Origin of the sequence: Geomonas silvestris (genome assembly GCF_014193515.1) — a bacterium.
Lineage (GTDB): Bacteria > Desulfobacterota > Desulfuromonadia > Geobacterales > Geobacteraceae > Geomonas > Geomonas silvestris.
In genome coordinates, this window is sequence record NZ_BLXX01000005.1 from 1 (window position 1) to 57,671 (window position 57,671).

Sequence of the window (57,671 nt, forward strand, 5' to 3'; positions counted from 1 at the left end):
TTTGACTACATCGAGCGGTTCTACAACCGCAAACGGATTCATTCCTCGCTGGGGTATCGGACCCCGTTCGAGGTCGATCAACTCAACCTAGCCGCTTAACCGACTGTCCACGAAATCGGGGCAATTCCATCTCTTGATATGCCTGCGGAAGCTGGTGAAAGTCTGTGAGAGCCGATCAAGCTGACGGAATATGAACAAGGGCGAGATAAACCCAGAGAGTAGACATAAAGCGCGCCAACGAGAGGCGGGTGAAGCGGGCTCCGCAGTTTCTGGAAGTAGGCAGAAACCGATGAAAATGTGTTTACTCCGCCGTTCACCCTGAGGCAAAACCCCTAGAACTTTATGAGAGGTAACCGGAGGCATGAAGACCCAGTACTACACGGCATCCAGTCTTGATGGATTTATCGCCACCGAGGATGACTCCTTGGATTGGCTGTTTCCCCTTGCGGATCTGAATGACTCCAGCTACCCAGAATTCATTGCTGAGGTCGGCGCACTGACAATGGGGGCAGCCACCTACGAGTGGATCCTCCGCAATTCCGACAAGGTTGCTGCCGAGACCGGATCCCCGTGGCCGTACACTCAGCCTGTCTGGGTATTCACCAATCGCGTACTTCCGACAATAGAAGGTGCAGAGATCAGATTCGTGAAAGGCGATGTGCGACGGGTTCACAATGAGATGGTCGTGGCCGCAGGGACAAAGAACATCTGGATTGTGGGGGGTGGGGATTTGGCGGGGCAGTTTTATGATGCAGGACTTCTAGATGAGCTCATCATCCAAATCGGTTCAGTTACCTTAGGCAGCGGCAAACAACTTTTCCCACGCCGAGTTCTAAGCCCAACCCTAAGCCTTCTTTCAGTTCGGCACATGGGGGCCGGCATGGTTGAACTAAGGTATGGAGTACGTTCTTAGCGATTTAACGGGAGCTCGTTTAGATGATATTGTGCATTGTGATTACCGCTGTAATGGCCGTATCGAACTATTACTTCTTGTCCAAGGTCAGCTCTGAAAGTGCACTGAATCGTGTATTGGTTGGGTTCGGCATGCTCTGCTCCCAGATCATCCTGTCAGAGCTCACCCTGGGACTCCTCGGCGTCCTTCATGCGTCCTACCTGGCGGCCGTCAACTTAGCAATCTGCCTTGCCTTGTTCATAGTCGCCTACCGGAAGACCAACAGGGATTTCAAAACCGTGCTAGATGCGGACCTCGGGTCTTTGAAGCGTGCAGTTGCGGACGCGCTGGACGCTCCCACTGTGTGCCTGGGTATCCTTGTCGCATTCGCCTATTCCTGGGTGCTGGTCGCCGCGTATTACCTGCCCCCCCGGGGCATTGACGACTTTGCCTACCACCTCCCCACCATTTTCGAATACATCAAATCGCATGAAATAAGACTTTTGCCGGTCGCGTTGAGGACGCATTTTGCCTTCCCGCAAAATGCGGAGCTGTTGTTCATGTGGCTCGCGGTCTTTTCCAAAAGCCAGCGCATGCTCAGCGGCCTCAATGTCGTGTTCGTTTTCGCTTCTATCGCGACGTTGTATGCGCTGATTCGCCATTTCGGCATCTCCAGCAAGAACGCCCTCTTCGCGGCACTGCTCTATGCCTTGTGCCCTGTCGTTATCATGCAGGCGGGGGGGAATTATATCGACGTTATTGTAGCGTTGTTCCTGATGATGGGAATTTACTTCGCTATTCTGTTTCATACCAACCAGAAGGTCATCTATCTGCTGGCGACGGGAATGACAATCGGGCTTATGTGCGGCATGAAATACACCTGCCTCGCGTTTGCCATCCCTTTCCAGGTCCTCATCATCCCGGGGCTATGGAAGTCGAGGCCCAGATATCTGATCGGCTATCTGTTCAGCATCCTCATACTGTGCGGTTGGTGGTACCTCAGAAACTTCGTGGTATTGGGAGATCCGACCTATCCCCTCAACCTCTTCAAACTCCCTTCGGGCCCGCCTGCAGGGGTGAGCGTTGCCACTAACATCGCGGGTAATCTTGACGGCTGGTGGCTCAAGTATCCGCTCTATGACATGGGGGTGGGGAGTTACGATGGTGGTTTCGGTCTGGTTTTTTGGGGAATCGGAATTTCGTCCTGGGTGTACGTCACGGGACGAGGGTTACTGCATCCCGGCAGGGTAGGTGTGGCGAAATGGACCGTACTTGGATTCCTGCCTGCCGGGTTTTTCCTGATGCTGACGGTCCCCGTCGGGGATGCTGCCGTAACCGGCAGATTTGGGCTGATCGCGGTTGCCGTGGCCCTTTTCGCACTGTGCGAATTACTGGTGGTACTCAATGACCGCGCCTACGAGTACCTGGTAAAGTCAGCCTGCATAATCTTGTCCTTTGTCACCGTGCCTCTCATGTCCGTTTCGGAAAGTCCGAGCTACCGGCTTGGTACCGTCCTTACCGACCGAATCAACTTCAAGCATCCGTCGGAGTTCAAATACCTGAAGGACTCCCACGTGATGATCAGACGCTTGGTCGATGTATGGGCACCGCTGGATTTTATCACACGTGAAGGCCGAGGGTTGAATTGCTACCTCGCCTCAGACGCGCCGATTTTTATGTCCGCACCGGTTTTCGGAAGCAAATTGCAGAATCGCGTCGTGAACCTGTCCAATACCAAAGAGCCGGTCGATGCGTTTGTCTACACCTATCTCATCAAAGACGGCATGAAAAACCATGATGCCATGAAGGTTGACCCGTCCACCACGGTTTTAGATATCATGTCGAGCGATGATTTTATCGTGGTTACCAATTCCAGGATCATGCTTAACGGAGCGGGTGCAGGAACCAGTCTGATGTTGCATAAGAACATCTTCTCCAGGCCTGAAACTCTTCAGTTGTTGAGAAAATACTATCACAGCGCCTGGCCTTTGGCGGCTGCCGCGGCTCAACGGATCAATCCGGCCTTGGAGGAAAATATACCGGTTGTTACTTCGAGTGAGATCGGGTACGGGGTACGCTGCATCGACATGCTCGCCGGCAGAAAGGACCGCATGGTAATGACTCCGGAAGATACTGAAGAGTTGGTGGTTGGCAGGAAGGGTTTGCAAAGGTGCTACACGATCGGCAAGGCGTTGCAGGGGTTCCAGCACCGGCAGATTGCCAGCGTGTACTATAATAAATCGGACGTAACTATCTATCTCAACTGGAAACGGTAACCTATGGTGATAAAAGATACAGAAAAACTAAACCATATACTGATAATGACAATCCTCGGTGTCTGCACAACGGTGCATTGGATATTTATCGACGACGTTTACACCCAGGCGCTGGCTCAGATGTATTCCTTTTTCAAGAGTATTCTTCAGTAGGTAGGATTTGCGGTTCTTCTGTAGTAGTGGGGCCAGGTATAGGTACTGTTACAGGCAAATCCTCCCTGTCCACCTTTCGCAAAGGGGGGACGTGAGGCCGCCAGCAGATACCCCTGTGTGACCCTCGGCAAATTTTCCCCTCGGGTCGTGGGGCGGTTTTACCTCAAAGGTCTCTTCTGCTGGTCCCCTCGTGCCGAGTGTTGGTCGGCCTCCCTGGAAGAATGTGGCTCCAATTGGTAAGTGTTCCCAAAGCCGCTTCATTCGCCCGACGATGCTTCACCGCTGCCGGAAGCCAGGCTGGTAAATAAGTCGATACGCCCGCTCTTGTCGAATCGAACCACGTGGACGTAGTCTACGCTCGCCTCACCACCCCTGTCCCCCAAGATGATGATAGCTCTTACTTTGGATGCTACATACCAGAATTCCGTTTCATCGAGGGAGCACCTGTCAGGCTCGCCCAATTCAAGCAGGACCTCTTCCCGCGAGGTACCTATCTTGAGCACTGAAGGCGCCTGCGTCCCGGTGTTCTGTCTCGAATATCCTTGGTAGTAGTTGGTCGGAATGATCAGGCAACCAGACAACAGCAAGCATGCCAGCAATGCCAGTTCCGCAGGCCACATCAGACGCTTTTCCAAGGCCAACTCCTATCGCACCGAAACCATGCGATGTTTTTGCAGGAGCCCGTTATTGTCGAAGACGAAGACAAGGCTGTACTTGATATTGCTCCAGCGGACCATCCGGTCCATGAGGAAGTACCCGTCCGCATCCTCACCGATGCGATAGGTGAGAATCCTGCCGGATTCGAAACTGGAGGACGGCTCTCCCAGTTTCATCAGCACTGCTTCGCGAGATACTCCAGGCAACGTGACATCGGTGAGGAGGTTTCGATCTCCGGGAAGGCGGGGAAAGGATGCGCAGGAAAAAAGAGCCAGGCTGGTTATTGCCAACCCAGAAATGGTGCGGATGCTTTTCTGTCTCATTGTCTGCTCCTATGATGACATAGCGCACTCATCAGAACTCTAACAGAGCCGCGTCTGCAGTCAATCTTTGAGTGAGGAAGGCTTTTCGCTGGATAGCTAGCTGAAGCAGTCGAGGGGACGCTGGTAACTTTTGTAACTCATTTGGAGAGATGACTAGAACGTTATGTAAATTACCAGCGTCCCTCCGATCGCACTGGGGGACGCGAGAGGGACGTTGTAGTTTAGTCGCGTCTCGGACTGTCCACAAAACCGCGAGAGATCCAGATCACTATGCGAGAAAAAATAATTTGGATCACGGCGCTTGTACGTTTGATCGGCGTTCTGATGCTAGGCGGGCTGGTTGTCGATATGTTTATCCCTCAAAGGATATATCTGGAGGCGGTTAATTGGAAAATCTGTGATTAAAAGGTGGATAACAGGTTTTCCGTCGAAAAATGATGAATTCCGCGGAGAATTTTGTTTTATTGGCGAGACCACCTGCAGTTGCCCAGGAAACTTTTTTCTTGGAAAGAATCATGATGGATTTTCGAAAATAAAAAATCTTTCTCGTAAATTCCTCATGGTGTGCCGGAAATCAGCGTGGTTTTGGAAAACAAAAAATATTTTCTCCGAAATCGTCGTGGTTTTCTCCAAATCTTTGATGAATTTCGAAAAAATATTTTTTCCTGTCCGAAATCCTCTTCGTTCCGGAAAAATATAAAAAGTTTTCCGGAAACCGGAGGTGCTTTTCAAAATTCGGTTGTGATCCGGCTGAAATTGTCACTGTTTTTCCCCAACTAAAAGTTTTCCGGCAAAACTTTTAAAAACTCGGGAAAATTTATTGGTTTCCGGAAAAATCGAAACGATTCCGGCAAAAGGAATGTAAAACCTGAAGAATTTACTTTTTTTCTGAAGAAAGTCTTAGCGGTCTTGGCTGAAAACAATTTTTTCTGCAGGGATTTCGAAAAAAGGTGGGAGATGAGCTTTAGGAAGGGGGAACGCTTGCGTTTCTGCCTAGTGTTCAGGGACGGGAACGGACGGCCGGCTTTAACCGGACCGTCCGTAGGAGGCGAGGTCAGGAAAAACAAACTTAGAGGAGAATTATGCTGACCGGCTTGCACCAGCGGCCGACGGCTCCATTTTCATGGTAGCGTGCTCTCACGTAGATCCTTTTGGTGGGCACACCACCCCGAACCTCGGTGCGGGACCTATTGAACGTCCCATCGCCGATCCGCTGCCAGGACTGCTCGTCTTCGGGAGTCTCGGTCCACATGTATTCCACGATAGCACCGGCTTTCGCAAGTTTTGCCGAGATGACGTAGGCCCCTTCGACCCCCTCCATGTGTTTCAACGTAATCTCCGGCATCAGATCCAGAAGATTCACCCTCACTTTCACGCCGTTTTGCTGCTTGAAGTCGTAGCCCGCGTTGTTGAGGATGCTGGCATCCTGCCGGAAGACCGAAAACCTGATGACATGGTCGGCGTTGAAATCCAGAGCCTGTACCACCTGTGGCATGAGTATGTTCAACAGGTCGATATTGCCGCTATCACGCGCGGCAGCCATTTTTGCAGCAAACTCCTTAAGCTTTGGCGATAGAGTGACATACTCCGCAACCGGCCCCTGAAAGGCGATGTGCACCTCAGCTTTCTCTGCTACGTGGTCCGTGGTGAAGATGAGGTCATTCACCCCTTGGCTACGATAGCCACGATCGTAGGGATCTTTTACACTTGCCATGTTTCCTCCCCAACAACGCAAAAATGATATAACGTGAGTGGATTCTAACCTGTGTGGGTGCCCTGTCAACTGCGGCGTTCAAACAAAAGAACAACCGGCGCAAAAAAAAACGGGGTTGGGGAAATGGTCTCCGGGCACGAAGTCTTGGCCGCGCTGGTCGCACACCATGAACCGTGCACATGCCGGGAGGTTGTTGTTGCAGTACCTGGGCTTCTCCCGAGTTTCCCGATGCACCATAAAAAAAGGCCTCGGCATGTGCCGGGGCCTTTTTTTTGTGGTGGCTCTGGTCGCCTCCGGCCGGAGGACGTTGACCTGCCTGTTCGATCTTCCTTTTACGCACATCGTTGTTGCTTGCCGAGCCTTGACCCTTGGGAAACTACCTGCCTCCCGGACCGACTGGCAGAGCCGACGTCGCTACTGGTGCCCCAGGTAGGCTTCCTTTACGCGCGGGTCGTGGGCCAGATCCTTCGAGGTACCCTCGAGGACGATGTTCCCGGTTTCCAGGACGTAGCCGCGATGCGCTATCTTTAAAGCCATGTTGGCGTTCTGCTCGACCAGGAGGATGGTGGTCCCCTTGGTGGCGTTGATCTCCTTGATGACCCGGAAGACTTCTTTTACGAAGAGCGGAGAAAGACCCATGGAAGGCTCGTCCAAGAGCATGACGCGGCAGTCGGTCATCATGGCCCGGCCGAGGGCAAGCATCTGCTGCTCGCCGCCGCTTAAGGTGCCGGCTAACTGGGTCTTGCGCTCCTCCAACCGGGGGAAGATCCGGTACACCTCTTGGCGCAGGTCGGGGATGGCACTCTTCCTCTTGTTGGCCCAGGTGCCGAGCTTCAGGTTTTCCTGCACGGTGAGGCTCGGAAAGACCCCCCTCCCTTCGGGGACGTGGGCGATCCCTAGCGAGACGACGCCGTGCACCGGCACCTGGGTGATGCTCTTGCCCTGAAAGAGGATATCTCCCCCCTGGATGGGGAGCAGGCGGGAAATCGCCCTAAGCGCTGTGGTCTTCCCGGCGCCGTTGGCTCCCAGAAGGGAGACGATCTCCCCTTCCTCTATGCGCAGATCGATCCCCTCTAGCGCCTTGATGGCGCCGTAGGAAACGCTCAGCCCTTTGATCTCCAGAATACTCACAGCCCATCCTCCTCGTCGCCCAGATAGGCCTTGATCACCACCGGATCGCCGGTAACCTCGTGCGGGTCGCCTGCCGCTATGGTCCTGCCGAAATCCATGACCTGGACGCGGTTGCAGAGCTTCAAGACCACGGGCATGTGGTGCTCGATCAGGAGGATGGACAGGTCGAACTCCCGGTGGATGTCGCGGATGAGCCCGATGAGCCCCTCGACCTCGGTGGGGTTCATGCCGGCGGCCGGCTCGTCCAGTAACAGGACGCGCGGGTTGGTCGCCAGGGCACGCGCGATCTCCAGCCGGCGCTGTTCGCCGTAGGGGAGGTTCTCGGCGAGTTCGTTCCGTCGCTCGGCAAGCCCGAAGCGCTCCAGGAACGCCAGGCTCTCCTTGCAAACTTCCCGCTCACGGCTCTTGAAGAGGGGGAGATGGAAGACGGCATCCCAGAAACCGTGCCCCATGCGCTGGTGGAACGCCGTGATGATGTTGTCCCAGACGGTCATCTTGCCGAACAGGCGGATGTTCTGGAAGGTGCGGGCGATGCCGCGGCGGGAGATCACGTCGGAGGTGAGCCCTGAGAGATCCTGTCCGTCGAGCAGAATGCGCCCCTGGTCGGGCCGGTAGATGCCGGTGATCAGGTTGAAGGCCGTGGTCTTCCCCGCGCCGTTGGGACCGATGATCCCCTGGATGTCGCCTGTCTCCAGGTGCAGGGAGAGGTCGTCGACCGCCGTCAGACCGCCAAAGGACCTGGTGAGGTTCTCGATCTTAAGCATCGCCGCCCTCCGCCTGTTTCCGGTCCGGCAAGAGCCAGCGCCACTCGCGGTTGCCCATGAGCCCGTACTGACGGGTCAGCATGATGAGCACGAGGATCAGGGGGCTTATCAGCATGCGCAGGTCGGCAAGCTGCGGCGCGACCATGCCGAGGACGTTGCGCAAAAGCTCCATGAGCACGGTGTAGGCGACGACGCCCAGGATGGAACCGGAGAGGCTCCCCATGCCGCCCAGGTAGAGCATGACCAGGATGTCGGTGGTCTTTAAGTAGTCGAAGCTCTTCGGGGTGATGAACTGCTGGTACTGCGCGTAGAGCCCGCCTGCCAGGCCCGCGAAGGCGGCGGCGATGGTGAAGGCGAGGTTCTTCACCTTGTTCACGTCGATCCCGATCAGCTCGCCGGCGATGGCGTTCTCGCGGATGCAGAGCCACATCCGGCCGTAGACCGAATCCACCAGGTTGCGCAGGATCCAGTAGGTGATAACCGTGCAGACCGCCACCGTCACCAGGTTGGTCCCCTTGGGAATCGCGGTGAGCCCGCGGGGGCCGCCCAGGTAGTCGATGTTCTGGATGGCGTTCACGATGATCATGTTGAAGCCCAGCGTGATGATGGCGAGGTAATCCCCGACGGTCTTGAAGGTGACCCGCCCGACCAGGTAGCCGATGACTCCCGCCGCGACCACGCCGCCTAAAAGGGAGAGCGGCAGGCGCACCAGGGCCGGCAGCGGGATCTTCAGCGCGATGAGGGCGGCGACGTAGGCCCCCACGGCCATGAAACCGGCGTGCCCCAGGGCGAACTCGCCCAGGTAGCCGTTCACCAGGTTGAGGCTCGCCACCAGGATGATGTTGATCCCGATCACGGTGAGGATGTGCAGGTAGTAGTTGTTGAAGAGGCCGACGTTCCCCAGAAACTGCACCAGCGTCGCGACGAGTATCGTGGCGATGGCGATGTTGCGGAAACGGACCAGCGTTTTTCCTTGTTGATCTGCCATGTTCATACCTTTTTCAGCTCGGCCCTTCCCATGATCCCGTTGGGTCGAATCAGAAGGAGGATGATCAGCAGGCCAAAAGCGATGCCGTTTTTCAGGTTGGAGGAAAGGTAGGCGACGGTGAGTACCTCGACCCCCGCCAACAGGAAGGAGCCGATGACCGCCCCCTCGATGGAGCCGATGCCGCCGATGACCGCCGCGATGAACGCCTTCCAGCCGAGGTCAATCCCCATGTAGGGGTCGATGGAGTAGGCCTGGCCGAAGAAGATGCCGCCGGCTGCGGCGAGGGCCGAGCCGACGGCGAAGGTGGTGGCGATGATGAGGTTGAGGTTCACCCCCATGAGCTGCACCGCGTCCCGGTTGTCGGCGACCGCCCGCATGGCCGTGCCGATCAGGGTCCGGTTCACGAAGACCCAGAGGATCACCATGAGCGCGAGGGAGATGAGGATGACCAGAATCTTGTCCTCGGTGATCACCACGCCGCCGCCAAGCTTCAGCACCTTGTTGGGGAGCTGGGCCGGGATCTGGCGGGCCTGGGGCCCGACCAGGATGCGCACCAGGTTCTCCAGGAAGATGCCGACGCCCAAGGCGGTGATGACGAGCGACATCCGCTGGGCGTTTCTGAGCTTGCGGTAGGCGACGCGCTCGATCATGACCCCGATCATGGCGGTTATAAACATGGCCAGCGGGATCATGACCGCCACGGGGAGCCCGGGGATCACGGACACCAGGAGAAAGCCTACGAAACCACCGAGCATGAAGATGTCGCCGTGGGCGAAGTTGATCAGCCGGATGGTCCCGTAGACCATGGTGTAGCCCAGCGCAATGAGGGCGTAGACCGCCCCCAGTTGCGCGGCATTTAACAGTTGCTGTATGGCAGTAGCGATCACTAATTCACCGCGCTGTCGAAGACGAACTTGCCGTTGTCGATACGGATCATCACGGCACCCTTGACCGGGTCACCGGAGCCGTTGAAGGTGATGGCGCCGGTGGCACCGTCGAAGTCCTTGGTGTTGGCGATGGCGTCCCTGATGGCCTTCGGGTCGAGCTTGCCGGCCTTCTCTATGGCCTTCACGAGGATGTACACCGAGTCGTAGGTGAGGGCGGCGGCCGCATCCACCTGGGTGTTGAACTTCTTCGTGTAGTTGGCGATGAAGGTCTTGGAGGCCGGGCGGTCGACGTCCGGGGAGTAGTGGTTCGAGAAGAAGGAGCCTTCCATGTCCTTGCCGCCCATCTTGATCAGCTCCTGGTTATCCCAGCCGTCGGAACCGATGAACTTGCAGGTCATGCCGAGCTTGCGGGCCTGCTGCACCTGCAGCGGCACGTCGTTGAAGTAGTTGGGCAGGAAGAGCACGTCCGGGGAGGCGCCCTTGATCTTGCTCAGCTGGGCGGAGAAGTCCTTGTCGTTCGTGTTGTAGGTTTCAAAACCGACGATCTTGCCGCCGGCCTTGGTGAACTCGTCACGGAACACCTCGGCGATCCCCTTGTTGTAATCGCTCGCCACGTCGTAGAGGACGGCCGCGGTCTGGGCCTTCATCTTGCCGCGGGCAAACCCTGCCACTGCTTTCCCCTGGAACGGGTCGATGAAGCAGGCGCGGAACACGAATTTCTTGTCCTTGGTCACGTTGGGGTTGGTGGACCAGGGGGAGATCTGGGGAACGCCTGCCGCCTCGGCGATGGGAGCGCCGGCGTTGGAGCACTTGCTGGACTGCGAACCGATGATCGCCACGACCTTGTCCTGGTTGATCATCTTCTGGAAGACGGTGGCAGCCGATTCCGGCTTGTTCTCGTCATCCTCGATGATGAAGGTGACCTTCTGCTTCTTTCCGCCGATGTCGATCCCGCCCTTGGCGTTGATCTCCTCCTGTGCCAGGAGGACCGCATTCTTGGTGGACTGACCCAGGGCGGCGATGTCGCCGGAGATGGGTGCCGAGACCCCGATCTTCACACCATTTTGCTGACAGCCGGTAAGAGATGCCAGAACCAACAACCCCGAAAGTAACCATGCCGATTTTTTCATAGACCCTCCCTTAGTATCCTACATAACACGTTTGCCAGCCGAAAAGGAGCAAAGCCGTCCACTTGAGAGATCGCAAGCGAAAGGCCGATACAATGCGCGCCATCCTCAATACCACAGCTTATGCGCCAAATAAAGTTCTAACTGTCATGAGGAGCTGCGACTGATGGCAAGAGAGCGCTAACGGGGAAAATTTGCGGGACCAGAACAACGGGGGACGCTACTATTGCTGCGGGCGCTGGAAAAGGACACAGTCGGCATCCCCGTAGATCTTCTTCCAGCCGTGGTGGGCGACGTACCAGGCGGCCGGGGTGCTCGGCGGGGTGAGCACCAGGGTGTGGGGGTACTCTTCGAGGTAGCGGTTGCCCCGGGTCCAACCTTCCATGAAGGCAAAGTAGGCTTCTCCCACCTCGCGCGGGTACACCGTCTCGTACCTGCCGTCCATCGCCACCCGACACTGCCCCGGCAATTCCCACATCAGGTACTCTCCCCAGCTGAACTCGGGCAAGATGTTCCCCTTGATCCCTTTTGACTTCAGGTACTGAACTGCACCGACGGGATAGTTCTGCTCGGAGTCGTTGCTGCGCAAGACCAGGCTGAAAGGGTGGGCGCCCCAGAAGGAACGGCAGCCGTGAACCAGCAACGCCGCGAAAACCAGGGTGACCAGGTAGCGCGCCCAGTTCCGTGCCGCTGCCGGCTTTTTGGCGAAGTAGTCCTCCCCCAGGCCGAGGGTGACGTAGGAGGGTGCCAGCACCCCCATCGCCAGGAAGAAGAGGCTTTGGTGGCGCACGTGCCCGAAGGCAAGGTAGGCCGTGACGCCCAGCACCATGGCGTCCAGGAGCGATTTTTTACGGGCGGAGAGGAGCATCATCAAGGCGATGACGGCCAGCAGGAGGAAAAAGACGGCATTGGCGTGGTAGTCGCCGGCCCCGATGGCGGTCGTAAAGGACTGCCACTCGTCGATCTGCGGGCGCGGCATGGTGAGAGCGTCGGCGAGATAGGTCCAGTAGTGGTAGCCGTACGGGTTCACCAGCGTTGCCAGGGAAGCGAGCACCCCCGCCTGGAGGTACGGCACGACATCGCGCCGCTCCAGGAGAGCGCCGGCCGCGTAGATCCCGATGATCCCGAGGCCGGAGACGAATCCCCCGTGAAAGTTGGCCCACAGCACGAAGAGGGGGGCCAAAAACCAGAGCACGCGGCGGTTCCCGTCCCGACGGTGGGTTTCCAGGATCAGCAGGGTGAGCGGGAAAAAGAGGTAGGTGAAAACCTGGGCGCGCACCGGAGAGTACGAGAACCCGAAGTGGGGACTGATCAACAGCAGGGAGCCCAGGATGGCCCAACCCGCCCCGCCGCGCGTGCGCGCCGCGGCCCAGACCGCCGCAACCGTGGCGACAACCAGCGCGTATTTGAGAAGCTGCATCCCGGCAGCGCCGGCAACATGGTACACGGGGTAGAACAGCACGCCGGTGAGCCACTCGTGATAGACCCACAGCGGCTTGGTCGGCAGGTACGAGAAGGTGTCGTGCCAGGGAAAGCCGGGCTGGGTCCAGAACAGCCGGCCAAAGGAGAGGTACCCCCAGAGATCGGGGTCCGCGAGGGTAGTTGCCGAACGCGCCAGGATGATGGCCAGGGTTCCCAGCAGCGCCAGGATGAAGAGCCAGCGTGGCATGGAAGCCTGGAGAGCCTTGTCTGCTTGTCCGGCTGCGGTGTTCACGGGTATTCCAATCTCCAAAGCTCGTTGGCAGTACCTTTTCCCCTGTACCACGTTTCACTGTCAGGGAGAATAAGGCAGCTGGCTTATAGCATAGATCTATTTTAAAGTCTTCTTATTCCGGTGCGGCCGGCGAGCATGATGAGAGGAACTAGTGGCATTGCTGTCCGATGCTTGGTAGTGTGTGCTGGCAAAGATCCGCCGGCCAGCGTGCGTCAGCTGTGGCGGTTTTCCCCGGGATACAGTACGGCGGGTTTGTCCTGAGAATAAAGAAAGGCTTTCGGAACCCTAGCCGAAAGCCTCGTTGTTGGGGGGAGTCTTGATCTCTCTTATCGTCAAATGTCTCTTCGGAGCCGCCGCAGTGGTAGCGATCGCGCTGTTGTCGCGCTCCAAAAGCTTCTTCATCGCGGGGCTGGTGCCGCTCTTTCCCACCTTCTCACTGGTCGCCCACGTCGTCGTCGGCACCGAGCGCTCGGCCAAGGACCTGCAGGTCACCGCCCTCTTCGGCCTCTATTCCCTCGCGCCCTACATCCTCTATCTCCTGACCGTGTACTTGCTCTGCACCAGGTTCCCGCTGGCGGCTACGCTGACCCTGGCAACCCTGGTCTGGGTGGTCGCGGCCGGCATCCTGCTCGTCATCTGGACCAGGTTCTATTCGGGCGTACTCTGAGCCGCGGGAAGGGGAGGCGCGACTCAGGAGACCGTCAGCCTTGGGGGAATCCCAAATCGCTCCCCCCACATCTTCTCCGCGGCAAGCTTGAGCGCGTTGTTCCAGGCGTAGGCTGCCTTGGCAACGTCGCTCTCGGGTGATGCTTCCTCTTTTTTCGGAGCAGACGGTGTCTGGTGCAACTCCTCTCTCTCTTCGTAGCGTTTCATGGCCCACCTCTCTGACAAGGGATGCTCAAACGGTTTAACCGCCGGCTGTGCCGGCAGCGCACCGATTGTTGTCATTGCCCTCTCCCGGGTATCCGGTCTGGAGCTTGTCGCCTGACTCATGCTCAGCATACGACGTGCCAGAAGTGAAAAAGACGGTACTTTCAGCCGATAGCGGCCTGCATGGCGCAAGGGGGCTGCAAAAAAAACGGCAGAGATGGTCGTTTTTTAAGCGGAGGAACGGCCGCCGGTGTTGCCCGGTTTACCAAGGAACCGGAGGCGGCAGCCGCGAATGGGGTGAGGTATAACGGAAAAGGGGTAGGGCGTGCGGGCCCTACCCCTTTGGTGTCTCCAGCTGGGGGCGCAGCTTACGGGTTGAACCGGTAGCCGGTGCCCCAGACGGTCTCTATGTAAACGGGGAGGGCGGGGTCGGGCTCTATCTTCTTGCGGATCTTCTGTATGTGAACGGCGACGGTTGCGGTGTCGCCGAAGTAGCCGTTGCCCCAAACGGCGTCGAGCAGCCGGTCCTTGGTGTACACGATGTTCGGGTGGCTCGCCAGAAAGTGCAACAGGTCGTACTCCTTGGTGGTGAGCTGTACGTCTTTCCCGTTCACCGTCACCTGGCGCGAGGCGGGGTTGATCTCGAGGCCGCGGTGCAGGATGGTTTCCTGGCCCCCGGTCTCCCCCTTGAGGCGCTGGTAGCGCTTCAGGTGCGACTTGATGCGCGCCACGAACTCGGCGGGGCTGAAGGGCTTGGTGAGGTAGTCGTCGGCGCCCAGGTCGAGCCCCCGGATCTTGTCGATCTCCTCGTCTTTTGCCGAGACCACGATGACCGGGATCTCGTGGTCCTTCCTGATGGCGCGGATGATCTCGTAGCCGTCGCACCCCGGGAGCATCAGGTCGACCACCACGATGTCGAAGCGGCCGGTCACCGCCCTGGCGAGCCCCTTGCGGCCGTCCGCCTCGATCTCGGCGTGGTAGCCGTTCAACTGGAGGTAGTCGCGCTCCAGTTCGGCGATGTTCAGATCGTCCTCGATGATCAGCACTTTTTTCATGGCGCCCCTATCTCCACGCTGTAAGCCGGCAGCACGATGGTGAAGCAGGCACCGGCCCCCTCGACGCTTTCGACCGAGACCTCGCCGCCGTGCGCCTGCACCAACTCGCGGGTGATGGCGAGGCCCAACCCGGTGCTCTCCAGGTCCTTGGTGCGCTCCGAATCGATCCGGTAAAAGCGGTCGAAGATGAAGGGGAGCTTGTCCTGCGGGATGCCGGGCCCGTTGTCGGCGATGTCGAGGGCGATGAGCTCCCCGTTGCGGTACAGGCGAAACGAGATGGAGAGTCGCTTGCTCTTGCCGTGCCCCTTTGCGTTGCAGACGATGTTGTTGATGGCCTGGTAGAAGCGCCTGCCGTCCAGCACCACCTGGGGGTCGTCCGAGAGCTGATCGAGGTAGGAAAAGCCGATCCCCGCCCCCTCGAATTCCAGCTGGTACTCCTCCAAAAGGTCGTGCAGGTAGTGGCGGATCGAGGTCCTCTCGAAATGGAACTCGAGTTTTTGCATGTCCAGCTTGGAGAAGAGGAACAGGTCGTCGATCAGCCGGTTCAGGTAGACCGCGTTGTGGTGCACCACCTTGAGGTATTTCTCCCGGGTCTCGGGAGGGAAGCTGCGCCCCTCCAAAAGTGCCTCGATGTGCCCGTGGATCGCGGTGATGGGGGTCTTCAGGTCGTGCGATATGTTGGCGATGAGCGCCTTGCGGTTCTCCTCGTACTCGGCCTGGAGCCGCTCGTTTTCTTTGAGCTGCAGTGCCATCTCGTTGAAGGAGGCGGTCAAGAGCCCCAGGGCGTTGGGCGCCGGGCTCTCCACCCAGACGTCGTAGTTCCCCTTGGCGATCTCGTTCACCCCCTCGCGCAGCGCCTCGATCGGGGTGATGATGCGCCGCTCCAGGCGCAAGAGGAAAAAGAGCAGGAAGATCTCCTTGGCCACGATGAGGACGGCGAAGAAGATGCCGACCGCCTTGAACCCGGACCAGGTGAAGAGCAGGTAGAGCAGGACCAGGTTGAAGATGAGGATCACCGGGCGCGCGAAGTGGAAGAACCGGTGGTACTGCTGGAACTCGTGCCGGTGGCCGTGGAAGTGGTCGTGCACGTGGCGCAGGCGCTCCTGCAGCCCCTCGCAGCGCTCGCCAGCCGCGCATCTGCCCAACCTGCTCTCATACCTGTTCATTGATACTCCTGGTGTTACGGACCTCCCCCTCCCTTGACGGGAGGGGGCCGGGGGGTGGGTGAAGCTGCCACAGGCGATGACGTGGCGCCTTCCCCCTCACCCTGTCCCCGCAAGGGGAGAGGGAACCCGTGAGACACTTTTCCTGCTCGCGGTGGAATGTTTCCGGGGGCGCCGGACCTTGCGGCACCGGCGCCCCTTCGGTGCTACCAGGCGAACTGCACGTCGGCAGTCGCGGTTACGGCGTGGGACTCGTCCTTCTGGTTCAGCACCCGGCCGTCCAGGTGCAGGGAGATCTTCTCGATCTCGCGCTTGCTGTTGAGGGTCACCAGCAAGAGGCCGTCGAGGGACTCGACGCTGTGCGGGCCGTCGGCGAAGGCGTGGTGCCAGTGGTGGCCGTGGTGGCCGTGCTGCGCGGCGCGCGGGTTATCGTCCCGTTCCGCGCGGCAGCAGCGGCCGTTCAGCCGTTCGCGAACCTCGGTCTTGAGCTCCTCGGGGAGGTCGGCGAGGTTCAGCGAGATGAGGATGGATCCCCCCTCGTGCTCCTCTGCTTTCACCGCGCCGAAGAGCCCGAACAGGAGCGAAAGCCGGGAGAAGAACCCCTTGATGCAGTTGCCACCCTCGGTGCCGTGGCGGTGGTGGAAGAAGTGGCGCAGCTTGTCGCCGTGGCAGCAGGGGCCGGAGCCGGAGAATTCGGTGTGGCTTTCGCGCTTCACCTTCTTCCCCTCGAGGTTCACTTCGCAGGTCACGTCGGTGGTCGCCAGGTCGCCGCTTTTCGCGAACTGGTTGCGCAGCGAGAAGATCTCTTCCTGGTCCTTCTGGACGAAGGTGGTGAGCACCCCGTCGATCCTCTCCTTGTTCTTAAGAATCCTCGTCACGTCGTAGAGCAGTTTTGCTTTATTCATGGTGTAGCCTCCTTGGTTGTTGATGAGGCTACAGTACGAAAGAGATCTAAACTGCTCTTAAACAAACCATAAAAATTCCATAAAAAATTTATTCTGCCTCGAGCCGCACCCCGAGTAAAGCAAAAGGGGAAATTGTGGCAGGATTATAACTCTTGTCGTGCCAGGGACGCACAATCTTTAGCCGGTGACAGGGTTCGTACGTTCCCCCTTTTTCAAAGGGGGGAACGTGTGGCCAGCAGCAGTGCTGCGTAGAAAGAGGCTCTGAGGTTTCGCAGAGAACACCCGGAAGAACCTTTCCAAAAGGGGGCTCGTGACGTCAGCCGTAGCGCTGCGTGCACAGATTCTCTTAGTTTCCCGGGCTCAGGCGGTGTGGCTCAGGAAAAATTAGTTGACAGAAAACGGGCGGGACTGTATTGGTTGCATATGCAACTGAGGGGAAACGTATGGATCCAACAGCTGAAAATCTAGCCGTCACCATAGCGAACGAATGCCTGGCGGGAAAGGCCAGGCGCCTGAGCCGGGTGATCACCGGCATCTACGACCGCGCACTCATGCCTTTTGGAATCAAGATCAACCAGGCGAGCATTCTGGTGTTCCTCTCCAGAACCGGCGAGGCGAGTCCCGGCGACATCGTCAACCGGTTGCAGATGGAAAAGTCGACCGTGAGCCGCAACGTGGACCGCATGAGAAAGAGCGGCTGGATCGAGGTCGTCGAGCGTGGCGGACGTGGCGGCCAACTGCTGCGCATCACCCCGGCCGGACAGAAACTCTTGGTCGACTCGCACCCTCATTGGCAGCAGGCCCAGGAAAAGGCCCAGGCGCTTCTTGGCGCTGAGGGCTCCGATTCGCTGCGCCTGTTGGCGGAACGGATCCGCTGATTTTTATCGGCGGATTTTTTTTATTGTTTCGGTTGCATATACAACATTTTTTAAAAAACAATCCCCGGTGGTGCCGTCGAGCAGGGCCGCACTGCCAGGTCGGGTGGGGTGGGGGAAGCAGCCGTCGAGAAAACAGCTGTTATTTGGTTACCTCCGTGGCGCCTTCCCCCTCACCCTGTCCCTCCCGCAAGGGGAGAGGGGACTCGACGCGAGGACGTCACTGAGATTTCCGGAAGAACCTGTCGGAGCAGCAGCGGTAGCGCCACATAGAGGCGCCGAGGAGGAGATTGATGAAGGAGCAGATTCGTCGCACCATCACCCGGCTGGTGACGGAAAACGAAAAGAACTGGTCGCAGGCGCTGAACGCACCGTATTTCACGGCACCGCTGGTAGGTTTCGCCTCCGCCGACGATCCGGTCTTCGAGCACTTCAAGGAGGCGGTCGGTGATTGGCACCTGACGCCGCGCGAGGCGTTCGAGGCGGTGCATGGTCAAGGAAGCTGGCACGGCGGCACGGTGGTGAGCTGGGTGATGCCCTGGAGCCAGGAGCTGCGCGACTCCAACCGCCACCAGGTCGAGCGCCCCTCGCGCCAGGTGACGGAGGCCTACCATCTAAGCTACTTCACCCTGATGAAGGAGCTGCGTGCGAAACTTTTGCACTTCTTGGCCGATGACGGCTACCGCGGGGTGGCACCGGTCGACGGGCCGGGCTTTCGGATGGTCGATACCCCGACCGGCAAGTCTTCCACCTGGTCGGAGCGCCATATCGGCTATGCGGCGCGGCTGGGAAGCTTCGGGCTCAGCAGGGGCTTCATCTCGTCGCTCGGGAGTGCCGTGTACCTAAGTTCGGTGGTGATCGATATCGCCCTCGAGCCGGACCCGCAGGAGTTGAGCGATCCCAACGAGGGGTGCCTGTTCTACTACAACGGCAGCTGCGGCGCCTGCGTGCGGCGCTGCCCGGGGCAGGCAATCTCCAAAGAGGGGCAGGACAAGACCATCTGCGCAAGCTACGCCTACGGGCGGGAGTCGATCGCGCTGTCGGCGACCTACGGCCTCAGGGGGCCGGCGGGGTGCGCACTCTGCCAGGTGAAGGTCCCCTGCGAGTCCAAGAATCCCGTGGCCGAGCTCAAGGAAAAACGGAGGCTGGCGGCGATTTTTTAACGGCGCGGCTGGCTGAGTCGCTGCAGGTAGCGCTGCATCCGGGCGGCGAGCGTTGGGGAGTCGATAAGGAGCGAAAGCTCGTTGTTGCGGGTGAGGGCGGACTGGGTGAGGTTGTGGCTGCCGACGATGACGTAGCGCTCGTCGATGGCGACGGCCTTGGCGTGGGTGGTGCTCCCTGCGGGGGCGAAGACGACCCGGACGCCCCCCTGGGCCAAAAGGCGCGTGGCGTTGCGGTTGTCGGCCTGGGTCTGGCGGGTGGCGTCGAGCACCACGGTGACGTCCACCCCGCGGCGCTGGGCGGCGATCAGCTCGCTTGCCACGGCGCGCGGCAGGCTACGCGGGGAGTCGGCGATCTTGAAAAGAAAAAAGACGCAGATGATGCGCCTTTTCGCCTGCTGGATCTTTTGGATGAGTACCGGGCCGTAGCTGCCGTTTTCCAGCAGCTGCGGCTCGGGGAGTGGTGTCTGGCCGTGGGCGGGGAGGGCGGTGAGGCAAAGCGCCAGGAGAAGCCCCAAGCTGCCCCGCGCCCAGGCTCGCATCTAGTTGAAGATATCCATCACCTTGGAGAAGAAGTTCTTGCGCATCGGATTCGCGTCCTCGCCGCTGATCCGCGCCAGCTCCTCCAGGAGTTCGCGCTGCTGTTTGTTCAGGTTGGTCGGGGTCTCCACCTTGGCAACCACCAGGTGGTCGCCGCGCCCGTAACCCTGCAGGGCCGGGACCCCCTTGCCGCGCATCCGGAACATGGCGCCGGACTGGGTTCCCTCCGGTATCTTCATGTTCACCCTGCCGTCTAAGGTCGGGACCTCGATCTCGCACCCCAAGGCCGCCTGGGTGAAGCTGATCGGGATCTCGCAGATGACGTCGTTGTCCTCGCGGCGGAAGATGGGGTGCTCGCGCACGCTCAGGGCGACGTAGAGGTCGCCGTTGCTGCCCCCCTTGGCCCCCTGGCCCCCCTCGCCGGAGAGTTTCAGGCGGATGCCGGTCTCGACCCCGGCCGGGACCTTGACCGAGATGGTCTTCTTGTCGCGCACGGTGCCGTTGCCGCGGCAGCTGGGGCAGGGGTGTTCGACCACGCGCCCCTCGCCGTTGCAGTGCGAACAGGTCTTGGAGACGCTGAAAAAACCCTGCTGGAAACGCATCTGCCCGGCACCCTGGCAGGTGGGGCAGGTTTTGGGCTGGGTGCCGGCCTTGGCGCCGGAACCGCCGCAGGCCTCGCAACGCTTGTTGTAGGGGATGTCGATCTTCTTCTCGATGCCGAAGGCGGCCTCTTCGAAGGTGATGTCGAGGTTGTACTGCAGGTCGTCGCCGCGGCGCCCGCGACCGGCACGGCTGCGCCCGCCGCCACCGAACACCTCGCCGAAGATGTCACCGAAGATGTCGCCGAAGGGGGTGCCGGCACCGAAACCGCCCGAGGAGAAGCCGCCCCCCATGCCGGCATGGCCGAACTGGTCGTAGCGCGCCCGCTTCTCGGCGTCAGAGAGGACCTCGTAGGCCTCGGTGATCTCCTTGAACTTCTCCTCGCTTTCGCGGTCTCCCTGGTTCTTGTCCGGGTGGAACTTGACCGCAAGACGACGGTACGCCTTCTTGATCTCGGTCTCGGAGGCGTTCCTGTTGACTTCCAGTGTCTCGTAGTAATCCTGCTTGTCGCCGTTTGCCAAGATAGATCCCTTGCTAACGCAAAGAGCAGCGTCCCGGTTTTTTGAGACGCTGCCCGCGTTTTTTTGATGGTTTAAACTGCCCTGCCGATTATAGCGAAAGACCGGCCCGGGATGCGAGCATTACTTCTTGTCGTCTTTTACTTCTTCGAAGTCGGCATCGACGACCTTCTCGCCCTTGGCTGCGCCGCCGTTCTCGGCACCCTGGGCCTCGGCGCCCGCTTCGGCACCGGCACCGGCTGCCTGTGCCTTGGCGTAGACCGCCTCGGCCAGCTTGTGCGAGGCCTGCATGAGCGCTTCGCTCGCCTTCTTGATCTCTTCCGCATCGGTCCCTTCGAGGGTTTTCTTGAGGGCCGCGATCCCTTCTTCGATCTTCTGCTTCTCGGAGGCGTCGATCTTGTCGCCGAACTCGCCCAGGGACTTCTCGGTGGAGTAGACCAGGTTGTCCCCCTGGTTCTTCGCTTCGATCAGCTCACGCTTCTTCTTGTCGTCGGCGGCGTGCGCCTCGGCCTCGCGCACCATCTTCTCGACCTCTTCCTTGGAGAGACCCGAGGAAGCGGTGATGCGGATGGACTGCTCCTTGCCGGTGCCCAGGTCCTTCGCGGAGACGTGGACGATGCCGTTCGCGTCGATGTCGAAGGTCACCTCGATCTGCGGGACCCCGCGCGGTGCGGCCGGGATGCCGGAGAGCTCGAAGTTGCCCAGGGTCTTGTTGTCCGCCGCCATCTCGCGCTCGCCCTGCAGGACGTGGATGGAGACCGCCGGCTGGTTGTCGGCTGCGGTGGAGAACACCTGCGATTTCCGGCACGGGATGGTGGAGTTCTTGTCGATCAGCTTGGTCATCACGCCGCCCAGGGTCTCGATCCCGAGGGAGAGCGGGGTGACGTCGAGCAAGAGCACGTCCTTCACGTCGCCTTTCAAAACGCCGCCCTGGATGGCCGCGCCGATTGCCACGACCTCGTCGGGGTTCACGCCGCGGTTCGGGGCCTTGCCGAAGATGTCCTGCACCCTCTTCTGCACGATCGGCATGCGGGTCATGCCGCCCACCAGGATCACCTCGTCGATGTCGCTCGGGGAGAGACCGGCGTCCTTGAGCGCGGTGCGGCAGGGGCCTTCGAGCTTCGCGATCAGGTCGGCGCAGATGGCTTCCAGCTTGGCGCGGGTCAGCTTCATGGTCAGGTGCTTGGGACCCGAGGCGTCGGCGGTGATGAACGGGAGGTTGATATCGGTCTCAAGCGAGGTGGAGAGTTCGCACTTCGCCTTCTCGCCGGCCTCTTTGAGGCGCTGCAGGGCCATCTTGTCGCCCCTGAGGTCGATCCCCTGGTCCTTTTTGAACTCGTCGGCGATGTGGTCGATGATCTTCTGGTCGAAGTCCTCGCCGCCCAGGAAGGTGTCGCCGTTGGTGGATTTCACCTCGAAGACCCCTTCGCCGAGTTCCAGGATGGAGATGTCGAAGGTACCGCCGCCCAGGTCGAACACGGCGATCTTCTCGTCTTTCTTCTTGTCCAGGCCGTAGGCGAGAGCTGCCGCGGTCGGCTCGTTTATGATGCGCAGGACGTTCAGGCCGGCGATCTTGCCGGCGTCTTTCGTTGCCTGGCGCTGCGAGTCGTCGAAGTAGGCCGGGACGGTGATGACCGCGTCGGTCACGGTCTCGCCCAGGTAGTCCTCGGCGGTCTTCTTCATCTTCATGAGGACCATGGCCGAGATTTCCGGCGGGGAATATTTCTGGCCGCGCACCTCTACCCAGGCGTCGGAGTTGTCGGCTTTGACGATCTTGAACGGCGAGATGGCGATATCCTTCTTCACCGCTTCGGTGTCGTACTTGCGCCCGATGAGACGCTTGATGGCGTACAGCGTGTTCTCGGGGTTGGTGACCGCCTGGCGCTTGGCCTGCTGTCCGACCAGACGCTCACCGCTCTCGGCGAAGGCCACCATGGACGGGGTGGTGCGGCTACCTTCCGCGTTAGCTATGACAACCGGCTCCCCACCTTCCATCACTGCGACGCAGGAGTTGGTGGTCCCGAGGTCGATCCCTATCACTTTGCTCATGTCTGTTGATCCTCCATGTTTGGTAACTATCGCTGGAAACCTAGTCATCCCCCCGCCAAAAAACAAGGGCACGACTAAAAAAAACTGAAATCAGTTCTAGGTTCCTATGTTCTACGTTCTAAGTTAACACCCAGAAGGGCTTCCCTTTTTTGAGCCGGGGCGACGATCCGGTCACCTGGGCTTCGAACCTGGAACAGCCGGGGGAAACGTAGAACCTAGAACGTAGACCTAGAACGGCCGTTATCCCTTGGGCGCGATGGCCACGGTGACCATGGCCGGGCGCAAGAGGCGCTCGTTCAACAGGTAGCCCTTCTGGAACTCGGCCACCACGGTGTTGGGCTGCTGGTCGGCGGTCTCCACCTGCGCCATGGCCTGGTGGAAGGAGGGGTCGAACGCGGTCCCCGGAGCGTTCTCCACCGGGGTCACGCCGAACTTCTTCAGGGCGCCCTGCAGCATGGAGAGGGTGAGCTTCACCCCTTCGATGATGGCGGTGAGCCCTTCCTCGGAGGCGTGGGCGATGGCGCGCTCCATGTTGTCGACCGCCGGGAGCACCTCGAGGATCAGCTGCTCGTTGCCGTACTTGAGGATCTCTTCCTTCTCGCGCTGGGTCCTCTTGCGGAAGTTCTCCAGGTCGGCCCGCTCGCGCAGGAATTTGTCCCAGTTTGCCGCCGACTCGAGCCCCTTGGCGGCGAGCGCCTCTTCCAATTCCTTGATGCGATCCGCGTCGCTGGCCGGAGCCGAAAGCTCGACGTGGTCCTGGGAAGCTGCCTGGGGAGCCTCCTCTTTCTTGGGCTCCTGATTACCGTGTTTTTTCTTGAGATCCATCCGGTTCCACTCTCCTTTGTCCCCCTACTCGGTCTCGAGCAGGCGGCTGATCAGTTTCGCTGTGTAGTCGACGATCGGGATCACCCGGCCGTAGCCCATGCGGGTCGGGCCGATGACGCCGAGGACGCCGACGGTATCTTTTCCGGTCATATACGTCGAGGTGATCAGGCTCATCCCCTCCATCTTCACCAGGTGCGACTCGGACCCGATGAAGATCTGCACCCCCTCGGCCTGCATGGCGCGGTCCAAAAGGTCGAGGATCAACCCCTTGCTCTCGAAGGCGCGGAAGATCTCGCGCATCTTGGCCGCGTCGTGGAACTCGGGCTGCTCGAGGATGTTCGCCTGCCCCTCGACGAAGATCTGGGTGTCGTCGCTTTTGAGGGTCGCCTCGGAGAGCACGATGGCCTGGGACAGCATGGCGTCGTAGCGCACCTTTTCGCTCTTCATCTCGAAGAGCAGCCGCTCGCGCACCTGGGCTATGGTGAGCCCCTTCAACTGCTCGTTCAGGTAGTTCCCCATCCTGACCAGGTCGTCCTGGCCGATCTCGTGGTCGGTCTCGATGAGACGGTTCTGCACCGCGCCGTTTTGCGAGACCAGGATCGCCAGCAACCGGTGGCTGGAGAGCCTGACGAACTCGAGCTGGCGGAAGACGTTGGCGGCGAAGCGCGGCGCCATGACGACCCCCATGTAACTCGAGGTGGAGGAGAGCAGGCGGCTGGTCTCTTTCAGGACCTCGGAGATGTCCTTGCCGGCCAACTGGCAGCGGCGCTTGATCTCCTCGCGGTTGTCCCGGGTCAGGTTTCTCACCTCGAGGATCGAGTTCACGTAGAGGCGGTACGCCTTGTCGGTCGGGATCCTGCCGGCGGAGGTATGGGGGGAGGTGAGAAAGCCCATCTCCTCGAGGTCGGACATCACGTTGCGCACCGTCGCGGGCGAAAGCGCCAGCGCGTGGCTCTTGGTGAGCGTCCGGCTTCCGACAGGTTCGGCAGTGGCGATGTAGTCCTCGATGACTGCCTCGAGGATCCGCTTGCCCCGTTCTGAAAGCTGTTCTTCCATACCTCGCTCCTTCAAAAGCAGATTAGCACTCAAAAACCCAGAGTGCTAACCAGCCTAAGTTAGCAACGGACCTAAGCTTTGTCAAGGGGACTCTCCAGGGGACTTTTTGGCGGCGGCGGAGGGAGGAAAATCGTGGATATCCGTGGGGATAGTGGCGGGGCGCGGCGGCGGAGAACCGGCCGGCGAGGTTTTCCCCTGGCGGCAACGACGAGCAGGTGAGCCGCAGCGCCGAGGGGGAAGGGGAACGAAGCCGGTCAAATCCCCTCTGTCTCCTTTCGCAAAGGGGAGGACGCGGGGGAGGCTGCAGCGCTAACGTGGCTGCAGCGGGGCCATCCCTTCTTTTCTCTCGTGCTCACGATAGATCGTAGGAGCGAACAATGGTGCAGGGAAAGGCGAATCCCCCCTGGCCCCCCTTTTCCAACGGGGGAAACGTTGGGCTGCCAGCAGTAGTTGAAAAGAACCATGTCAGCGCTTCCCGGAATTCCGGAGGAGTCTTTCCAAAGGGGGGGACGTGAGGCGGAAGGTGCCGCTTTGCACAAGTGTCGTCAGAGGAACTCGGCGAAGATGCGGTTGGCGACGATGATCGCCTGCGGTGCCAGGCGGATACGGCTTCCTTCTCGGACCAGCTGACCGGCGGCGACCAGGCGGTCGACGATTTCCAGCCGCGAGGCGAGGGCGCTTGCGCCGTAATCCTTTTCCAGTTGGTCCAGGTCCAGGCCGGCGAGGACGCGCAGGCCGAGGAAGAAGGCTTCCGAAACCGCCTGATCGTGGTTCAAGACTTCCCGCTCCCGCTCGGGGAGGGCATCTGACAGGACCGCCTCGCGGTACTCGCCCGCCCCCTCGGCGTTGTGCCAGCGCTCTCCCATGCCGTTGTCGTTCCAGAACGAGTGGGCGCCGGCGCCGAAGCCGAGATAGCTCTGCCGGGTCCAGTAGGCGCCGTTGTGACGCGATTGGCGGCCGGGACGGGCGAAGTTGGAGATCTCGTAGTGCCGGTAGCCCCCCTTTCCCAGCACCTCGGCGGTGGCCTCGAACATGGCGGCCGCGTCCTCCTCGCCGGGAAGCGTCAGGTTGCCCGACTCTACCAGCGCCTCGAAGGGGGTCTCCTCCTCGACGGAGAGGGCGTAGGCGGAGATGTGCTCCGGGGCGAGCGCGATCCCGTCCGCGAGTGCCTGGCGCCACTGCGCGGGGGACTGGCCGGGGAGCGAATGCATGAGGTCGATGCTCACGTTGTCGAAGCCGGCCTTGCGGCAGGCCTCGAAAGCGTCCAGCGCCTCCTGCCGGCTGTGGACGCGCCCGAGCATTTCCAGGAGGCGGTCCTCGAAGGACTGGATCCCGAGCGAGATGCGGTTCACCCCGGCGCTGCGGTACCCGGAGAGTTTTTCGAGGGTGAGCGTCCCCGGGTTGGCTTCCAGGGTGATCTCGGCGTCGGGGGCAAGTGAGAAGCGCGCCGCTGCTGCGTCGATGAGGGCTGCGACCTCGGCAGGCGCCATGAGCGACGGGGTGCCGCCTCCCAGGTAGAGGGTGGTGGCCTGAACCGGCTGGGCGAGCCGCGCCTGGCGCAGCTCCATCTCGCGCACGAGGAGCTGCGGATACTCCTCACGCGCCAGGATGCTCGAGGCCGCCGAGTTGAAGTCGCAGTAGAGGCACTTCTTGAGGCAGAAGGGGAAATGTATGTAGAGTCCGGTTCTGATCACGTTGAACGCTCCGTCTATTCTTAAGTTGCCTGCTGCACGAACGCCCAGGTCGGGGGTGTCTCCTCCTCTTAAGTAGCAAATTCCCGCGCGCCTTGTCACCAAAATGCGTGGAACTCCTGAAAGTCTCTTGAAATCCGCAGACGCTCGGATTAAAATTCCGCTTTGCAGTTTTCCCGAAGCCAAGGGGGAGGAGATGCAGAGTACTGTTAAAGCTGCGGCCGTACAGTTCACCATCGCACTGGGGGACGTCGACGCGAACCTTGCGCAGGTGCGGGAGGCCCTCGCACGGCTCGCGCAGCGCGGCACGGAACTGGTCGTGCTCCCGGAGATGTGGAGCTCGGGCTTCGCCTATAAGGAACTGAACCGGTTGGCGCAACGCACCCCCGAGATCGTCGAGGAGCTGGAACGGCTCTCCCGCGAGTACGGGATGGTGATCGTGGGGAGCCTCCCCGAGCCGCACGGCGACAAGGTCTACAACACCGCCTACCTGGTGGACCGCGGGCGCCTGGCCGGCAGCTACCGAAAGCTGCACCTCTTCTCGCTGATGGGCGAGGACCGCTCCCTGGACGCCGGGGACCGCGCGGTGGTCGCGGAGACCAGCCTGGGCAGGGTCGGCATGCTGATCTGCTACGACCTGCGCTTCCCGGAACTGGCCCGCCGGCTCACGCTCGACGGCGCCGAGATCCTCGTGGTCCCCGGGGAGTGGCCCAAGCCGCGCGACGACCACTGGCACACGCTCTTGCGCGGCCGCGCCATCGAAAACCAGCTCTTCATCGTCGCCGCGAACTGCTGCGGCATGGTCGGCAAGCTCGATTTCTTCGGGGGGAGCCTGATCCTGGGACCCAAGGGTGAGATCCTCGCCCAGGGGGGGTACGAGAGCTGCGAGCTGGAGGCGACCCTGGAGGCGCAGGCCATGGAGAGCTGGCGCGCCAGCATCCCCTGCCTTAAAGACCGCAGGCCCGACTGCTACTGAGCCGGCCCGTCACGCTTTCCTGTTGACTTCGCCGAAGCTAAAGCATATTTTTTCGCTTTGACTGTCATTTAACCGGAGGTACTGTCCCTTGGGTATGTTCGCTTCGACCGGCCTGGTCGTAAAAATCGTCCTGATCGTTTTGCTCTACTTCTCGGTGGTCTCCTGGGGGATCATCTTCTACAAGCTCTTGCAGGTCTACCGCGCCAACGGCGCCTCGAAGCGCTTCCTCGAGTTCTTCTACAAGGCCAAAAGCTTCGACGCCATCGGCTCGCAACTGGACCGCTTCGAGAACTCGCCGCTCGCGGTCTTGTTCCAGGACGGCTACAACGAGCTGAAGAAGCTGCGCGGCAAGGGTGACGAGAAGGCCGATCCCAGCGTGATCAGCACCGACCTGGGGATCGACAACATCGCCCGCTCGCTGCGCCGGGCCACCACCTCGGAGATCACCCGCCTGGAGAAGTACCTGACCTTCCTCGCCACCACCGGCGCCACCGCACCGTTCATCGGCCTGTTCGGCACGGTCTGGGGGATCATGAGCGCCTTCGAGAAGATCGGCCAGTCCGGCTCGGCCTCGCTCGCCGTGGTCGCCCCCGGGATCGCCGAGGCGCTCATCGCCACCGCAATCGGCCTGGTGGCCGCCATCCCCGCCGTCATGGGGTACAACCACTTCCAGCAGAAGATTAGGGTGCTCATCTCGGAGATGGACAGCTTCTCCACCGAGTTCCTGAACATCGTGCAGCGCAACTTCGCGGGGAGATAGACCATGGAGTTCGGCAACAGGGACAGCGGCCGCTCCACGATGTCGCAGATCAACGTCACCCCGCTGGTCGACGTCATGCTGGTGCTTTTGGTGATCTTCATGGTCACCGCGCCGATGATGCAGCAGGGGGTGCAGGTGAACCTCCCCAAGGCGGAGAGCAAGTCGCTCGCCCCCAAGGAGGACACCCTGGTGGTCTCCATCGAGAAGTCCGGCAAGACCTTCATCAACTCCGACGCCATCGACACCGACCTCTTGAAGGACAAGCTCAACTCGCTTCTGGCCGGACGCGCCAAGCGCGAGGTGTTCCTCAAGGCGGACAGCTCGGTTCCCTACGGCGAGGTGGTCCGGGTGATGGCCCAGATCAAGGCTGCGGGCGTTGAGCGGCTCGGCATGGTCACGGAGTCCCCGCAGCGCAAATGATAGGCCAGACCAGGAGATATCCGGGGCCGGGGGGGATGTTCCTATGCTCCTTCCTGTGCCACCTGGCTGTCTTTGCACTCATCCTCTGGTTCAACCAGGACGCCGTCTTTACTCCGTCCGAAGAACCGGTCACCTACGTCGACCTGGCGACCCTCCCGGTCGCCGCGCCGCAGGCCGGCACCCCGGCCCCCGCGGAGTCGACCCCGGCTCCGCCGGCAGCTCCCGCACCGGTTCCGCACGCCGCCATGGCGCTCCCGCCCAGCAAGCCCAAGACCCAGCCGCCGGTAAAAGGGAAGACCGAGAAGCCGAGTGCCGAGGAGGGGAAAGAGTTCTCCGAGCGCATGAAGGACCTGCAGCGCAAGGCCGAGGAGCGCCAGCTGGAGGCTGCCGTCGCCGGGCTCAAGAGCCGCGGGGGGAACAAGACGGTCGGCATGCCGGGGGCCAAGGGGAACCAGGCCGGGAGCGACTACGGCTCCTATCTGCAGTCGCGGCTCAAGGACGCTTTCAGGGACGTGATCGCCCTCCAAAGCGGCACCCCGCAGGCCCTGGTCCGCATCAAGGTGGGGCCGGACGGCCGCATCACAGACTACCGCGTGGAGAAACGCTCCGGCGACCCGGTCTTCGACGACGCGGTCTCGCGGGCGGTCACCCTGGCGGGGCGCACCCTGAGGCCGCCGCCCAACGGGCAGAGTTTCGAACGCGTGTTCCGCTTCAAGCCGGAAGGGGTCGCTTTACCATGAAACGAATCATCCTGTTGTGCCTTTTGCTCCTGGTCACCCCGCAGCTCATGGGGGCCGCCGACCAGTACCTCGACGTGACGGCTCCGGCCAACACGAAGCAGCAGATCTACCTGGCGCCGGCGACCACGCTCTCCGGCCCGGCCCTCCCCGAGGTGGGGCGCGAGCTCGCCGAGCTCTTCCTGTTCGACCTGAACCTGGCCGGCCCCTTCACGGTGGTCCCTGCCGAGGGGGGGAGCGCGGGGGCGAACCTGATCCTCAAGACCGCCTACGGGACGAGCGGCACGAACCTCACCATCGAGTGCCGCCTCTTCGACCCGGTCCTGAACCGCGACATCGCCGCCAAGCGCTACACCGGCGGGATGAAGGACCTGCGCCGCATGGGGCACGCCTTCTCCGACGAGGTCTTACGGGTGCGCACCGGGCAAAAAGGGCCCTTCACCGGAAAGCTCGCCTACGCGAGCAAGGTCTCCGGCAACAAGGAACTCTTCGTCATGGACTACGACGGGTTCAACACGCAAAGGGTCACCAACAACGGCTCGATCAACCTGAACCCGGACTTCGCCCCCTCGGGACGCGAGATCATCTACACCTCGTACAAGAAGGGGAACCCCGACCTGTACCGGCGCGAACTCTACAGCGGCGTCGAGGCCCGCATCTCGGCGCGCAGCGGCCTGAACGCCATGGGGAGCTTCTCCCCGGACGGCAGCCGGATCGCGGTGGTCTTGACCAAGGACGGCAACTCGGAGATCTACCTGATCTCCCGGGAGGGGAAGGAACTGGCCCGGCTCACCCGCAGCCACGCCATCGACGTCTCGCCCGCCTGGTCCCCGGACGGCACCCGGCTCGTCTTCGTCTCGGACCGGCTGGGGAAGCCGCAGGTCTTCACCATGAACGCCGACGGCTCCGACGTGAAACGGCTCACCACGAACGGCGCCTACAACGTCACCCCGCGCTGGTCGCCCAAGGGGGACCGCATCGCGTACGCCCGCCAGGGAGGCGGCGGCTTCCAGATCTACGCCATCAACCCGGACGGGACCCAGGACACCCAGCTGACCACCCAGGGGAGCAACGAGCACCCGCGCTGGTCGCCTGACGGGCGCTTCATTGTTTTTTCCTCAAGTCGCGACGGAGGCGAGGCGATATATGTCATGCGCGCCGACGGGAGTGCACAGACCAAGGTCTCGCGCGGCAGAGCGCGCGACTCGCATCCTACCTGGTCGGCCGCCTGGTAAATTTACTGTTACAGAAGCAACAGTCGTTGCGTTAACTGAAAAAACCAGTATAATTTGATCCGCTTCATTGAGTCGTCTGGCGACGCCAGACGCCTAAATTCATCCAAAAGGAGTGGGGGAATGAGCAAAAAACTTTACGGATGCCTTGTTGTCCTTTGTCTTGCAGCAGTTGTTTCGGGCGGTTGTGCCAAGAAGGACATGGTTAAACCCGAGGAACAGACCCCTGCAACGCAGGTCGTCCCCCCTCCGGCACCCATGACCGAGGGCGCCAAGGCGGCAGCGGCTCCTGCCGCGCAGCCGGTGGCCGAGACCCAGGCCAAGGAGCAGAACGTCGCCCAGGAGACCCCGCAGCAGGGTGGCGCCGCACAGCCGGCACTCGAAGGGGCGCTGCAGAAGATCTACTTCAACTTCGACTCCGCGGATCTCTCCAGCGAGGCCCGCACCACCCTGTCGAAGAACGCCGACCTGTTGGCCAAGCAGCAGGGGGTGAGCGTGAGGATCGAAGGGAACTGCGACGAGCGCGGCTCGGACGAGTACAACCTCGCCCTGGGCGAGAGAAGGGCCAAGGCCGCCCGGGACTACCTGGTGAACCTGGGGGTCAAGGCCGAGCGGATCTCGGTGATCAGCTACGGCGAGGAAAAGCCGGTTGACCAGGGGCACGACGAGGCCGCCTGGGCCAAGAACCGGCGCGACGAATTCGTCATCGTTAAGTAGAAGACCGCGACGGAGTACCAAAAGGAGCCTGCGGGCTCCTTTTTTTCGTCAGCACGATCCCCTGAACCGGCGCTTCCACGCCCGACAGGATAACCACGTGGAGGAGTAGTTATGCAGTCAGGCAGGTTGGTAGTCATTTCCCTGATCATGTTCGTTGCGGCGGGGTGCGCCTCCCAGAGTGACCTGGAATCGATGCGCCGCGACTCCGACGAGATGAAAAACCGCATCTACAGCATCGAGAAGTCGCTGGGCGAGGTGCGCGGCGACGTGAAGGAGGGGGTCGAGAAGGCGCTCACCGCGGACCGCCAGCGGGTCGAGACCATGCAGCACGAGGTCGAGGCCTACCAGAAAGAGATGGCGGCGATCCGCAAAAGCGGCGCGGACCTCCAGGCTACCTTGGACAGTGCCCGGGTCGACATGCAGCTTTTGACCGGCAAGGTCGACGACCTGAGGATCCAGGCCCAGCGCCCGGCCGACGACCTGGCCCTTCTGAAGGAGGACACCGGCAAGCGCCTGGCGCTTCTCGAGGAGCGGCTCACCAAGCTGGAGCTTGGGGTGCAGCAGGGGTTCGCCGAGCTGCAGAAGAAGGCCCCCGAGCAGCCGGCCACCCCGGAAGGGGTCTACCAGCAGGGGCTGGACGCCATGAAGGCGGGGGACACCGTGAAGGCGCGCGAGTTCTTCACCAAGTTCCTGGACCAGAACCCGCGCCACAAGCTCGCCGCCAACGCGCACTACTGGATCGGCGAGACCTACTACAGCGAGAAGCACTTCGAGCAGGCCATCCTGGAATTCCAGGAGGTGATCAAGAACTTCCCCGAGAAGGAGAAGGTCCCGGCGGCCATGCTGAAGCAGGGGATGGCCTTCAAGGAGATCGGCGACCTGAAGAGCGCAAGCTACATCTACAAGAAGCTCACCGAGGAGTACCCGAAGTCCGAAGAGGCGAAGGTCGCCAAGGAGAAGCTGCGCGGCAAGTAGGAGCCCGAAGACCGCGGCTTCCGGCCGCCCTGTGACGGCACCTGCCAAAGCCATCGGCGAGGCGGTGCGCAACAACCACCACCGAAAAAGGAGCCTAAGCCATGTACCTCGCCCGCGATAAGAACAACGACCTCTACCTGTTCGACAAGCTCCCCATCAAGGGGGCCGAGTGCTGGTGGGCCGAAACCGGCGTCGACGGCACCTACCTGCGCCTGGACAAGTCCCTCTACCCCGAGGTGACCTGGGAATCCGACCCGGTCCCCGTGAAGCTGACCCTCATCGCGGGGGAGTAACCACGCAGCCCCGAGAACCCGATCCGGCCCCCTGGCTTCACGCCAGGGGGCCGTCGTCGTTTTTCTCGGCCAGGTTGCCGACGTTTCACCCGCCGCAAGGTTCGTCCGGGAATTCCGTCCACGCGTGTCCCCTCTCCCCTGGCGGGAGAGGGGCAGGGTGAGGGGGAAGGCGCCACATCATTGCAGATAGCAGCTTCACCCACCCCCCGGCCCCCTCCCGTCAAGGGAGGGGGGATGTGGTTCCTGAAATTCCTGGAAGAACCCCGCAAGCCCCTCCGCAAGCAATTAAAAGGCACAGTAACTACCTGAAGTTATCGTTCCTCCGCTCCCCGCCCGCCGCACCCGGCACGTAATTTCAGTTGTAATGAAAAAGCCGAGCCGATATGATTCGGCCACGCCCGGCCTATCCCGACCGGTTTACTGTGGTATTCCCGGGACCGGCCCCCGAGCCGGCGCCCGGATCTCCTCGAGGGGGGAATTGCTATGAACGACACTGCCGAAGCCGCCGGCTGGAAGGACTACGCCGGGGTCTTCTCGCTGCTGCTCATGGCCGTGTTCGCTACCGAACTCGCCATCATGCAGCTCTTCTCCCAGGTCTTCACCCGCCTGGGGACCGTCCCCGGCGGCCTCTTGGACGCCTCCTGCGTGACCCTTCTCTGCGCGGGGCCCCTTTGGTTCTACCTCTTCCGCCTGGTCCCGGACCAGGGGGGCGGAGTGGACCGCCGGGGGAACTGGCGGATCCTCTTGAAGGCGCTTTTAAGCGTGTTCCTGATCGAGTTCTTGGTGATGCTCGTGCTGCCGCTGCTCTACCCGAGCACCGATTCCCTGGCGAGCGATCTCACCGATGCCGCCCTGACCGCGCTCCTCTACGCGGTCCCCCTCTGGCGCCTGCTCTTCAGGCCGGAACTGCGCCGGCGCGTGGTCCCGATGATGGACACGCCGCTTAGGCTCTACGTCCTCTTGCTCGGCTCGGTCTTCATCGCCGACCTCTTGCAGGAGCTGCTCTTCCCCTACCGGGTGGGGAGCCTCTTCTTCACCCCGAACTACGTGGTGGACGCCTTCATCTCCACCATCTTCGGGGCGCCGCTCATCTGGCTTTTGGTGGCCCGCCCGCTGAAGCTTGCCGCGCGCTCCGAGCGGGCGCGGGTGACCGCGGTGTACAACCAGGTGATCGACGCCATCGTGGTGGTGGATGCCAAGGGGACGGTGGGGTCCTTCAACCCCGCCGCGGAGCGGATCTTCGGCTACCCGGCCCAGGAGCTTTTGGGCGAGTCGGTGACGCGCCTTTTGGAAGGGGGGGCGACGGCGCTCCAGGTGCTCATGAAGCGCGGTCTGGAGTCGGCCCAGCGCGGCGGCGCGCCGGTTGCCGAGCTCACCTGCCGGCGCCGGGACGGCCAGCCGCTCATCATGAACATCTCCCTGAGCGAACTGAGGCTGGGGGAAAAGCCCGAGTACCTGCTCATCATGCGCGACATCACCAGCCGCCGCCGCATGGAGCATGCCTTGAGGGAGAGCGAGACCCGCTTCCGGCAGATCTTCCAGCAGTCCGAGGACGCCATCGTCTTCTTCAAGCCGGGGAGCCTCGAGTTGCTGGACGCCAACGAGAAGGCGGTGCAGGTCTTCGGCTACGACACCGGGGAGCTCCCCGCGGGCGGGTTTGCCGCGCTCTGCGGCTCGGCGGAACCGCCGGGGCTTGCCGAGGCGATCGCCGGGGTCTCAGCCGAGCAGGGGGTGCGCCAGGAGTTCAGCTGCCGGCGCAAAAACGGGGAGAGGATCATCGTCTCCCTGCGCGGCAAGGCCATGGTCCTGCAGGGGATCCCGGTCACCTACTGCACCTTCCGGGACATCACCGAGCGGGTCCGCATGGAGGAACGCACCCGGGAGATCCACGCCAAGCTGATCCAGGCCAACAAGATGACCTCGCTGGGGCTCCTGGTCTCGGGGGTGGCCCACGAGATCAACAACCCGAACAACTTCGTCATGGCGAACTGCGAGCTTTTGTCCCGGATCACCGAGGACCTCTTGAAGGCGCTCGACGAGTACCTCCCGGACCAGGGGCGCTCCCAGATCTTTTTGGGGGGCGTGCCGCTCGACGAGGTCGGGGAGCAGACCCGGCGCCTGATCGGCGGGATCGGCACCGGGTCGCGCCGGGTCAACGACATCGTCGGGAACCTGAAGGGGTTCGCGCGCCAGGAGCAGGGGCAGCAGCGGCGCGAGATGGACGTGAACCGGGTGGTGCGCTCGGCGCTCTCGCTCATGAACCACGAGATCATCAAGTACACCGACAACTTCGCCCTGGAACTCGCCGAAGGGCTCCCGCCGGTCCTGGGACATCCCCAGCAGCTGGGGCAGGTGGTGATCAACCTCATCATGAACGCCTGCCAGGCGCTCCCCGGCAAGAAGAGCGGCATCTGGGTCGCCACCGCCTGCCAGGAAAGGGAGGTCCTCATCACGGTGCGCGACCAGGGGGTGGGGATGTCGGGCGACGACTGCCAGCGCATCCTGGAGCCGTTTTTCACCACCAAACTGGAAAACGGCGGGACCGGGCTCGGGCTCACCATCAGCGACTCGATCGTGAAAGAACACGGCGGCACCCTGGAGTTCTCCAGCGTCCCGGGGGAGGGGACCAGCTTCGTGGTGCGCCTCCCTGCCGCCGGCACCACAAAGGAGCGGTAAACGATGAGCAATTCCTGCAGACACGTGCTCTTGGTCGACGACGAGGAGCAGATCCTCGCCACCTCGAAGCTCGCCCTGGAGATCGGCGGCATCCGCGAGGTCAGCATGATCTCCGACAGCCGCGAGGTGGTCCCTTTCCTGGAGGCGCACCAGGTCTCGGTCCTGGTGCTCGACCTCTCCATGCCGCACGTCTCCGGGCTGGAGCTTTTGGAGAGCGTGACCCGCGACTACCCGCAGATCCCCATCATCGTGGTGACCGCCAACGACGAGATCGCCACGGTGGTCGAGTGCATGAAGCTTGGGGCCTTCGATTACCTGGCCAAACCGGTGAGCCCGGGGCGCCTGCTCACCTCGGTGCAGAAGGCGCTGGAGCGCTGCACCCTCTCCAACGAGATCACCTCCTTAAAGCAGCGCCTGCTCTCCGACAACCTGGAGCACCCCGCCGCCTTCGCCGGCATCGTGACCCGCAACCGCCAGATGCGCTCGATGTTCCAGTACCTCGAGGTGATCGCCGGGAGCCGGCAGCCGATCATCATCACCGGGGAGACCGGGGTGGGGAAGGAGCTGGTGGCCCGGGCCGTCCACCAGCTCTCCGGGAGTAAGGGTGAGTTCATCGCGCTCAACGCCGCGGGGCTCGACGACCACATGTTCTCCGACTCGCTCTTCGGCCACAAGAAGGGGGCCTTCACCGGGGCGGACCAGGCGCGCGAGGGGCTCATCGCCCGGGCCGCCGGGGGGACGCTCTTTCTGGACGAGATCGGCGACCTGAACGAGCTGTCGCAGTTGAAGCTTTTGCGCCTGCTGCAGGAGCGGGAGTACTACCCGGTCGGCTCGGACCTGACCCGCAAGAGCGACGCGCACTTCGTCCTGGCCACCAACCGGGACCTGCAGGCCCGCATCGCCGAGGGGAAGTTCAGAAACGACCTCTACTACCGGCTCTGCGGGCACCAGGTACAGGTCCCCCCCCTGCGCGAGCGCAAGGACGACCTGCCGCTGCTTTTGGACCACTTCATCCGCCAGGAAGCCGAGGCGCTGGGGATCCCGGCACCGGGGTACCCCAAGGAGCTCGTCGACCTCTTGGAGACCTACCACTTCCCCGGCAACGTGCGCGAGCTGCAGGCCATGGTGAGCGACGCGGTGCCGCGCTCCAAGTCGCGCACCCTCTCCCAGGAGCCGTTCCGCCAGGCGATCGCCACCGACCTGGGCCAGAAGCCCCAGCCCCCCCAGGCCGAACTCAAGGACGACGCCTCGCTTCTGAAGAAGCTGGAGGCGGTCTGGGGGCATTTCCCGACCCTGAACGAGGCGGAGGACCTCCTGATCGGCAGCGCGCTTGCCGCAGCCAAGGGAAACCAGGGGATCGCCGCCACCATGCTGGGGCTCAAGCGCCAGACCCTGAACATGCGCCTCAAAGTGCGCCGCGAAGCGGACAACGACTGACGCCCCAGGGGGCCCCGCCCGGGGCCCCCGACTCTCCCCCCCATCCGGCAACCGCGCCGCAGCGGCACTGCAAAGATATTGGCAGGCTTTAAAACGCGACATCGTTACAAATCTTAACGATTTCAGCTTGGTAGGCCGCGACGGCGTAAACCCTGTCGCAAACTGCAGGTCTTTCCCCCCGGGCACCCCCGCCGCCCTCCCTCAGGTATCTCCCGGTAATCACGGATAAACCTTTCTGTCACAACTCTGGCACGATCCCTGTAAATGCTCGGACATCATGAGCAGTCCGATCCGGCGTCTCCGGCACCCGGGCTGCATTATCGGCGCTCCGCCCCGTGCCCGCGGGACCGGCCGCCGGCCTGATATGGACACGGTTCAGGAACCCCCTTCCTGGCCGCAAAAGGGAGGATCGCCATGAAGGAATCAACAGCAACCATACGCTACCAAGGAGCGGCGGGGCGCCTTTTGGGCACGCTTTTTTCTCTCGTGCTCCTTTTGGGAGTCTTAAGCGGCACGGCGGGCGCGGCTTTGAAAGCCGTGGGGCCCATCGACCCGCTGACCTCGCTCCCCGCCTTCTACCAGGACTTGAGCAGCCTCGCGCTGCAGCCCTGTCTGGACCAGAACGGGTTCTGCATCCTGCCGCCGCCGTTCGACCCGTTGACCAGCGTCCCCTTGAGCCCGATCACCACGACCGGGCCGATCAACAGCACGAACCTGCCCGCGGAGGGGTTCTACTACTCCGCCGGGGCCCTGATGAACATCGAGGGTGGCGAGAAGGCACGGCTCGACTTCGTGCTGGAGTACGCCTTCCTCTCGGGGGTGGCCCCCACCCTGGGGCAGACCTTCCTGCGCACCGACCTGGCCAAGATGAGCAAGGGGCTCTTGACCCCCAACTCGACCTACCGGGTCACCCACCCCTACGGGAGCTTCACCTTCCGCTCGGACGCCACCGGCAAGTCGATCAACGACGGCCCCAACGGCGTGACGGTGCGGCTCGAGGACCAGATCGGGGTGAACGCCGACTACTTCCCCCCCCTGTTCCAGGCGGCCCCCAACACCAACATCGGACCCTACCTGAGGCCCGCTGACGGCATCTTCCCGACCGCGCTGGTGAACGGGCAGGCCCACACCTACATCGGCGATGCGGTCACCCCGATCCCGGTAACCGGCGGACCCAACGGCAACATCTTCCGGATCGACCGGCTGGACGCTCTGGGTAACCCGGTCCCCGGCGCGAGCTGGTTCACCAACCTCTGGACCCTGGCCGGGCGCGTCTTCACCGACCCGATCGCCTCGCCGATGACCGTGAACCGGGCCACCTACGCCCGGGACGCCAGCAGCCAGCAGGTGGACATCTTCGCCTCCGCCGAGCGTGCCGCCATCCTGACCATCTCGGGGACCGGCATCGCCTCGACCACGCTGGACCAGGACGTCCCCAACACCGGGAAGTTCTTCGTGCACCTGCCGGTGCAGGCGCTCCCCGGCAGCCTGACCATCAGCAACTCGCTCGACCTGCCGGTGATCCCGCACCCGGTCCCGCTGGTTGACGAGGTGAACATCACCGAGTCCTTCTACAACCCGGACACCAAGGCGATCACGGTGCGCGCGGCGTCGCGCGACAAGCTGGCGCCGCTCCCCACCCTGAGCGTGCCGGCCTTCGCGACGCCCAACACGCTGGACGCCACCGGGACCGTGGTCCTCGCGCTGCCGCTCAACACCATACCGCCGCAGAGCATCACCGTGGTCTCCAGTAACGGCGGCACGGCAACCGCGCCGGTCAGCGTGGTGATCCCCCCGGCGCCGCCGGTTGCGGCGGATGACAGCGCGACCACCGCACTCAACACGCCGGTCGTCATCGACGTGCTCTTAAACGACCTCTCCGCCGCACAACTCGACCCCGGCACGGTGCGCATCGTGAACGCCGCAGCCAACGGCAGCACCGTGGTGGCCCCCAACGGTTCGGTGATCTTCACCCCGGCCAGCAACTTCTCGGGGGCGACCAGCTTCGGCTACGACGTGATGGACAGCTTCGGCCAGCGCTCCAACACCGCCACGGTGACCGTGAACGTCCTGTCGCCGCCGGCCCCGACCACGGTGGCCGACGCGGCGAGCACCACCCAGGGGATTGCGGTGACCATCAACGTGCTCGCCAACGACAGCGGGGTGATCAACCCGGCCTCGGTGCTGATCTCCACCCCATCCGCCAACGGCACTGCGCTGGCCAACCAAAACGGCAGCATCACCTTCACCCCGGCCGCCGGATTTACCGGCGTGACCAGCTTCGCCTACACCGTGGCGAGCCTCGCGGCCCAGCCGCTCACCTCGCAGCCGGCCACGGTCACCGTGACCGTGATCCCGCCTGCGGCCCCGCCAGCGCCGGTCGCGAACCCCGACAGCGCCTCGACCCTGACCGGCAGCGCGGTGACCATCCCGGTGCTCGCCAACGACACCATCGGGGCACCCGGGGTGATCGACACCACCTCGGTGCTGATCGCCACCACTTCGGCTAACGGGCTGGCCGCCGCGAACCCGAACGGCACCGTGACCTTCACGCCGGCCGCCGGCTTTGCCGGGACCACCAGCTTCAGCTACACGGTGGCCAACACCTCGGTCCCGGCGCTCAGGTCCAACGCCGCCACCGTCACCGTGACGGTGAGCGCCCCGGCCCCGGCCCCGGTCGCCAACAACGACACCGCAACCACCACGGCCGGCACGGCGGTTAGCACCGCGGTCCTCGCCAACGACACCATCGCGGCCCCCGGCGTGATCAACACCGGGTCGGTCCAGATCGTGAGCCAGTCGGCCAGCGGCAGCGCGGTCGCCAACGCAAGCGGCACCGTGACCTTCACCCCGGCCGCAGGCTTCACCGGAACCACCAGCTACAGCTATACCGTGGCGAACAGCTCGGTCCCGCCGCTTACCTCCAACACCGCCACGGTGACCGTCACCGTGAACGCGCTGGCGAGCCAGACCATCCAGGTGACCCGGGCCCAGTTCACCCTGTCGAGCGCCTCCTGGCGCATCGACGGCACCGTCACCCCGGCGCCGCCGGCCGGAACCACGCTCAGCATCTACAACTCCGCGCTGGTGGGCGGGCCGGTGCTGATCGGGAACCTCACCGTCGCCAACAACGGCAGCTTGACCTGGAGCTCGCCCAACGGCTCGCCGCAGCCCAACGCCGCGCGCCGGATCAGCATCCAATCGAACCAGAACCCCGCCACCAAGCTCGAGAACATCACGGTGACGGTACGCTGACGCCCGAGCCGGGCCGGCCTTCAAGGCCGGCCCGGCTTCCCCTGACGGCGCCGCCTGGGGCGGCGCACCGCTCCGCAGGGAGGATCTACCATGAAAACCTCATTGAACATGCTGCGCCGGGTGCTCCCCGCGCTTTTGATCTCGATCCTCCCGGGACTGGCCGCACCTTCCTGGGGGGCCACCCCTAACCTCGCCGCCGGCGAGAGCCACAGCATCATCCTCAAGGCCGACGGCACCCTCTGGGCCAGCGGCGCGAACCTCTCCGGCCAGCTGGGCGACGCAAGCCGCACCTCCCGCACTAGCGCGGTTCAGGTCGGCCTCGAGCAGGGGTGGGCCGGCGCGGCCGCCGGGGCCGAGCACACCCTCGCCGTCAAGAGCGACGGCACCCTCTGGGCCTGGGGGAATAACGCCTCCGGCCAGCTCGGCTCCCTCAGCGGTACCGGGACACCGGTCGGCACCCAGTCAAGCCCGCTCAGGATCGGCGCGGCACGGGACTGGGGCGCCGTCGCCGCCGGGAGCGCCACCTCCTACGCCCTGAAGGCCGACGGCACCCTGTGGGCCTGGGGCGAGGGGGGGCTCGGGCAGCTCGGTAACGGCGCCACCGCGCGCCAGAACCAGCCGGTGCAGGTAGTGAACCCCGCCGGCGGGCGCTACCTCATGGTTGCCGCCGGCGCCGACCACGCCCTGGCCCTCATGGCCGACGGGTCCCTCTGGTCCTGGGGGAGTAACGCCTTCGGCCAGTTGGGGGCCGCCGGCAGCGATCCGGCCACCCCGCGCCAGGTCGTCCTCGCCGCTGCCGTTTCCGACAACGACTGGCGCGCCGTCGCCGCGGGGGGGAACTTCTCCCTCGCGTTAAAGGCGGACGGCACGCTCTGGAGCTGGGGGGACAACGCGGCGGGGCAGCTGGGACTGGGTTCCACCCAGCCCCAGGCCGAGCCGGTGCAGGTGGGAAACGACCGGGACTGGGCGGCTCTGGCCGCCGGCGCCCTGCACGCGGTGGCGCTCAAGAGAAACGGCCGGGTCTACGCCTGGGGGGACAACAGCTCGGGGCAGCTCGGCAACGGGGGCTTGGGGCAGCTGAACGCCCCGGCGCCGGTCCCCGGCATCGGCAACCTGGTCGCGCTTTCCGCCGGCGCCTTCCATACCCTGGCGCTTTCCGCCGACGGCCGCAGCTGGGCCTGGGGGGGGAACCTGGACGGCCAGCTTAACACCGGCAGCCAGACCGGGAGCCTCGCCCCGGCCGACGCGGGGAACGCGGGGCTTGGCTGGGTCGCCCTCGAGCCGGGAAACCAGTTCACCCTGGCGCGCCGCTCGGACGGGAGCCTCTGGAGCTGGGGCGACAACACGAGCGGCCAGCTGGGGAACGGGACCCTCGCCACCCAGGCGACCCCCGCCGCGCTGGACGCGCGCCACGACTGGGCCGCCCACGCCGCCGGGTTCGGGCACGTGGTGGCGCTCAAGGCCGACGGCACCCTGTGGGCCTGGGGGGACAACTCGAGCGGCCAGCTGGGGGACGGCTCCCGCAACCCGAGCACCTTCCCGATCCAGATCACCAGCACCAAGCCGACCTCGGCCGCCAACGACTGGGCCCAGCTGGCGGCGGGGGACTTCCACACCCTCGCCCTGAAGGGGGACGGCACCCTGTGGGCCTGGGGGGACAACTCGACCGGGCAGCTGGGGGACAACACCAACACCCCGATGGGGAAACAGCCCGAGCAGATCGTGACCGGCAACCCGGGCAACTTCGACAGCAACTGGATCGCCATCGCGGCCGGCGGCGGCCACTCGCTCGGGCTGCAGGCCGACGGGACCCTCTGGGCCTGGGGGGACAACAGCGACGGGCAGCTGGGCGACCCTGCGCTTTTGGGGAGCGTCAACTTCCCGAGCCAGCTCGTGAACTTCAACCCGCCCGCCGACAACCCCGGCTTCAACGGGAACTGGAAGGGGATCGCCGCGGGGTTCGCGCACTCGCTCGCGCTGCAGGCGGACGGTACCGCCTGGGGCTGGGGGAGCAACTTCGACGGCCAGCTCGGTAACGCCGACGCGACCCTCCCGAACCCGCCGGGACAGCCCCAGCCGGTTCAGGTCGTAAACGCCGGCCCGGCCCCGTTCCTGGCGCTTTCCGCCGGCGACGCGCACAGCCTGGCGCGGAAGGCGGACGGGACGCTCTGGTCCTTCGGGCGCAACCTGGGCGGCCAGCTGGGTATCGGCAGCTTCGACAGCACCCCGGTGCCGCACCCGGTACCGCTTGCCGAAGCCACCGGCTCCTTCACCTGGAGCGCTTCCGGCATCGGCGGCAGCCACAGCGTGGCGCTCATGGCCGACGGCACCCTGTGGGGATGGGGGAACAACTTCTCCGGCCAGCTGGGGGACGGCTCCGACCAGGACCGCAACCGCCCGGCCGCGCTCCTGGAGGGGTTCGCCAGCGCCCCGACGTCCCTCGACCTGGGGACCGCCTTCCTGGGGGGGGCGGGCCTTTCCGGGAACCTGAGCCTCGGCAACAGCGGCAACGGCAACCTCTTCGTGACCGGCATCACCATCTCGGGCGCCGACGCGGCGCAGTTCGCCGTGGACCCGGGGAGCTGCGGCCTGCAGCTCGCCTTCCTGGTCCCCGCCGGGGGGAGCTGCCAGCTCAAGGTGAGCTTCCAGCCCGGTGCTGCCAGCGGGTCCCGCAGCGCCCTTCTGGAGATCGCCACCAGCGACCCGGTGGCGCCCAGGCGCCAGGTGGCGCTCGCGGCACTCGCCGCCCAGCACCAGATCACCCTTGCCGCCGGTCCCAACGGGAGCATCTTCGGACCGGTGCTGGTGAACGAGAACGCCACCCCGAGCTACGGCATCGTGGCGGCCACCACCTTCCACGTGGCCGACGTCAAGGTGAACGGGGTATCGAAGGGGGCGCTCACCACCCTCACCCTGCCGCCGGTAACCGGCGACCTGACCATCGCGGCGAGCTTCGCCATCGACACCTTCCCGGTGAGCTTCGCCTCGGCGGGCAACGGCACCCTCTCGGGGACCCTGAGCCAGAGCGTCCCCTACGGTTCCGCCAGCGCCACGGTCACCGCCCTCCCGGCAACCGGCTACCACTTCGTAAACTGGACCGAGGGGGGAAGCATCGTGGGGACCAACGCCGCGCTCAGCGTCTCCAGCATCACCGCGGCGCGCAGCTTCACCGCCAACTTCGCCATCAACAGCTACCCGGTGACCTTCGCCTCCGGCGGCAACGGCACCCTGACCGGCAGCGTGAGCCAGAGCGTCGTCCACGGCGCCTCGGCGACTACCGTGAGCGCCGTTCCGGCACTCGGGTACCACTTCGTGAACTGGACCGAGGCCGGGCAGGTGGTCGGGAGCGGCACCGCCCTCACCCTCGGCAACGTGACCGGGGCGCGCAGCGTCACCGCGAACTTCGCCATCGACACCTTCACGGTGAGCGCCGCAAGCGACGCCAAGGGGAGCGTCTCCCCGGCCGGGGTGAGCACCGTGAACTACGGTTCGAGCGTCACCTTCAGCTTCACACCCGCCGCCGGCTACCAGGTGGTGGACGTCCTGGTGGACGGGGTCTCCCAGGGGGCGCCCGGCTCCTACACCATCTCCAACGTGACCGCAAACGGCCACACGGTACAGGTGGTATTCATCCCCGACGGGGATCTAAACGGCGACGGCCAGGTTACCATCGCCGACGCTTTGATGGCCCTGCAGATCGCAGTAGGTCTGAACCAGCCCACACCGGCCCAACTGCGGCACGGTGACCTGGCGCCCCTGGATGTGAGCGGCATCCCGGCGCCAGATGCCCAGATTCAGGTGGCCGATGCCCTGGTCATCCTGAAAAAGTCGGTGGGGCTTACCTCCGGGTTCTAGATCTGCCAGCAGCTGCGGCGTCATCATCGGTGGCTGTCCGGGGTCCGAGCCGGGCAGCCACCATTTTTCTCCGGGGCGGGCAGCGGCACGCCCTCCCGCTGGCCCGCCGTCATTTGACGGAGACGGAGCCGGGAGCAGCTCCCGGCCGCCGCACCCGGTCCGCCCGGCCGGGTGCCGTTTTTTTGTCAGCGACAGATTCCGGGCAGTGCGCCGCATCCCGCGCGGCTCCTAGTGTTTACGGGGCGTTGCCGGGCGCAGCGCTTCAGGTGCCGACAACCTTTTGGCCTTGAGCGCACCGGCCACATCCGCCGCAACTTCCGCCCCTTAGCCGCCTGAGCGCTTCCGGGGGCGGTGGCGCGTTAATTGCTAATGAAAAGGCTCGTTCCCGCCGATGTAGTACCCAGGACCCCCCTGCAAGAGGACACCGTATGACCCGAGCAAACCTTGTGCGCCGGCTCTTAGCCGCGCTTATCTGCCTGTGCCTTTCCGGCACCAGCTTCGCGGAGGTGGTGCCGCCGCCGACCCTGTTTCCCTTGAACCAGATCCCGGTGCCGGAGCCGCCGAGCCTCTTTCAGTACCTGAAGAACAAGCCGGCGGCGATCCGCCTGGGGAAGGCCTTCTTCTGGGAGATGCAGGCGGGCAGCGACGGCATCGTCGCCTGCGGCAGCTGCCACTTCCACGCCGGAGCGGACAGCCGGCTCAAGAACACGGTGAACCCCGGGACCCGCGGCGGGGACACCACCTTCCAGGTGCGCGGCCCCAACGACACCCTGCAGCCGGGGGACTTCCCCTTCCACCAGCGCCAGAACCCCGAGTTCCAGGCCTCGCCGGTGCTGCGCGACTCCAACGACGTGGTGGGCTCCCAGGGGGTGACGCTGAACAGCTTCGTCGGCATCGTCTCCGGCTCGGCCGTGGATGACGGCGTCCCGGTGGCCGATCCCATCTTCCAGGCCGGCGGGGTCAACATGCGCCGGGTCACCGCCCGCAACGCCCCGAGCGTCATCGACGCCGTCTTCAACTTCAACAACTTCTGGGACGGCCGCGCGCACTTCGTCTTCAACGGCGAGAACCCCTTCGGCCCCCTGGATCCCTCGGCGGGGGTCTGGATCAACCAGAACAACACCCTTTTAAAGCAGCCCGTCCTGATCGAGTTCGCGAGCCTCGCCTCCCAGGCGACCGGCCCTCCGCTGGACGACACCGAGATGTCCTTCACGGGGCGCAGCTTCCCGCAGCTGGGGCGCAAGCTGTTAAGCCTCACCCCGCTCGGCAAGCAGCTGGTGCACCCCGGCGACTCCGTCCTGGGGACGTTCTCCAACTCGGTTAGGCAGCAAAACGGCACCCCCAGCCCGGACAAGGGGCTCAGGGTGAGCTACCGGCAGCTGATCCAGGACGCCTTCCAGGACCAGTTCTGGAACTCGAGCCTCCTGACCCCCGCAGGCTACAGCCAGATGGAGGCGAACTTCGCCTTCTTCTGGGGGCTCGCCATCCAGCTCTACGAGGCGACGCTGGTCTCGGACCAGACCCCGTTCGACCGCTTCCTTGGGGGGGACCAGAACGCGCTCACCACCCAGCAGCAGGACGGCTTCAGCCTCTTCTTCGGCGCGGCCGGCTGCAGCGCCTGCCACATCAACAGCGAGCTCTCCTCGGCCTCGGTGCGCGCCTCCGGCTTTCTCACCAACGCAAGCCACGCCCTCATCGAGCCGATGACCGTGGCAAGCGGGCTGCAGGTGATCTACGACAACGGCTTCAACAACACCGGGGTGCGCCCGACGGCCGAGGACATCGCCCGCGGCGGCAGCGCGCCCTTTGTGAACTCGGCCACCGGCTTCCCCTTTCCGCTCTCCTTCTCGGCCCTGGCCGAACTGCAGGCCCTAGGGACGCTCGCCTTCAACCCGAACCTCTTCCCGCTGGGCGCGCCGGTCACCCCGATCCTCCCCCCCCAGATCCGCGCCACCTTCCCGGTGGCGAACCAGGGGAACTTCAAGGTCCCGGGGCTGCGCAACGTCGAGCTCACCGCACCGTACTTCCACGACGGCGGGGTCCTCACCCTCGACGACGTGGTCGACTTCTACGTGCGCGGCGGCAACTTCCCGGTGGCCAACCAGGCGAGCCTCGATCCGGGGATCGTCGAGATCGGCACCCTGCAGAACCAGCCGGCCAAGCAGGCGGCGCTGGTCGCCTTCTTAAAGTCGCTCACCGACGAGCGGGTGAGGGCGGAGAGCGCCCCCTTCGACCACCCCGAACTCTTCGTCCCCAACGGGGACCCCGGCTTCATCAGCATCCCGGCCCGCGACGCCCTGGGGAACGCGGCAGCCTCCCTGCTCATCACCCTCGACCCGGTGACCAGCCCCACCGGGCTGGCGAGCCAGTCGATCGGCGGCACGGTCGATGCCGGCTCCTCGGTGTCGGTCACCCTGGACACGGCGGCCGCGGTCGGGCCGGTGACCGTGAGCGGCACCCGCTGGAGCGCCCAGGTAACCGGCCTGGTGCGCGGCGCCAACACCCTCACCGTGACCGCCACCAACCAGGCCGGCGACTCCGCGAGCGTCAAGGGGAGCATCACCCTCTTGACCACCCCGGGGCTTACCCTGGACGCCATCCCCGCCGTCACGGCACGCGCCCAGCTCGTTATCGGCGGGAGCGTGGACGCCGGGCTCACCCCGGTCGTCGCGCTCAACAGCGCCGCCACGGCCGGACCGGTCACTACCAGCGTCGGCGGCACCCGCTGGAGCTGCACCATCTCGAACCTTGTCCCGGGCGCCAACATCATAACCGTGGTGGCGGTCGACGCCGCCGGGAACCTGGCCGTGCGCAGCGCCCAGGCCAAGTACGCCCCGAGCGACGGCGACCTGAACCTGGACGGGCAGGTGGACCTGGCCGACGCCCTGGGGGCGCTGCGCATCGCGGTGGGGGTCGACCAAGCCCCCGGCGCCGAGGCGAAGGCCCACGCCGACGTGGCCCCCCTGGTGAACGGGGCGCCGTCCCCCGACGGCGTGGTCGACCTGCTCGACGCCCTGGTGATCCTCAAGAAGGTGGTCGGGAGCCTCAACTTCTAGCCTCCCGGTCCTGTAACCCTCCTAAGGCGAGGGGCGCTCGGTGCGCCCCTCGCCTTTTTTGTCCCTCGCGTCTTTGGGACGCGCCCTTCCGCCTGCAGCCGAAGCGAATCCCCCCTGTCCCCGGCGTTGTCCGGTTAGTTCTTTGCCGTCGCCGGGCGGGTGAAAACTCTCCCTCCCCCGCCACACCCACGCCCAACTCGCTGCCCTTTAATCTCCCCTGCAAACATCTTGGCACGACAAAAACGAGGACAGGAAAAATATTCGATGTGATTTTCGATATTTACCCGCCTTGTCGCTTTTCTGTCGCTTTATTTTCCCCTCGCCCCGGTACGTCCATCAGCCGCCGGACTCGACGCTAACTGTTTGAAATAGCGCGCGTTACTCTCTGGGGAGGTGGTTGGCATATTCCATGTACATAGGGAGATACAGTCACTTTCAATCGAGATAGTTTCGCTTGCTTCCCAAGTAGTTAGTTGTAGTGCTGCAATGAGCTGCTCAGCTGAGATAACCCGTTTGGTACCGGCGAGCATACGAGGAGAAAGCCATGAAAATGAAATCTTTAGTGGGGGCATTCTTAGTTGGTTTGTTGGCGGTGGCCCAGGGGTGCGGCGGCGGAGGCGGCGGCGCCGCTTCGGGCCCGGCTCCCGGCAGCACCGTCTTGAGCGGCACGGCAACCAAGGGACCGATCGCCGGCGGGACCGTGAAGGTGTTCGCGATCGTCTCGAGCGCCACCTCCAACCCGCGCAGCGGCGTACCCCGCCTGAGCTCGTCGGCCCTGGCCCAGGGGAGTACCGGCTCGGACGGCAGCTACAGCATCACCCTCCCGCCGGGGAGCGCCAAGGGGGGACTTTTGGTGCAGGTGACCGGCGGCAGCTATAAGGACGAGGCGACCGGCGCCTCGCGCAGCGTGGACGACCAGTTCGGCCCCAGCGGCATGCGGGCCATCTTCGGCAACGTATCGAGTGCCGCCCGCGGCGGCCAGTTGAGCGGCTACGTCACCCCCTTCACCGAGATGGCCTACCAGGCCTCCGGCGGCGACCTGCGGGCCCAGGGGATCGACGACGCCAACCGCCGCGTGGCGGGCGCCTTCGGACTTCCGGACCTGACCAAAACCCGGCCGCTCGATCCCAACACGCCGTTCCCCGCAAACGCGAGCGCGGATTCCAAGAAGTACGCCCTGGCGCTGGCGAGCCTCTCCCAGTACCAGAAGGACTACGGCGGGATCAAGAAACTCTCCGAGATCGAGACCGAGCTGGAGGCCGAGGCCAACAACGGGGTGCTGACCGGCAGCACCGACAACAAGTTCCGCTCCTCCGGTAACAACTTCGCCGCCAGCGCCGGCAACCCGAACCCGAGCCTGTTGGGGAGCGGCGACAACGCGAGCGCGCCGACCGAGATCCAGGGGAGCGTGACACCGGCGAGCCTCCCCATCGGGGGCGCGGCCCTGATCCAGCTCAGCGTGAAGACCGGCGGCGGGAGCGCGGTCCCCGACGGCACCCTGGTGAGCATCTCCAGCAGCCTCGGTACCCTCTCCGCAGCCAGCGGCGCCACCGTCGGCGGGCAGGTCAGCTTCTCGCTCTCGAGCGCAGCCCCGGGGAACGCCACGGTTACCGCGCGCTCGGGCTCGGCGAGCTTCACGAGCGGCCCCATCGCCTTCTTCGACCCGAACCAGCCCGCCGGCCTCTCCTTGAGCGCCAGCAGTTCCTCGGGGATCGTGAACGGCCAGGGGGTACAACTCTCCGCCAGCGTGACCCGGGTGGCCGGCGGTCCGGTCCCCAACGGCAGCGTGGTCAGCTTCGCCATAAGCTCCGGGTCCGGCCTCCTCTCCAGCGTCGGCACCACCGCAAACGGCATCGCCACCACGACCCTGACCAGTGCGGTCGCCGGCTCGGTCACCGTTACCGCGAGCATCGGCTCCTTAAGCCAGAGCATCCCGGTTAGCTTCGTGGTGCAGCCCACCCGGGCCGTGGTCAAGGTGCGCACCACCGGCCTCCTGCCGCTGGGAACCCTGATCGGCGGCATCGGCGCCACCGTCACCTACTCCGGCGGCAAGGGGCTCAGCATCACCGCGAGCAGCGCCGACATCGGCGTCTCCGGCGCCGGCCTGGGCTCCACCATGGTCCCCAACGTGAACACGGCAGGCCAGGTGACCCTGGGGCTTATCAACGTAAGCGGCATCGGCAGCGGCGAGTTCGCCACCCTGAACTTCGCCATCGCGGCAGGGAACTTCCCCACCATCCAGGATTTCGCCATCTCCAGCTTGGGGCTGAGCATCATCGATACCGCCACCATCAATATCCCCGGCATGGGGGTTGGGATCGCGAGCGTGACCCTGCAGTAGGGTTTCGGGGGGCGCCCAAGCGGCGCCCCCGAAACCCAGGGACACTCGGCCCGTTGATTCGGTCTGCCGGCCAGCCGCCACGGGGTGCCCACCCGGCCCCGGCAGACCCTGCACTGTAAGGAGGATGCGATGAAACGACGTGAATTCTTGAAATTGAGCGCTGCCGGGGTGGCCACCCTGTTCATCGGCCGGATTCCCGGATTGGGTATCGAGGACGCCTTTGCCGCCACCCAGGTGCTGGAGATCAGCATCACCGACGCGCTGAAGGACATGGTCACCCACAACGAGATCAACACTGCCCAGAGCTATTTCTGGATCTACAAGATGAAGGCGGACGGGATCGAGGTCCCCGCCGACTGCCCGGGCCCCACCATCGTGGCCCTCAAGGGGGAGTCGATCACCGTCACCGTAACGAACGACCTGGACGAACCGCACGCCTTCTACATCCCGGGGCGGCGCCCCGACGATCCGCCGCTCTTCGACAGCGGCGAGATCAAGCCGGGAGCGACCTTCACCGGCACCTTCACCGCCAGCCAGTCCGGCGCCTTTTTGTACTACGACAACCTGAACGCGCCCGTTAACCGGGTCATGGGGTTGCACGGCGCCCTGGTGGTCCGCCCCACGGCGGGGGTGGCGGGGCACAAGATGACCCCCTACGACGACCCGAGCCCGCACGTGCAGGACCTCTACGACGCCTTCGGCGACCCCGGCGTCTTCCCGGGACTCGCCTGGGAGCAGGGGGACCCGAGCACCCACACCCCCCCCTTCAGGCAGTACGTCTGGCTCACCCACCAGGTAAGCCCGGCGCTCTTCGCCGAGGTGGGGAATCTGCCGCCGGGGCAGCTCTACGACCCCCAGAAGTTCGAGGACGCCTTCCTGCGCGACCCGTTCAGCGCGACCGGCGCCAACCGGCTCCCGAAGTTCTTCACCATCAACGGGCAGTCCGGCTTCTTCTCCCACTTCAGCCCGGGGATCACCCCGATGGGGCGGGTGGGGGAACCGGTGGTGATCCACATCCTGAGCGCGGGACTTTGGACCCACTCGATGCACATCCACGCGAACCACATCTTCATCACCAGCGAGGACGGCGTGGTTACCGAGAACCCGCTCTGGGTCGACGTCTACACCGTGAAACCGATGCAGTGGATCGACTACACGGTCCCCTACATGCGCCCACCCGACATCCCGAACCTGCGCGGCATCGGTCGCCCCGACCTGGGGATGCCGATTGGCAACGGCAACCGGGCCTATCCCCCGCTGCAGGAGTTCGACATGTACTACCCGGGGCCGGGCGAGGACATCGCCCAGGATGCCAACGGCAACCCGATCGACCTGAAGCAGCGCATGTCGCCTCTGTGCTTCCCGATGCACGACCACTCGGAGCCGAGCCAGACCGCCCAGGGGGGGAACTACAACTGCGGGCTCATCTCGGGGATCTACTTCGTCGGCGACCGGAACACCCCGGGGGCGATGAACTTCCCGATGGACGAGGACTTCGCCATGATGTTCCGCAACATCCGCGGCATCGCCGCCACCGGACCGGCCCCGGGACCCACGCCGTAACGGCCAAGGCTCTAACTTCTATGTTTTATGTTCTAAGTTCTAGGTTCTAAGTTCTAGGTTCTCTGTTTTGTGTTGTTAGTTCTGCTGAAATGTTCTGAGGAGGCACGCCATGTCCGTTCAAAATCCCAAATATGCAATAGCCCGCTGGTCCGTGGTCGGTATGGAGGGGATGTGGTCCAAGATGTTCGACCCCCCCACCGAGAGCCCGGTGACCCCGGAACTCCTGGCGCCAACGAATCCGGTCCCCGAGGTGATGGCCGCCGCCGGGTACCAGAACCCGCCGGCCACCCCGCACACCGTGCAGCGCGACCTCCTGCACGGCCTTAAGATGCCGACCTGGGACGGCAAGAAGCAGCTCTTCTTCATGACCTTCGCCGACAACGACAACCCGGCGGCGAAGCAGGGGACCTACCCGGGACCTACCATCAGGATCCCGCGCGGGGTGGTCTACCACGCCGAGACCTCGGCCAAGGGGCCGCCGCCGCACACCATCCACTGGCACGGCATCGAGCCCACGCCGATGAACGACGGGGTGGGGCACTGCTCGATGGAGCTTGGCCAGTACACCTACCAGTGGCAGCCCAACTTCATCGGGTTCTACTTCTACCACTGCCACAGAAACACCATGCAGCACTTCGAGTTCGGCCTGTTCGGCGCGATGCTCATCGAGCCCCCGGACGCCTACTTCGCCACCCAGGTGCTGGGGGTCGACACCGCCCCGATCGGGCACTGCCGGGACGGCAAGCGGCGCACCGCGGCGAACCTCGCCGACTTCCCGCAGTTCCCCGGCTTCAACGGGAACCTCTTGACCGACCCGGACCCCTGGACCGGCGACCCGCAGCTCAAGTTCCCCAGCGACCCGCACGCCATGACCGTCCCCTACGACGTGGAGGCCCTCTGGGTCCTGGACGACCGGGACTCGGTCTGGAGCGACCTGGCTCCCAACGCCCGGCAGACCTATCCCCAGCACGGCATCAAGCCGGGGATCAACGACAACTTCCACGGCCACGCCGGGGCCCTGGCCCAGCCGGGCGACTTCTTCGCCTTCAACGACTTCAACCCCGACTACTGGTTCGTGACCGGCATCCCGGTCCCCGCCCTCAAGGGGGGGACCGGCACCATCGTGGCGAACGCCGAGATCCCGCCCGAGCTGAACAGCGGGGTCTCCGGGACCCAGATCCCGATCAACGCCCAGGTGGGGCAGACCATCCTGGTGCGCTGCCTGGACGCCGCCTATAACAGCCTGCGCGTCACCTTCCCGGTGAACGTGGTGATCATCGCCTGGGACGGCCGGGCCCTGGGGCAGCCCCCCTTCGGGTTCAACGAGGCCTACCTGGTGCCGGCGGGGACCACCATCCACATGAGCACCGCGCGCCGCTTCGACGCCCTGATCCGGGTCAACGCCCCCTTCACTGGGTACGCGGTGGCCGAGTTCATCAACACCCGCTCCCAGATTCCCGGTGAGAGCGAGGAGGTGCTGATGACCTGCCGCATCCCGATCAACATCGGCGGCACCCCGCAGCAGGCCCCGACCTTCACCGCCTTCGGGCGCCTTCTCGACCCGCTGGGGCTGCCGCTAGCCGGCGCCAGCATCACGGTGAACCCGAAGAGCCAGGGGGGGAGCGCACCGGTCGCCGTGGTAAGCGATGCCGGCGGCAACTTCCAGGTCCCGGGGCTCATCAACAGCAGCTACGAGATCACCCCGAGCCTTGCCGGCTTCAGCTTCGCACCGGCCAGCCGGATCATCACGGTGAACGACCAGAACGTGAAGGCCCAGAACTTCAGCGCCAGCGCCGCGGTGGGAACCGTGAGCGTCGCGCCGAGCCGGACCAGCCCGCAGCCTCCCGGACTGCCGGGCGGCATCACCTTCAGCGCCGATGTCCAGGGGGGGAGCGGCCCCTTCGAGTACCAGTTCTGGCTGGTAAACGGCGCCGACAAGACGCTGATGCGCGACTTCGCCGCCAATCCCAAGTGGAACTGGGACACCCTGGTGAGCGCGGCGGGGAGCTTCACTATCGAGGTGCACGTACGCCAGGTCGGCGCGACCTTGGCCTCGGCCGAGAAAACCGCCAGCATCGACTTCGCGCTGGCCGGGCAGCCCCCGACCTTCACCCCCAACAGCTACAACATCCAGGAGGCGCTCGACGCGCTGCGCATCGAGGTGGGGCTTAAGAATCCGACCAACGCGGAACTGGCCCGCTACGACGTGGCCCCGCTCCTCAACGGGATCGCCAAGCCCGACGGCAAGATCGACCTGGCCGACGTCCTCGAGATCCTGCGCATGGCGGTCGGACTGGCTCCTTTGTAAGGGAGGGGCTAGGGATTGGGGACCAGGGGCTGGGGACTGAAACATCCCTTCGCCCTTGGTTTCCAGCTTCGACCCCAACTACAGAAAACCGCAACGGGGCCGCAAGGCCGGGGAGGACGCCATGTTTGGTATCGGCATGCCGGAACTTATCGTGATCCTGTTCATCGTGCTTTTGGTCTTTGGCGCCGGCAAGCTCCCGGAGGCGGGACGCTCGCTGGGCCAGAGCATCCGTAACTTCAAACAGGCCGCGGACGACCAGGAACACCCGGAACCGCCCAAGAGTTAGACGCACCCTGCCGCAAGGCAGCACCCGTGGGCTCGGCACCATGCCGGCTCCGGGTGTCGGCGCGGTGCCTCCTTTCCCTCCTGGGCAACCGGGGGGGAATTTTTCAGATCTGCTGCAGCCGGAACTTGACTTACCAGGCTTCGGCTGGCAGCACCACGGAGCGAGGTTTATCATGAAAACGTTAGCCACTTTCTTTGCCGTTATGTTCTGCTCCGTCTCCTGGGCTCTTGCCGCCGAGGTGCCGGCGGCCCCGGCGGCCGCTCCCTCGGCGCTCCGCAGCGAACAGGGCGGGTTCAACCTGCAGCTAAGACTTCCCGATTCCGGACTGAAGCTCGGCCCCAATACTGCCGATATTACGGTACAGGACCAGGCGGGAAACCCCGTCGAGGGGGCGCAGCTCACCGTGACACCCTGGATGCCCAGCATGGGGCACGGGGTCTGGGACAAGCCGGTGGTGAAGGAGTTGGGCGGGGGACGCTACCACGTGGAGAACGTGGTGATCATCATGGGCGGGGTGTGGGAGCTTAAGGTCGCCCTCAAAAAGGGGGAGCGCGAAGACCGCGCCGTCTTCAGCGCCACGGTGGCCGAGGCGGCACCGGCCCAGGCTTCCCCCGAGCCGGAGCGTACCGGGTACGACCGGACCCTGGCCGACTACAACGTACCGAACGTGACGCTCATCAACCAGGACGGCCAGAAGGTGAACCTGCGCCAGCTTCTCGAGTCGGGGAAGCCGGTCATCGTCGACTTCATCTTCACCACCTGCACCACGATCTGCCCGGTGCTCTCGGCCGGCTTCAGCAACCTGCGCCGCACCCTGGGGGACGAGGCGCACAAGGTGCAGCTGGTCTCGATCTCCATCGACCCGGAAAACGACCGCCCCGAGAAACTCAAGACGTACCTGGAGCGCTTCGGCGGGCCGGAGGGGTGGGAGTTTCTCACCGGGAGCCGGGAGGAGGTGGGGCGGGTGCTGCGCGCCTTCAACGCCTTCGTGGTCGACAAGATGTCACATGAGCCGCTCTACCTTCTGCACGCGCCCAACGCGCCGCAGTGGGTGCGCATCAAGGGGCTCATCAAGAAAAGCGATCTGCTGAACGAATACCGGAAAATGGAGAACCGATGACGATCCCCCGACTGGCTGTGCGCCTTTTCCCCCTGGTGCTGTTGTTGATCCTGGTCCCGGCGCTCGCCGCCGCCGAGGAAGCGGTGGCCGGCCGCCCGGCTGCCGAGGCGCTCAGGCTGGGCGAGGCGATGTACCAGCGGGGAATCCTCCCCTCGGGGAAGCCGATGCGGGCCCTGGTGCAGGGGGACCTGGAGCTTTCCGGGACCATGACCACCTGCGCGAACTGCCACATGCGCAGCGGCCTGGGCTCCGCGGAGGGGGGGATCTTCACCCCTCCCACCAGCGGCAAGAAGCTCTACGGGCCGCTCACCGGACAGCAGGACATCCCGGGCCCCACCATGAGCCGCTCCATGTTCCAGAGCCCGCCGCGCCCCGCCTATGACGACGCGAGCCTTTTGCGGGCGCTCCTCTACGGCGTCGACCCCACCGGGCGCAAGTTCAGCGCCACCATGCCGCGCTACCTCCTGGAGCCGGACGAGGCCCGGATCCTGCTCCACTACATAAAGCAGCTCTCCTCCACCACCTCGCCCGGGATCACCGACACCCGGATGCACCTCGCCACCATCGTCTCGGACGGGGTCGCCCCCCAGGCCTGGGAGGCCCAGCTCGGTCCGCTGAAGGCCTTCTTCGACAAGGAGTGGAACGCCCGGCTCGCCATCCTGGGCTCCCAGTGGAACGCGCGCTGGTTCGGCTCCGGCGGGAAGCCAAGCGGCGGGCTCACCTACCGCGAGGTCTCCCTCGAGGTCTGGCGGCTCAAGGGGAAGCCCGAGACCTGGGAGACCCAGCTTGCCGAGTACTACCGCAAAAAGCCCGTCTTCGCGGTGGTGGGGGGGATGGTCTCCGGGAGCTGGAGCCCGGTGCACCGCTTCTGCGAGAAGGGGAAGATCCCCTGCCTGTTCCCGGCGACCGAACTCCCTCAGGTCGCCGAGCACGACCTCTACACACTCTACTTCTCCAAGGGGTACTTCCAGGAGGGGGAATCCGCCGCCAAGTACCTCTCGCGCGTGGTTGAGCTCCCGCCGGGGCGGGAGGTGGTCCAGGTGTTCCGGGACGACGAGGCCGGACGGGCCCTAAGCCGCGGCTTCGCCGAGACCTGGCTTAAGTTCGGCAAGAACCCGGTGCGCGAGGTGAAGCTTGAGGGGACCGGGGCGACCGGCGCCACCTTCTGGAAAGAGTTGGCGGCCCGGCACCCGGGCGCGGTGCTGCTCATCTGGCTCCCCGCCGGGGACCTCGCCGGGGTGGAGCAGTTGGCCCTCGCCCCGCAGCGCCCCTCGACCCTGTTCTTCTCCTCGACGCTCCTCGAGGACCGCTCCCAGGCACTTCCCGAGCCGCTGCGCGACTTCAGCTTCCTGACCTGGCCCAAGAGGCTTCCCGGCGACGGCGACTACACCCGCCAGTTGGTGCGCGGCTGGCTGGGGAACAAGAAGCTCCCGGTCGCGGACCTCGCCACCTCGGCGCAGAGCTACTTCATAACCCGGATGCTTTCGGTCGCCCTCATCGACATGGGGACCGACTACTACCGCGACTTCTTCCTGGACCTCCTGGACTGCACCCCGGACCAGGTGAACAGCTCGCTGCGCTACCCGGTGCTCAGTTTCGGCCCCGGCCAGCGCTACGCCTCGAAGGGGTGCTACATCGTGGCGCTGGGGAAGGGGGCCCAGCCCAAGCTGGTCAAGAAGAGCGATTGGGTGATCTACTGACGGTTTCAGGTCTTTGGTTGTGATCAGCAGGAGGGAGTGCAGTCGAGGTGGCCGTTTCAGGCCGCCTCTTTTTTTTCGCGGATCGCCACCTCGGTGAACCGCGACCCCGGACGGCACCAGGGACGCGGCAGCGCGGTGTCGCAGCAGGAAAAGTGCGGTACCCGGGCGAGCAGATAGGTGGGATGGCTGAAGAAGTCGGCGTGAAACCAGGTCTCGTTTTCCAGGACGCAGGTGCCCTCTCCCTGGGCGCCGCAGAACGGGCAGGTGGCGGGAGCCAGGCGGCCGTACTCCACGATGATGTTGAATCGGCTGCCATCCTTTGAGATGGTTGCCGAGGTGACATACCAGGGAGGGGCGAGGCCCAGGGTTGCGGATATGAAGACCAGCTGGTCCATGGTGAAAGCTACCTCGATGAGAATGCGCCCGGTGGGGCGTGAGCCGTGAGTTCCTTTGCTTGAGACGGCGAGCCTGCCCTACCTTTTACAGGTATCGTGCCAGCCGCCGCGGACGCGGGAGTCCCTGATTCACAACAATTTTGGCTGCCGGGGGGAAGCGGGCGGGCTGCCAAGAAATTTGCTGCTGCCAGGGGATTTGGCGCCCGCGGCGCCTGGCAAGCCGGCCCTGCGTGGCCGAAACCCGCAGCGTCAGCTCCTCTTTTAGCGCCCGAAATTGTCCTGGCACCCCGGCACTCTGGTTTTCTATCGGCTGGTGAGCCGATTGACTTGAACACCGAGGACGGCTATAGTCAGGGCCGGTTCAGACTCCCGGTCGCGCGGTTGAAGAGGCGGGCGGTCGTCAGGACCGGCAAAAAAAGAGACGGAGGCAGGTTCATGGAGACAAAGGCCGTATCGTTTGTAGCAAAATCGGGGACCGGCAAGACCACCTTGCTCGAGAAGGTCATCGTGAACCTGAAGGAGCGCGGGCTGCGGGTCGGGGTGATCAAGCACGACGCGCACCGCTTCGACATCGATCATCCCGGCAAGGACAGCCACCGCCTCACCGCCGCGGGGGCCGACACCATGCTGATCTCCTCGCCGGAGAAGCTTGCCGTGGTGAAAAAGCACCGGGCCTCGCCCCCCATCGAGGAGCTGATCGCCACCTATTTCGGTGACGTCGACATCGTCCTTACCGAGGGGTTCAAGCTGAGCAGCATGCCGAAGATCGAGCTGCACCGCCAGGAACGCAGCCAGACCTTGCTCTGCCGCGGCGAAAACTACGACGCGACCCTCATCGCCATCGCAAGCGACGAGGCGCTCGAGGTCGACGTCCCGGTGCTCGACCTGAACGACCCGGCCCAGGTGGCCCAGTTCGTGGTCGACTACTTCAAGGTGCAGCCGAGCCACTAACCCTTCCGAAAAACCCGCCCGACCTGCGGCTCCCACCCTGAGAAGGGGGGAGCCGTTTCATTTGAGCCTTCAGCGAGCCTCCCCCGCAGCCCCCCAACTAGAAAATATTGCAGCGCTCTTGCACGCCGAACAAATAATGATAGCCTTCTCATGTTTTGTTTCTTAAGAAATCGCGGTGAGTGGAGCGGCGGCCCTGGCCACCCTGCGGTTACCGCCGAGGTCGCCGTTTCGGCGAGTGCTCTGACTTTCCTAAAGGAGGCTGAAGATGAAACGGTTCCTGCTCCCCTTCCTGGTTCCCGTCCTGGTATTTGCAACGCTCGCGGTCGCGCACGCGGGGGTGACGGCAGAAAGCTTCTCCGTCTCACCGTTTGTGGGCGGCTACTCCTTCCTCGGCAGAGAGCACCTGAAGACCCGACCGGTGGGAGGGGTGCGCGGCGGCTACAACTTCACCAAGCACGTCGGCGCAGAGGCGGCCTTCGACTTCACCCGGACCGAGGCGCGCTACTCCGAGACCGACTTCAACGTCTACGACTACCATTTCGACATGCTGTACCACTTCCTGCCGGACGGGCCGCTGGTCCCGTTCCTGGCGGCCGGCTACGGCGGGCAGACGCGCTATTCCGCCTATGAGGGGTCCGTCACCCATGGCGTCTTCAACTACGGTGGCGGGATGAAGCTCTTCCTC

At 63.8% G+C, this 57,671-nt stretch carries 47 protein-coding genes (1 of these 47 running past the window's edge); 27 read left to right on the forward strand and 20 right to left on the reverse strand.

Going from position 1 to position 57,671, the window contains the following annotated elements; all coding sequences use genetic code 11:
* From GMST_RS22580 to GMST_RS09570, 3 genes are all read left to right on the forward strand, one after another.
* Positions 1-99 (forward strand): IS3 family transposase (locus tag GMST_RS22580; RefSeq protein ID WP_371873112.1); only part of this gene is annotated, 99 nt, incomplete at its 5' end.
* A gap of 262 nt (positions 100-361) precedes the next feature.
* Positions 362-913, forward strand: a complete 552-nt coding sequence (locus GMST_RS09565) for a dihydrofolate reductase family protein (protein WP_183354429.1) — start codon at positions 362-364, stop codon at positions 911-913.
* Positions 914-936: 23 nt separating this feature from the next.
* Positions 937-3,168 (forward strand): glycosyltransferase family 39 protein, encoded by a 2,232-nt coding sequence (locus GMST_RS09570; RefSeq protein ID WP_183354430.1) that lies wholly within the window; start codon positions 937-939, stop codon positions 3,166-3,168.
* Between the two features lie 410 nt (positions 3,169-3,578).
* On the opposite strand, the gene GMST_RS09575 is transcribed toward GMST_RS09570, so the two are convergent.
* The 9 genes from GMST_RS09575 to GMST_RS09615 all read right to left on the reverse strand — a co-directional run bounded on the left by GMST_RS09575 (position 3,579) and on the right by GMST_RS09615 (position 12,581).
* Positions 3,579-3,956 (reverse strand): hypothetical protein, encoded by a 378-nt coding sequence (locus tag GMST_RS09575; RefSeq protein WP_183354431.1) that lies wholly within the window; start codon positions 3,954-3,956, stop codon positions 3,579-3,581.
* A 9-nt stretch (positions 3,957-3,965) separates the two neighbouring features.
* Positions 3,966-4,301: a hypothetical protein gene (locus tag GMST_RS09580; protein WP_183354432.1), complete on the reverse strand. Its 336-nt coding sequence runs from the start codon at positions 4,299-4,301 to the stop codon at positions 3,966-3,968.
* 1,069 nt (positions 4,302-5,370) lie between these two features.
* Positions 5,371-6,015, reverse strand: coding sequence for a hypothetical protein (locus GMST_RS09585; protein WP_183354433.1), 645 nt, complete (start codon positions 6,013-6,015; stop codon positions 5,371-5,373).
* Between the two features lie 414 nt (positions 6,016-6,429).
* Positions 6,430-7,140 (reverse strand): ABC transporter ATP-binding protein, encoded by a 711-nt coding sequence (locus GMST_RS09590; RefSeq protein ID WP_198424551.1) that lies wholly within the window; start codon positions 7,138-7,140, stop codon positions 6,430-6,432.
* 2 nt (positions 7,141-7,142) lie between these two features.
* Positions 7,143-7,910 (reverse strand): ABC transporter ATP-binding protein, encoded by a 768-nt coding sequence (locus tag GMST_RS09595; protein ID WP_183354435.1) that lies wholly within the window; start codon positions 7,908-7,910, stop codon positions 7,143-7,145.
* Complete coding sequence (locus tag GMST_RS09600) at positions 7,903-8,898, reverse strand: branched-chain amino acid ABC transporter permease (RefSeq protein WP_183354436.1); 996 nt, start codon at positions 8,896-8,898, stop codon at positions 7,903-7,905. The genes GMST_RS09595 and GMST_RS09600 overlap by 8 nt, the downstream gene beginning before the upstream one ends.
* 2 nt (positions 8,899-8,900) lie before the next feature.
* On the reverse strand, positions 8,901-9,785 hold the full coding sequence (locus tag GMST_RS09605) for a branched-chain amino acid ABC transporter permease (protein ID WP_198424548.1): 885 nt from the start codon (positions 9,783-9,785) through the stop codon (positions 8,901-8,903).
* Positions 9,785-10,915 (reverse strand): ABC transporter substrate-binding protein, encoded by a 1,131-nt coding sequence (locus GMST_RS09610; protein ID WP_183354437.1) that lies wholly within the window; start codon positions 10,913-10,915, stop codon positions 9,785-9,787. Before GMST_RS09610 ends, GMST_RS09605 begins: the two co-directional genes overlap by 1 nt.
* Before the next feature lie 220 nt (positions 10,916-11,135).
* On the reverse strand, positions 11,136-12,581 hold the full coding sequence (locus GMST_RS09615) for a hypothetical protein (RefSeq protein ID WP_183354438.1): 1,446 nt from the start codon (positions 12,579-12,581) through the stop codon (positions 11,136-11,138).
* Positions 12,582-12,942: 361 nt separating this feature from the next.
* On the opposite strand from GMST_RS09615, the gene GMST_RS09620 reads away from it, so the two are divergent.
* The gene (locus GMST_RS09620) at positions 12,943-13,293 is read left to right on the forward strand and encodes a GlpM family protein (RefSeq protein WP_183354439.1); all 351 of its coding nucleotides are present in this window, start codon (positions 12,943-12,945) and stop codon (positions 13,291-13,293) included.
* 23 nt (positions 13,294-13,316) lie between these two features.
* On the opposite strand, the gene GMST_RS09625 is transcribed toward GMST_RS09620, so the two are convergent.
* From GMST_RS09625 to GMST_RS09640, 4 genes are all read right to left on the reverse strand, one after another.
* Positions 13,317-13,574, reverse strand: coding sequence for a hypothetical protein (locus tag GMST_RS09625; RefSeq protein WP_183354440.1), 258 nt, complete (start codon positions 13,572-13,574; stop codon positions 13,317-13,319).
* 290 nt (positions 13,575-13,864) lie between these two features.
* Positions 13,865-14,551 carry a response regulator transcription factor gene (locus tag GMST_RS09630; RefSeq protein WP_183354441.1) on the reverse strand — a complete coding sequence of 229 codons (687 nt, stop codon included), beginning with the start codon at positions 14,549-14,551 and terminating at the stop codon, positions 13,865-13,867.
* Positions 14,548-15,717 (reverse strand): sensor histidine kinase, encoded by a 1,170-nt coding sequence (locus tag GMST_RS09635; RefSeq protein ID WP_183354442.1) that lies wholly within the window; start codon positions 15,715-15,717, stop codon positions 14,548-14,550. Before GMST_RS09635 ends, GMST_RS09630 begins: the two co-directional genes overlap by 4 nt.
* Positions 15,718-15,920: 203 nt before the next feature.
* A complete protein-coding gene (locus GMST_RS09640) occupies positions 15,921-16,619 on the reverse strand; it encodes a hypothetical protein (RefSeq protein ID WP_183354443.1) in 699 nt (232 codons plus the stop codon).
* 443 nt (positions 16,620-17,062) lie between these two features.
* Between GMST_RS09640 and GMST_RS09645 the strand changes: the two genes are divergently transcribed.
* Positions 17,063-17,497 (forward strand): MarR family winged helix-turn-helix transcriptional regulator, encoded by a 435-nt coding sequence (locus GMST_RS09645; RefSeq protein WP_183354444.1) that lies wholly within the window; start codon positions 17,063-17,065, stop codon positions 17,495-17,497.
* A gap of 290 nt (positions 17,498-17,787) precedes the next feature.
* Positions 17,788-18,657: a (Fe-S)-binding protein gene (locus GMST_RS09650; RefSeq protein ID WP_183354445.1), complete on the forward strand. Its 870-nt coding sequence runs from the start codon at positions 17,788-17,790 to the stop codon at positions 18,655-18,657.
* Here GMST_RS09650 and GMST_RS09655 read toward each other — a convergent pair.
* The 6 genes from GMST_RS09655 to hemW all read right to left on the reverse strand — a co-directional run bounded on the left by GMST_RS09655 (position 18,654) and on the right by hemW (position 25,933).
* Positions 18,654-19,172, reverse strand: a complete 519-nt coding sequence (locus GMST_RS09655) for a phospholipase D-like domain-containing protein (protein WP_183354446.1) — start codon at positions 19,170-19,172, stop codon at positions 18,654-18,656. The two genes, GMST_RS09650 and GMST_RS09655, sit on opposite strands and share 4 nt — an antisense overlap.
* Positions 19,173-19,196: 24 nt before the next feature.
* The gene (gene dnaJ / locus GMST_RS09660) at positions 19,197-20,315 is read right to left on the reverse strand and encodes a molecular chaperone DnaJ (RefSeq protein WP_183354447.1); all 1,119 of its coding nucleotides are present in this window, start codon (positions 20,313-20,315) and stop codon (positions 19,197-19,199) included.
* Positions 20,316-20,435: 120 nt separating this feature from the next.
* On the reverse strand, positions 20,436-22,361 hold the full coding sequence (gene dnaK / locus GMST_RS09665; protein WP_183354448.1) for a molecular chaperone DnaK: 1,926 nt from the start codon (positions 22,359-22,361) through the stop codon (positions 20,436-20,438).
* Positions 22,362-22,601: 240 nt separating this feature from the next.
* On the reverse strand, positions 22,602-23,186 hold the full coding sequence (gene grpE / locus GMST_RS09670) for a nucleotide exchange factor GrpE (RefSeq protein WP_183354449.1): 585 nt from the start codon (positions 23,184-23,186) through the stop codon (positions 22,602-22,604).
* 24 nt (positions 23,187-23,210) lie between these two features.
* Entirely contained in the window at positions 23,211-24,242 is a 1,032-nt protein-coding gene (gene hrcA / locus GMST_RS09675) for a heat-inducible transcriptional repressor HrcA (RefSeq protein WP_183354450.1), read from the reverse strand.
* 545 nt (positions 24,243-24,787) lie between these two features.
* Positions 24,788-25,933, reverse strand: a complete 1,146-nt coding sequence (gene hemW, locus GMST_RS09680; protein WP_183354707.1) for a radical SAM family heme chaperone HemW — start codon at positions 25,931-25,933, stop codon at positions 24,788-24,790.
* A 196-nt stretch (positions 25,934-26,129) separates the two neighbouring features.
* On the opposite strand from hemW, the gene GMST_RS09685 reads away from it, so the two are divergent.
* From GMST_RS09685 to GMST_RS09775, 19 genes are all read left to right on the forward strand, one after another.
* A complete protein-coding gene (locus GMST_RS09685; RefSeq protein WP_183354451.1) occupies positions 26,130-26,909 on the forward strand; it encodes a carbon-nitrogen family hydrolase in 780 nt (259 codons plus the stop codon).
* A gap of 88 nt (positions 26,910-26,997) precedes the next feature.
* Positions 26,998-27,669, forward strand: coding sequence for a protein TolQ (gene tolQ, locus GMST_RS09690; RefSeq protein WP_183354452.1), 672 nt, complete (start codon positions 26,998-27,000; stop codon positions 27,667-27,669).
* A 3-nt stretch (positions 27,670-27,672) separates the two neighbouring features.
* Positions 27,673-28,089 carry a protein TolR gene (gene tolR / locus GMST_RS09695; protein ID WP_183354453.1) on the forward strand — a complete coding sequence of 139 codons (417 nt, stop codon included), beginning with the start codon at positions 27,673-27,675 and terminating at the stop codon, positions 28,087-28,089.
* Positions 28,086-28,829, forward strand: coding sequence for an energy transducer TonB (locus GMST_RS09700; RefSeq protein ID WP_183354454.1), 744 nt, complete (start codon positions 28,086-28,088; stop codon positions 28,827-28,829). The genes tolR and GMST_RS09700 overlap by 4 nt, the downstream gene beginning before the upstream one ends.
* Complete coding sequence (gene tolB, locus GMST_RS09705; protein ID WP_183354455.1) at positions 28,826-30,061, forward strand: Tol-Pal system beta propeller repeat protein TolB; 1,236 nt, start codon at positions 28,826-28,828, stop codon at positions 30,059-30,061. The genes GMST_RS09700 and tolB overlap by 4 nt, the downstream gene beginning before the upstream one ends.
* 120 nt (positions 30,062-30,181) lie before the next feature.
* Positions 30,182-30,775: a peptidoglycan-associated lipoprotein Pal gene (gene pal, locus GMST_RS09710; protein WP_183354456.1), complete on the forward strand. Its 594-nt coding sequence runs from the start codon at positions 30,182-30,184 to the stop codon at positions 30,773-30,775.
* A gap of 111 nt (positions 30,776-30,886) precedes the next feature.
* On the forward strand, positions 30,887-31,750 hold the full coding sequence (ybgF, locus tag GMST_RS09715) for a tol-pal system protein YbgF (protein ID WP_183354457.1): 864 nt from the start codon (positions 30,887-30,889) through the stop codon (positions 31,748-31,750).
* A gap of 101 nt (positions 31,751-31,851) precedes the next feature.
* Positions 31,852-32,043: a hypothetical protein gene (locus GMST_RS09720; protein ID WP_183354458.1), complete on the forward strand. Its 192-nt coding sequence runs from the start codon at positions 31,852-31,854 to the stop codon at positions 32,041-32,043.
* A gap of 483 nt (positions 32,044-32,526) precedes the next feature.
* On the forward strand, positions 32,527-34,719 hold the full coding sequence (locus tag GMST_RS09725) for a PAS domain S-box protein (protein WP_183354459.1): 2,193 nt from the start codon (positions 32,527-32,529) through the stop codon (positions 34,717-34,719).
* A gap of 3 nt (positions 34,720-34,722) precedes the next feature.
* On the forward strand, positions 34,723-36,156 hold the full coding sequence (locus GMST_RS09730) for a sigma-54-dependent transcriptional regulator (protein WP_183354460.1): 1,434 nt from the start codon (positions 34,723-34,725) through the stop codon (positions 36,154-36,156).
* A 414-nt stretch (positions 36,157-36,570) separates the two neighbouring features.
* Complete coding sequence (locus GMST_RS09735; protein WP_183354461.1) at positions 36,571-39,411, forward strand: Ig-like domain-containing protein; 2,841 nt, start codon at positions 36,571-36,573, stop codon at positions 39,409-39,411.
* Between the two features lie 90 nt (positions 39,412-39,501).
* A complete protein-coding gene (locus tag GMST_RS22415) occupies positions 39,502-43,266 on the forward strand; it encodes an RCC1 domain-containing protein (protein WP_183354462.1) in 3,765 nt (1,254 codons plus the stop codon).
* A gap of 428 nt (positions 43,267-43,694) precedes the next feature.
* Entirely contained in the window at positions 43,695-46,322 is a 2,628-nt protein-coding gene (locus GMST_RS22420; protein ID WP_183354463.1) for a cytochrome c peroxidase, read from the forward strand.
* Between the two features lie 544 nt (positions 46,323-46,866).
* Positions 46,867-48,663, forward strand: a complete 1,797-nt coding sequence (locus tag GMST_RS09750) for an Ig-like domain-containing protein (RefSeq protein ID WP_183354464.1) — start codon at positions 46,867-46,869, stop codon at positions 48,661-48,663.
* A gap of 129 nt (positions 48,664-48,792) precedes the next feature.
* Entirely contained in the window at positions 48,793-50,226 is a 1,434-nt protein-coding gene (locus tag GMST_RS09755; RefSeq protein WP_183354465.1) for a multicopper oxidase domain-containing protein, read from the forward strand.
* A gap of 109 nt (positions 50,227-50,335) precedes the next feature.
* A complete protein-coding gene (locus GMST_RS09760; protein WP_198424549.1) occupies positions 50,336-52,534 on the forward strand; it encodes a carboxypeptidase regulatory-like domain-containing protein in 2,199 nt (732 codons plus the stop codon).
* A 121-nt stretch (positions 52,535-52,655) separates the two neighbouring features.
* The gene (locus GMST_RS09765; RefSeq protein ID WP_183354466.1) at positions 52,656-52,820 is read left to right on the forward strand and encodes a twin-arginine translocase TatA/TatE family subunit; all 165 of its coding nucleotides are present in this window, start codon (positions 52,656-52,658) and stop codon (positions 52,818-52,820) included.
* A gap of 172 nt (positions 52,821-52,992) precedes the next feature.
* Complete coding sequence (locus GMST_RS09770; protein ID WP_183354467.1) at positions 52,993-53,940, forward strand: SCO family protein; 948 nt, start codon at positions 52,993-52,995, stop codon at positions 53,938-53,940.
* A complete protein-coding gene (locus tag GMST_RS09775) occupies positions 53,937-55,640 on the forward strand; it encodes an ABC transporter substrate-binding protein (protein ID WP_183354468.1) in 1,704 nt (567 codons plus the stop codon). Before GMST_RS09770 ends, GMST_RS09775 begins: the two co-directional genes overlap by 4 nt.
* Positions 55,641-55,696: 56 nt before the next feature.
* Here GMST_RS09775 and GMST_RS09780 read toward each other — a convergent pair whose 3' ends face one another.
* Complete coding sequence (locus tag GMST_RS09780; RefSeq protein WP_183354469.1) at positions 55,697-56,035, reverse strand: hypothetical protein; 339 nt, start codon at positions 56,033-56,035, stop codon at positions 55,697-55,699.
* 435 nt (positions 56,036-56,470) lie between these two features.
* On the opposite strand from GMST_RS09780, the gene mobB reads away from it, so the two are divergent.
* Both mobB and GMST_RS09790 read left to right on the forward strand, forming a co-directional pair.
* The gene (gene mobB, locus GMST_RS09785; RefSeq protein WP_183354470.1) at positions 56,471-56,986 is read left to right on the forward strand and encodes a molybdopterin-guanine dinucleotide biosynthesis protein B; all 516 of its coding nucleotides are present in this window, start codon (positions 56,471-56,473) and stop codon (positions 56,984-56,986) included.
* Positions 56,987-57,251: 265 nt separating this feature from the next.
* Positions 57,252-57,671 carry the start of an OmpA family protein gene (locus GMST_RS09790; protein ID WP_183354471.1) on the forward strand. The gene runs 963 nt beyond the window's last position, so only the first 420 of its 1,383 coding nucleotides appear in the window; the start codon lies at positions 57,252-57,254; its stop codon lies beyond the right edge, outside the window.

Excerpts from the sequence above, each read along its gene's own strand:
- GMST_RS09565 (WP_183354429.1), top strand. The coding sequence starts at position 362 with ATGAAGACCCAGTACTACACGGCATCCAGTCTTGATGGATTTATCGCC.
- GMST_RS09570 (WP_183354430.1), top strand. The coding sequence starts at position 937 with ATGATATTGTGCATTGTGATTACCGCTGTAATGGCCGTATCGAACTAT.
- GMST_RS09580 (WP_183354432.1), bottom strand. The coding sequence starts at position 4,301 with ATGAGACAGAAAAGCATCCGCACCATTTCTGGGTTGGCAATAACCAGC.
- GMST_RS09585 (WP_183354433.1), bottom strand. The coding sequence starts at position 6,015 with ATGGCAAGTGTAAAAGATCCCTACGATCGTGGCTATCGTAGCCAAGGG.
- GMST_RS09595 (WP_183354435.1), bottom strand. The coding sequence starts at position 7,910 with ATGCTTAAGATCGAGAACCTCACCAGGTCCTTTGGCGGTCTGACGGCG.
- GMST_RS09600 (WP_183354436.1), bottom strand. The coding sequence starts at position 8,898 with ATGGCAGATCAACAAGGAAAAACGCTGGTCCGTTTCCGCAACATCGCC.
- GMST_RS09610 (WP_183354437.1), bottom strand. The coding sequence starts at position 10,915 with ATGAAAAAATCGGCATGGTTACTTTCGGGGTTGTTGGTTCTGGCATCT.
- GMST_RS09615 (WP_183354438.1), bottom strand. The coding sequence starts at position 12,581 with ATGCCACGCTGGCTCTTCATCCTGGCGCTGCTGGGAACCCTGGCCATC.
- GMST_RS09625 (WP_183354440.1), bottom strand. The coding sequence starts at position 13,574 with ATGACAACAATCGGTGCGCTGCCGGCACAGCCGGCGGTTAAACCGTTT.
- GMST_RS09630 (WP_183354441.1), bottom strand. The coding sequence starts at position 14,551 with ATGAAAAAAGTGCTGATCATCGAGGACGATCTGAACATCGCCGAACTG.
- GMST_RS09635 (WP_183354442.1), bottom strand. The coding sequence starts at position 15,717 with ATGAACAGGTATGAGAGCAGGTTGGGCAGATGCGCGGCTGGCGAGCGC.
- GMST_RS09640 (WP_183354443.1), bottom strand. The coding sequence starts at position 16,619 with ATGAATAAAGCAAAACTGCTCTACGACGTGACGAGGATTCTTAAGAAC.
- GMST_RS09645 (WP_183354444.1), top strand. The coding sequence starts at position 17,063 with ATGGATCCAACAGCTGAAAATCTAGCCGTCACCATAGCGAACGAATGC.
- GMST_RS09650 (WP_183354445.1), top strand. The coding sequence starts at position 17,788 with ATGAAGGAGCAGATTCGTCGCACCATCACCCGGCTGGTGACGGAAAAC.
- dnaK (WP_183354448.1), bottom strand. The coding sequence starts at position 22,361 with ATGAGCAAAGTGATAGGGATCGACCTCGGGACCACCAACTCCTGCGTC.
- grpE (WP_183354449.1), bottom strand. The coding sequence starts at position 23,186 with ATGGATCTCAAGAAAAAACACGGTAATCAGGAGCCCAAGAAAGAGGAG.
- hrcA (WP_183354450.1), bottom strand. The coding sequence starts at position 24,242 with ATGGAAGAACAGCTTTCAGAACGGGGCAAGCGGATCCTCGAGGCAGTC.
- GMST_RS09685 (WP_183354451.1), top strand. The coding sequence starts at position 26,130 with ATGCAGAGTACTGTTAAAGCTGCGGCCGTACAGTTCACCATCGCACTG.
- tolR (WP_183354453.1), top strand. The coding sequence starts at position 27,673 with ATGGAGTTCGGCAACAGGGACAGCGGCCGCTCCACGATGTCGCAGATC.
- GMST_RS09700 (WP_183354454.1), top strand. The coding sequence starts at position 28,086 with ATGATAGGCCAGACCAGGAGATATCCGGGGCCGGGGGGGATGTTCCTA.
- tolB (WP_183354455.1), top strand. The coding sequence starts at position 28,826 with ATGAAACGAATCATCCTGTTGTGCCTTTTGCTCCTGGTCACCCCGCAG.
- pal (WP_183354456.1), top strand. The coding sequence starts at position 30,182 with ATGAGCAAAAAACTTTACGGATGCCTTGTTGTCCTTTGTCTTGCAGCA.
- ybgF (WP_183354457.1), top strand. The coding sequence starts at position 30,887 with ATGCAGTCAGGCAGGTTGGTAGTCATTTCCCTGATCATGTTCGTTGCG.
- GMST_RS09720 (WP_183354458.1), top strand. The coding sequence starts at position 31,852 with ATGTACCTCGCCCGCGATAAGAACAACGACCTCTACCTGTTCGACAAG.
- GMST_RS09725 (WP_183354459.1), top strand. The coding sequence starts at position 32,527 with ATGAACGACACTGCCGAAGCCGCCGGCTGGAAGGACTACGCCGGGGTC.
- GMST_RS09730 (WP_183354460.1), top strand. The coding sequence starts at position 34,723 with ATGAGCAATTCCTGCAGACACGTGCTCTTGGTCGACGACGAGGAGCAG.
- GMST_RS09735 (WP_183354461.1), top strand. The coding sequence starts at position 36,571 with ATGAAGGAATCAACAGCAACCATACGCTACCAAGGAGCGGCGGGGCGC.
- GMST_RS22415 (WP_183354462.1), top strand. The coding sequence starts at position 39,502 with ATGAAAACCTCATTGAACATGCTGCGCCGGGTGCTCCCCGCGCTTTTG.
- GMST_RS22420 (WP_183354463.1), top strand. The coding sequence starts at position 43,695 with ATGACCCGAGCAAACCTTGTGCGCCGGCTCTTAGCCGCGCTTATCTGC.
- GMST_RS09750 (WP_183354464.1), top strand. The coding sequence starts at position 46,867 with ATGAAAATGAAATCTTTAGTGGGGGCATTCTTAGTTGGTTTGTTGGCG.
- GMST_RS09755 (WP_183354465.1), top strand. The coding sequence starts at position 48,793 with ATGAAACGACGTGAATTCTTGAAATTGAGCGCTGCCGGGGTGGCCACC.
- GMST_RS09760 (WP_198424549.1), top strand. The coding sequence starts at position 50,336 with ATGTCCGTTCAAAATCCCAAATATGCAATAGCCCGCTGGTCCGTGGTC.
- GMST_RS09765 (WP_183354466.1), top strand. The coding sequence starts at position 52,656 with ATGTTTGGTATCGGCATGCCGGAACTTATCGTGATCCTGTTCATCGTG.
- GMST_RS09770 (WP_183354467.1), top strand. The coding sequence starts at position 52,993 with ATGAAAACGTTAGCCACTTTCTTTGCCGTTATGTTCTGCTCCGTCTCC.
- GMST_RS09775 (WP_183354468.1), top strand. The coding sequence starts at position 53,937 with ATGACGATCCCCCGACTGGCTGTGCGCCTTTTCCCCCTGGTGCTGTTG.
- GMST_RS09780 (WP_183354469.1), bottom strand. The coding sequence starts at position 56,035 with ATGGACCAGCTGGTCTTCATATCCGCAACCCTGGGCCTCGCCCCTCCC.
- mobB (WP_183354470.1), top strand. The coding sequence starts at position 56,471 with ATGGAGACAAAGGCCGTATCGTTTGTAGCAAAATCGGGGACCGGCAAG.